A 57,671-nucleotide genomic window follows, 5' to 3' on the forward strand; every position below is an offset into this window, starting at 1 on the left:
ATTGATACATTACCACTTGACCAGCAATTAAGTAATCAAGGGACTGCCTCATTTGCATTTACATTGCCCGATGGTCGTACGTTAAATGGCTCAGCGGTTTCTAATACGGTCAACATTCCTGTCTCCGCTCCAAATCTAACTGTAGTTAAAAGTAGTCCATCAACTGCGGTTAGCGTTGGTGATGTTATTACGTATACGACGGTCATTACAAACACTGGAGTTGACGCTGTAAATAATGCTGTATTCACAGATCCGCTGCCAACCAGCACTGCTTTTGTAGCTGGCTCTGTGACTGTAGATGGTGTGACAAGAGCGGGAGTTAATCCTTCAAGTGGTGTTGCCATTGGTACAATTGCACCAGGTGCTTCAGTGAATGTTAGCTTTAACGTAACAGTCACCTCTTTACCTTCACCAAATATTTTAAATAACCAGTCTACAGTGAGCTTTACATCAGGTACCTTTTCAGCGACGGCAATATCTGGACTCGTTTCTATTCCTGTATACCAACCGATTTTAAGCGCAGTGAAAAGTGCAAATACGAATAATGCAACGGTGGGAGATATTGTTGCTTATACGATTACAGTGAATAATACAGGTAATTTTGGTGCGGCACTTGTATTAACTGATACGATTCCAGCAGGAACAACCTTTGTACCAAACAGTGTTATCGTGAATGGCTCGCCAGCTCCTGGGACTGATCCTTCAACAGGAATCCCAATTAATATAGTGACAAGTGCAGTAGTCACCTTCTCTGCCGTCATTGATTCATTGCCACCTAGTCAACAGCTAAGTAATCAAGCTTCAACCACATATTCTTATGTACTTCCAGATGGTCGTACATTAACAGGTGCACTCCAATCAAATATTGTAACGATTCCTGTCTCTTCACCAGATGTTAACGTTCTTAAAACTACATCTACTGTTGCTGCTGCTGTAGGAGAAACCGTTACCTATACAGTTGTTGTCACAAATAATGGACTTCAGACCATCAACAATGTGTTATTCTCTGACCCAATCCCAGCGGGTTCAAGCTTTAATAGCGGTAGTGTTACTGTAAGCGGAGCACCTCGTCCAGCAGCGAATCCGGCTAATGGTATTGCACTTAACCCAATTGCACCAGGTGATTCTGTAACTATTACATTTGCAGTAACAGTAACAGGAGTATTAGATCCAGCACAGCTTAGCAATAGATCTATTGTAAGCTTTACTTCAGGTGCGTTCTCCGCCTCTTCGTTCTCGAATACGGTAGTAACCCCTATTTATCAGCCTAATATTGGTCTTGCTAAAAGTGCAAGTACGCTTAATGCTACTGTTGGCGATACTGTTGTGTATTTCCTAAATGTTACGAATACGGGAAATTGGCCAGCTGCCGTTACTATATTTGATGATGTCCCTACTGGAGCAAGCTTTGTCCCTAACAGTGTGCTTGTGAACGGAGCTCCACAGCCAGGGGCGAATCCAACGACAGGGATTGATGTAGGGATCGTTCCGCCAGGTGAAACAGTGAGTGTTAGCGTCTCACTTCAAGTGACAGTGGATGCCTTACCTTCCCCACAACAGCTAGTGAACCAAGCGGATGCAAACTATTCATTTACGTTACCAGATGGTGTGACACGCACAGGAAATCAACTATCAAACCTTCTTACAATTCCAGTGTCTTCACCAGATGTGACGGTGGCTAAGAGCACCTCTGCCATTGATGCTGTAGTTGGTGATATTATTACTTACACCATTTTGATTACAAATAACGGTTTATCTCCTGTTAATAATGTAGTAATGACAGACCCAGTACCAGCGGGAACTAGCTTTATAGCTGGAAGCGTAACGGTAGATGGAACGCCAAGACCAACTGCCAATCCAAACGTTGGTATAACCGTTGGTACGATTGCTGTTGGCAGCTCAGCAACAGTGACCTTCCAAGTTCGAGTTGTTGAAATATGAATAAGCAACTAAATGTTCAGCAAAAATTGTTGAACCAATCTCAAGTATCATTTCAATATGATAATGATAGTAATGTTAACAGTGTGACGTACTCCAATATTGTGGAGACTCCGCTGTATGGTCCAAAGCTACAAGTCACAAAGTCCGCGAATCCTAAAAATGCCACGTTAGATGAAACGATTACCTATTCGATCTTAGTTCGCAACAATGGCAATCGAGCGGCAGAGGTTACTTTATATGATGTGTTACCTAAAGAAGTCGTATTTGTTAAAAATAGTTTGCTATTAGATGGGATTCCACAGCCAGGTGTTATGCCTGGCCTCGGGATCTCGCTTGGAAATATGACAGCAGGCGCAGTCATCCGTGTTACTTTTCAAGCAATAGTTAGTTCACTTCCTTCAGATTTAAAAGTCCGAAATCAATCAGAGGCAAGATATTTATTTAATACCGTAGATGGAAGAAAAATAGAGGGAGTAATACGATCTAATATTGAAGAAGTAAATATTTTAGGTCAGCAGTTTACCGCATCTCTAGCCGCAAGTACAGGTTTTACGTTCCTTGGAGATATAATTTCTTATACGATTTCAGTGACAAATCGCGGCAATCGCAGGATGGAGAACACAATTGCAACAGCTCCAGTCCCAAGTGAGGCACAGTTTGTTCCGGGTAGTGTTACGATGGATGACTTTATGCTCCCCTCAGCTAACCCAAATCAATGGATGGAGGTAGGGAGTATTGATCCAGGCAATACAGTTCAACTTACTTTTCAGGTTAGAATGATCAGTATGCCACCCTCATCCATGATGGATATGCAAGCACAGGTACAAAGTCAAATCGCAGGAGTCTCCATTAAGCAAGTCACCAATCTAGTTCAGGTGAAAGTAATTCAACCGCAAGTTGGATTACAAAAAAGCGCAAGTGTAGCTGCCACTACAAAAGGAGAAAATATTTCATATTCGATAACGGTTCTAAACAATAATCCTTTTGCAATAGATGGGGTTGTATATGATGCTTTACCTGAAGGTGCCTTATATGTGTGGGATAGTCTTGTTATAGACGGTAAGGGCATAAGAGGGGTACATCCTTCCCAAGGCATTAACCTCGGTACGCTTCGTGCCAATACAGTTGCGAATATTTCCTTTGAGGTTTCTGCGCCCATGCTACTAAGTAATGTGTCTAATATGAATTGGCGAAACCAAGCGAGACTAAGCTACACCTATCGCATGCCTGACGGCAGATCCGTTCGGGAAGTTATGTTGTCTAATACTGTTATAGTTGCTTTATATGCCCCGATTATTACTTTAAATGTGACCGCTACACCCCAAGTTGTGGATAGAGGAGATCAGGTTGAATTGCAATATGAGATACGGAATCAAGGAAACATTGAGGCTGATGTTACGCTTACTAGTTTGTATCCTCCGGGTACTCAGCTGATCCCTAGCGGTGAAGTAGTTATTAGTAGTAATACGATAGATCAACAAGCAAGCCAACCATTATGGATTGGCACCATATTACCTAATCAAGTGATAGTGACTTCTTTACGGGTACAAGTTGAGGAAACCGTAGAAACGTCGATTATAAGCGGCTTTGCATTCGCCAATTATACCTATAAGGTAAATGATAAGCTATATCAAGATCAGGTACGTTCAAATGAATATAGTCTATATATCGATGATCCGTACGAATAATACAGGTACTAATAATACTGTAGGTGTGACTACAATCAAAGATCAACCTATTTTGATGTGTTATGTTTAAATAAAGGCATGGTAGGTAGAAGATGAATTAAACTTAACATAAGCAAGCAGCCGCCTTTGACGATTCATCGTTGAACGGGGTTGCTTTTTATTTTTCAGCATCCATAAAGAAAGCACCCTAAATATAGGTTGATATTTTAAATTAGTGGATGGCAAATACCCAAATTTGCGAAGGGACAGAGGATTCTGGAGAAGTGTAACGTTCGTATTTAAAATCTGATTTGAACAATAAAGGAATAAGAATATAAGAAATCTGATTTTAATAACGATCGAAAGAACCTCTGTTCCGTAGCTTACCATCTTCATGTTGGCATCCACCAATTTTATTTAACCTAAATATAGAAAGGAGCAAGGGAAAATGAATACTTGTTATCATTGTAGTGAGGCATTATGCACCCGTCAGGTTCCCATTTTTTCGTCTTTGTCAGAAGAAGAGCTAGGTAAAATCAGTGCCATGATTAAACATAAAAAATATAAAAAGGGTAATGCATTAATATTAGAGGAGCAGCCCTCTGAGACGTTATTTATTGTTAGAAAAGGCTATGTGAAACTATTAAAAATTACTGCACAAGGGAAAGAGCAAATTTTACGCGTGCTTTCTGTAGGGGAGTTTTTTGGTGAGCTAAGTATTTTTAATAGTGGAGAGACAAGCAATTTTAGCGCCTATGCCTTAGAGGATACAGAAATTTGTCTATTAACCAAAGCGGCTATGCAGCAAATTATTCAAGAAAATCCAGCGATTTCAATTAAGCTACTAGAGACAATTACTAGACGATTAGCGGCAACTGAAAATTTGGCTCAAAGCTTAGCGACCAGTGATCCAGAAATTCGAATCGCCTATATGATCATAGAAATGGGTAAAAAATATGGAAAACGTGAGTTGGAAAAAACGAAAATTAGACTTCCATTATCTCGTGAGGAAATGGCGAATTACGTTGGAGTAACAAGAGAAACAATTAGCCGTAAATTTAGAAAATTTGAGCGGGATGGAATTATTGAGATTAATGGGACCAGGGAAATAACGATTTGTGATGCGGATAAGCTATATGAGTATGTAGATTAAAAAAAGTGGTTGTCAACAATGGAGATGGAAGGCTCGAAACAGAGGATTCTTCCAATCGTTGTTAAAACCAGATTTCATTGTTATTGATTATTGGGTTGTAAAAATCTTTGGGGTGGTTGTCAACCACTAATTTAAATAAAGTGCCTTATGTAAAGCCTGATTTCATGACATCTATGTGATGAAATCAGGCTTTGTTTTGTTGCTATCTACGGTCTAGGGAATCTTTTATTCTTCTACAGGTATAAACTCATCTTTATCCTCGCCACATACTGGGCAAACCCAATCCTCAGGAAGATCTTCAAATGCGGTGCCTGGTGCTACATCCTCATCAGGATCACCAATCGCTGGATCATAAATATAGCCACATGGTTTACAAATATATTTTTTCATTTTAATAACCCTCCAAAATTTTATAATATTTATTTAATTTAAAGCAGGAAGACCTTGCTCAATGGCTTCTTTATAAGGTGCTGCGGAAATAACAGAATCAAATACAATCGCTCCACAAATGATGCCATCCTCAACAAACATTTGCTTATAAGCGACTTCATCTTGTTTCGGCTCTTGTTTGGTGGTGCACTCATTGTTAGTGCAAGCTTCCTTGTCGACTTGCCCAATTGAAAATAACGGCATATCATACGCAGTAAATACAGTCATCGGGATAAGGGCTTGGTAGGTTGCTGTTGTATCAGCCATGTTGGTTCCTGCAACTCGACCTTGCTCCATCGCGGTATTCCATAAGCCATCAATTTTACCCTCAAATTGTGCAACATCCCCTGCGGCATAAATATCGTCGGCACTACTTTGCATATGCTGATTTACGATAATACCTCTATCCACACTAATTCCACTTTGTTGAGCCAATGCAATATTTGGGATAATCCCGATAGAGTAGATGACATGCTCGCAAGGAACTACCTCTCCATTTGCAAGTGCAACACCTTCAACGTGATCTTTACCCACAATTTTGTTTACTGCTGTTCCAGTAATGACAACAGTACCTAAGCTTTCAATCTGTTTGGTCAAAATTTCAGCCGCTTCTTCATTCAATTGTCGCGCCATTAAACGAGGGGCTTGTTCAATAATGGTGACCTGATAACCCGCTTGATGTAGTGACCATGCCGTTTCAATTCCTTGTATCCCTCCGCCAATTACACATACTTTGTCTTGGGTTCCAAGCGTTTGCTTAAGCTGTTCCGCTTGCTCTCTGAAACGAAGCTGATGCACTTGAGGTAAACTAGCACCTTCAAGCTCTAGGGTGCGATTGAGCGCACCTGTACATATCAAGAGCTTATCGTATTTAATGGATTGTCCTTCTTCAGTTGTAATGGTGTGTTCTACTGCTTGAATAGAAGTGATTTTAGTGCTAGGATAAAAATCAACTTTATTTTGTACAAACCATTTTTCTTTTTTTATGAGTACTTTATCGCTTTGTAAATCGGTAAATAAAGCTTTAGATAATTTGATCCGATTATACGGTAAACCCGCTTCTTCTCCATATATGCTAATTTGCGCCTCTGCGTCGAGATCACGAATTGCCTTTGCGGCAGTTAATCCTGCCACCCCGCCGCCAATAATAACAAAATGTCGATGTGTCTCTATAGATTCCATAGTTATTTTCTCCTTTATTGAATAAGTGAAGCTAATCCGATGATCAAAAATGAACTAGATCGACAACTAGATTGCACTTAGTAGCAGGTCTGAAACAAAGTCAGCCGCATGTTTAATCTTTTCTTTTTTAACCTCATCATTAGGTGTAAAGCGGATGCGTATAGGGAACTCCACATGCGTCATTCCTGTTGTCTTTATTACATTTGAGGTGCTTTGTACATCCATATTGGTTGAATTTAAGTAATCCTGTACAACCTCAATCGCTTCGCCACTCCATCCATAGGAACCAAAGGCTGCAGCTAGCTTTCCTTCAAGATTTTGCTCAGGTAGCTTTTGTAATAAGCTTTCTAGCTTGCCAGTCATATCTGCATACTTGGTTGAGCTACCAATAAACACAGCATCGCAGGCTTCAATGCTCTTTAAGATGTCGTTTTCCTCTGATTTATCTACATCCCATAGTTCAACAGCAATATGACTTTCCTCGAAATGAGCTTTGAGCTGTTGGGCAATCTTTTTGGTGTTATTTTTAAGTGTCGCATACACGATGGCTACCTTTTTGTCGTCTTTCGTTTCTGTGCTTAATTCACCATATAAGGCAATATATTTGTCAATTTCATTCCGTAAAATAAAGCCGTGAGATGGAGCGATCATTTTAATTTTCAAATCTTGAATCGCATGCATCAATGTACTTACATATCTACGGTGAGGATGGATAATCGCTTTATAATAACCAACGAAGTCATCCCAAATGTCAAAACCAGCTTCGTCTGCAAATAAGGATTTTAAAGTAGCAACATGGGTACTGAAAATATCACAAGGGAATAAAATTTGATCCTCAATGCAATACGTAATCATCGTTTCTTCAGTGTGTAAATAAGGTGTTTCTTTAAATAATAATGTCTTGCCCCCAATATCTAAGGTGTCGCCATCCTTGATCGTTAAGTAGGAGCGGTGTTGTAATTTATACATTTGTTGGATTTCAGGTTTTGCGATTTCTGTACATACGATTGTGGCATTTGTTGCTTTGGCTGCTAATGCGGCAATCCCACCAGAATGATCTGGCTCAGTATGGTTAATCACGATATACTCAATATCAAGTGGATCAATGAGCTCTGCGATTTGTTCTGCAAATTCTCTACCAAACTCCATATCTACTGTATCAATCACTGTTGGTTTTCCTGTTTTAAGTAAGTAGGCATTATACGTAGTGCCCTTGGATAATAGTAGACGATGAAATGGAACCTCACGATTATCAATTTTGCCAACCCAATAAACATCCTTGCTAATTTCAAAACCTGGTTTCATCTATATACATCCTTTCGTAATATGTGATTAGGAACATCTTCATTGTAGAATAGAACAGACCCTCATTTGAGGATTCAGATTAAAGCAGGGGACGACTTCAATAACATAAAAATGTGATCTCAATCCTCAAATGTATACAGGTCTCCATGTGCGTATTATAATGGGCTTGAATACCAATTCCATTTCATACATATCATCCCAATGTCCCGATAGAGTCTAATAGAATATAGAAGCCATAAGTTTAGTTATTGCTATCGTTGTGGCTTCACATAATTTATACAGACAATTTGGACACGGGTAGATATAATCAAAGAAAAAATGATAGGTGAGCTTATTGAAAATAGGAAACCGCACATTAAAGCTGCAAACGACAATTACGTTGATGGTATGTTGTGTTTTAGTTGTTGTCCTTTTTACTGTATATTTCATGTTTAGTAGCAAAATTTCCAATATTACAACTGAAAATTTAGAGCAAAAAGCCGTTACGATTGCAAGGACGGTTTCTAAGGCACCTACTGTGATTGCGGCCTTAAGTGGTAAAGAAAATATCACTGCGGTACAGCCCTTTGCAGAAGAGGTTCGTAAACTAAATGATGTACAATTTGTTGTTGTTATGAATGCGGAAGGAATTCGCTTGTCCCATCCAGATCCAAGCTTAATCGGGCAACATTTTGCAGGAGGCGATGAGGGCGAGGCGCTACATGGCAAAGAGTTTATTTCAATTGCCCAAGGCACGTTAGGCACATCTGTGCGAGCGTTTTCACCCATATATAGTGAGGGAGAATTGTTAGGTGTTGTTGCGGTAGGCTTACCCATTGACACTGTGAAGCTTGCTGTGAAACAAAATCGCTGGATTCTTTATTTAGGGATGTTAGCAGGCGGTGCGCTTGGAGGACTAGGTGCAGTATTATTGGCGCGTCGCTTAAAGCGGTTAATGTTTGGGATGGAGCCACAGGAAATATCAAGATTTTTAGAAGAGCGAAGTGCAATGCTCCAGTCTGCAAAAGAGGGAATTGTAGCGGTAGATACTTCGGGGAAGGTTACGTTAATTAATGCGGCTGCCAAAAGATTATTAAAAATTTCGGGAATTGATGAAGACAATCAAACAGATTTATGTTCCATGCTACATCTGGATAAAGTACTTGCAAGTGGTAAGGCTTTAAATGATATTGCGATTGATCAGGAGGACATGACATTACTTGTCAATATTGTGCCTGTTAAGGTGCATGGTGTCATTGAAGGTGCAATTGCTACTTTTAGAGATAAGACTGAAATTGATGTGCTAATGGAACGATTATCTGGTGTATCCTTGTATGCCGAAGCCTTAAGGGCTCAAACACATGAATTTATGAATAAACTCCATGTACTAGTAGGACTAAACCATATGCGTAAATATGATCGTTTAGATCAATATTTAAGTGATATTTTAGAGCACTTTCAATCAGAGGCAGGTATGCTTGTAAAACAGGTGAAGGATCCTGTAATGGCGGGCTTTTTATTAGGCAAGCTGAGTAGAGCAAGAGAGACAGGTGCACAAATTACGATATTGGAAGAGGGTGTGCTACTAGAATGTGCTGATCCAGAAACGTCGCATGAGCTTGTAACGATTGTTGGTAATTTACTGGAAAACGCATTGGAGGCACCTAATGATGCTGAGAGTAAGGAAGTCTCACTTGGTTTTAAGTACCAAGATGAAGTGATGACGGTGACTGTGCGGGATAACGGAAAAGGAATATCGGAAGATACAATGAAACAAATGTATGAGCAAGGCTTTTCAACAAAGGGGAAAAATCGAGGGATTGGTTTATATTTAATTATGCGAAGTGTAAAAAAACTAGGTGGTGAGCTCAGCTGTCTTAGTGGGCCAAATCAAGGAACTGAATTTATAGTACGGATACCGTACCAAGTTAAAATGGGGGACAAATGATTAAAGTACTTATCGTTGAAGATGATCCGATGGTTGCTGAAATGAATAAATTTTATACCGAGCAGACGCCTGGCTTTCGTGTGGATGGTTGGGCGAGTACAGTTGAACAAGCATTAAGCATGATGGAGAAAACAACCTATGATCTATTATTGCTTGATATATATATGCCGGGAAGTACTGGGTTGGAGCTTTTATCCCAAATTAGGAATAAATCATTAACAACAGATGTGATTGTAATCTCAGCGGCAAAGGATACCGCAAGTATACGTCAAGCACTGCATAATGGTGCAGTAGATTATTTAATCAAGCCGTTTGAATTTAATCGCTTGCGTGCTGCATTAGAAACTTACAGAGACCGTGCAAAATTGTTTAGAAGCAGTGAAGTCATTGTACAATCAGAGCTAGATAGCTTAACACACCCAACACCAGGTGCTATCCAAAATACACCTCTCCCCAAAGGGTTGACTCGTCAAACACTACAAACAATATGGAAAGCAATATCAGGACTTCCAAACGAATGGTTTGCAAGTGAGGAATTATCGGCTGCTGCGGGCATATCACGTGTGTCTACGGGTAAGTATTTAACAGAACTCGAGGCGCGTGGCATTTTAGAAATGGATCACGTCTATGGGGCCGTGGGTAGACCTGTGCAGAAATACCGGGTTACACCACAAGGACACCAAGAGATAAAAAAGTATTTATAATACAATGTACTTTGTATTTTAAGGTAGTTATTTTAGTTTGGTAACTTTTATGTGATATAAGATTACAGCATTGGCATTACCGCGATATTCCTACAGGAATCCATTCGCTGGTAATGCCCTTTTTTTATTGTGTTTTCATATGTGGGGCGGGGTGGGGGAACGCCCCCATTTTTAAAGTTTTTTTTAGTGGCGATACCACTAAAAAACAGTCCATTGCATGCAGCCAGAAAGTAGCGAAGGGGCAGAGGGATTGTGGAGAAATGAAATGGGCGCATTTAAAATCCGATTCCAACCCTATTGATAAATGAAGGAATCGGATTTTAAGAGCGCTCGAAACAACCCTCTGTCACGTAGCAACCTCCTTTCGCTGCATGCAATCTCTTTTTTATGAAAGCGCTTGCTTTAAAAACTTTAAAAACTATACCAATATTTAAACAATCACAAAAGCGCTTACAAAGACGATATGATGGGGCTGTAGAAGATTACAAGGAGGTCAAATTACATGAACAAGGTGCTACAGCCGCAAGGAAGTTCTGGTGGGGCGTCACAAAATGTAGATGCACAGACAGAAAGCAAAGGCTGGTTTCACAAAATATTACATTTGAAGGTTGGAGTTATTCCGCTTCCGATTTATGTAGTTTTTGCAGTAATTATTTTTTCAGCAGCAGCATTAGGTCGTTTGCCAAATGATATGATTGGCGGTTTAGCAGTCATTATGATTATGGGTATACTTTTAAGTGATCTAGGCTTTAAGTTGCCAATTCTTAAAAACATTGGTGGACCTGCAATTTTGTCCTTAATGGTTCCGTCTTTCCTAGTTTTTTGGAACATATTAAATCCACCTATTATTGATTCCGTACACACTTTAATGAAAACGTCTAACTTCCTCTATTTGTATATTGCTTGTTTAGTAGCAGGTAGTATTACAGGGATGAATAGAAAAACCTTGATTGATGGTTTTATCCGTATTTTTGTTCCAATGATTGCAGGTACTGTTGCTGCGGTCGCTGCTGGTATGGGCGTAGGGATGCTGTTTGGCTACACTGCGCACCGTACACTTTTTTACATCATCATTCCGATTATCGGTGGTGGTGTTGGTGAAGGAATTTTACCATTGTCGATTGCCTTTTCTCAAATTCTTGGTGGTGAATCAGGCAGCTATGTTGCTCAAATGATTCCAGCCGCAGTTATTGGTAACGTGTTTGCAATTATTGGTGCCGGCGTACTAAAAAGAATGGCGGATAAAAACCCGTCGATTACAGGTAATGGTGTTTTAGTAAAGGAAAAAAATGGTAACAAAATGGGCGGAAGCAACTATGATGCAGAAAAATATGACTTTGCATTGATGGGAGCGGGACTTTTGTTCGCTTGTACCTTGTTTATTACAGGCACATTATTAGCCCCAGTAGTAGGTATTCCTGGTCCAATCTTAATGATCTTTGGAGCAGCCTTGCTAAAAATAAGCAAATTGCTTCCTTACAAAATTGAGCAAGGTGCTTATCACTTGTACAAATTTGTATCTGGTACATTAACATGGCCGTTGATGGTTGGTTTAGGTATTTTGTACATTCCATTAAATGATGTTGCAGCATTGATTTCAATCCCTTACATCCTTGTATGTGCAACAGTGATTGTAGCGATGGTTGTTACAGGCTATTTTGTAGGCAAATGGGTAGGTATGTTCCCTGTTGAAGCAGCAATTGTTACAGGATGCCGTGGTGGTTTAGGCGGAACAGGTGACGTTGCAATTCTTTCTGCATCTGGTCGTATGGAGTTAATGCCATTTGCTCAAATCTCAACTCGTATTGGTGGCGCACTAACCGTTGTAGCTGCTACCCTACTGATTGCGGTATGGGGCGGTTAAGTTAAACGGATTTAAGTCAAAATATAAAAACAATTTATGGAGGCGATTAGCTTGAATAAAGTTATCGATCATTCTCATGTGTTTACTGTAAACGTCCAATACAATAGTGATAGCAATTACATTGATAATATTAAAAAGATTGTAGAAAAGTATCAAGGAAGTATGGAACAGGTTCAGGTAAAAACTGAAGAAGGCCTTATTTTTGAAAATATTAATATCGGTATAGAAGATAAAGAGAAGCAACAAGGGATTGAAAAGGCGATTGCACAGCTTGGCGGCGGAGATATCGTTGAGCGTTTCCAAGAAATTATGAAGCTACATGAGGGCGGAAAAGTAGAAGTTACTTTAAAGCATCCAATTGCAACTAAAGACGATTTGTCTAAAGTATATACACCAGGGGTTGCTAAGGTGTGCTTGGAAATTGCTCGTGATGAACAAAAAGCATATGATTTAACGATCAAGAAAAATACGGTTGCAGTCGTTTCAGACGGAACAGCAGTGTTAGGCCTTGGCGATATTGGCCCTAAGGCTGCAATGCCAGTAATGGAAGGGAAAGCGGCATTATTCAAACAGTTTGCAGATATCGATGCTGTACCTATTTGTCTAGATACCAAAGATACAGAAGAAATTATTTCAATCGTAAAAGCACTTGCACCAACATTTGGCGGTATCAATCTGGAGGACATTTCTTCTCCTCGTTGCTTTGAGATTGAGAAACGGCTTAGAGCAGAACTAGATATTCCTGTCTTTCATGATGACCAGCATGGAACTGCAATTGTAGTGTTAGCTGGACTATTGAATGCATTAAAGGTATGTAACAAAAAAATTAATGAAGTTAAAATTATCGTTAATGGTTGTGGTGCAGCAGGAATCTCCATTTCTAAAATGCTGTTAGAAGCAGGGGCAACGAACCTTATTGGTGTCGATCGTGAAGGAGCAATTTCATCCAATATTCAATACGATAAAGAGCATTGGAATGAATTCGCAAAAATCACAAATCCAAACCAAGAAAATGGCATGTTATCTGAAGTGATTAAAGGTGCGGATGTATTTATCGGTGTATCAGCGCCTAACATTCTTAAAGTTGAAGACGTGAAAAATATGAATAAAGATGCGATTGTATTTGCAATGGCAAACCCTACACCGGAAATTGATCCTGCCTTGGCAGCACCACATGTTCGCGTGATGGCAACAGGAAGATCAGATTATCCGAATCAAATTAACAACGTATTATGCTTCCCTGGTATCTTTAAAGGTGCTTTATATGCCCAAGCAACTGACATCAACAATGAAATGAAGCTCGCAGCTGCAAAAGCGATTTCATCTGTAATTACAGATGAGGAATTAAGCGAAACCTACATTATACCAGATGCATTTGATACTCGAGTAGTTGAACGTATTAAAACAGCAGTAGCTGAAGCTGCAGTTCAAAGCAAAATAGCGCGTAAAACAAATTAATAAATACCTACCTCCCAAATATAGGTATAATTAAGAACGATGCCCATAGTATTCTATTTGCTAAAATAGATGCTGTGGGTTTTGTTCTGGTGTAATTTATATTAAAAGACTGATGCAACAAAACTACTACTGAGTTTTATAGCTAGAGGTGGTATTATTATATTGATATTCATTTTTGTTTTTTCAGCGCAGGACGGGGATACTATGGCTGTCTATAAGATACAATAAACGCTAGTATACCGTTGTCCGAGGGGGGCACATTCATGATTTTACAGCAACATCCATTTTTTAAGAAAAAGAGGATAAGCTTGCCAGTTATATTTATTGGATTTGTAAGCCTCTCCTTGTTAATCACACTTTCCATCACTATATTTTCCTTCACACAAACCCAAAAAAAATCGTTAATTGACAATACATTAGTTTTAAATTACTCTAACGCAACCCAGATGAGTCAATCGATGGACATTTTATTTGAGTCGATGCAATCAAGCTTGAAATACGCAGCAGATGTGATCGGTGATTCTGGAGAATCGTTAGATGCCAAAAGTTTAGAAAATCAATTAGAGCTAATTCGGCACAGTAGTAACTATTTTAATTCACTTGCAGTCATCAATAAAAATGGATTGGTTAGCACGATTTCACCCAAAAGTATAGGAACGCAAGGCACTTATGTCACTTCAAATGAGATGCTAAAAGCTATAAATTCTCAAAGACCTTATATTTCTGAAGTATATACAACCAAAACGACAAAACGCAGAATTGTGTTCATAAGTGAGCCTATATTTAATACAAAAGGCGAATATCAAGGGATTATTGGTGGAACTGTATATTTACAGGAAGCGAACATTATTAATAAAATGTTTGGTAGCCAAATAAAAAAAGATGACCCCTCTTATTTTTATATTGTGGATTCTACTGGGAAATTGCTTTATCATCCTGAAAGGGATCTTATAGGTGTAGATATCAGTTCAAATTATATTATTAAGCAGCTACAAGAAGGTAAAAGTGGGAAGCAGGAGTATGTTGATCGCCAAGGTATGAAATCTTTGGTTGGCTTTATTAAATCCCCTTCAACGGATTGGGGAATTGTTGTTGTTTCTCCAACGGAAAATATTTATGAGCAGCTAGAAAACCATGTAAAAGTCCTTGTTACGAATATTTTGTTCCCTATATTATTATTAATGCTTGTTGTAATGTGGATTGCAAGACATTTGGCTAGACCATTTGTTATTTTAGCTAATTCAATTCAGCAGCTAGAAGAAGGGAATATTGAAATCCCTGATTTACATTCACATTGGAATAGGGAAGCAGATGTGTTAACACGAACGGTAGTTGGTGCAATCCGAAACTTCCAACGCCAACACGATCAGCTAGTATATCAAGCAAAAACAGATGTGCTAACGGGTTTAACGAATCGCAGAATGTTTGAGGAAACAATCCAACAATGGGTGGCTGAGCAGCATCCCTTTGCGATTTTAATGATTGATATCGATCATTTTAAAGTAATCAATGACTCATATGGACATCAAACTGGAGATATTGTTCTTCAAAAGGTATCGTCTGTCATTATTCAACAGGTAACAGAAAATGACGTCTGCTCACGTTTTGGTGGCGAAGAATTTGTAGTCATGCTCTCTAATGCAAATAGTCGCACTGCCTTTTTAATGGGAGAGCAGATTCGAATTGCGATTCAACAAACGGATATGTCACTTGATCATCCTATTACTATATCTGTAGGAATTGCTGTGTATCCTTTTCATGCAAATAGTGCGACTGAATTATTCCATCTTGCAGATACTGCACTTTATCAAGCTAAGGAGGAAGGCAGAAATAAAACCGTAATTGTTCAAAGCTTAGATAAGGAGAAAAATTAAATAATTTGATGATATTTGTAACATTTACACCTCTCATCCGTAAAGGTATTAGTTACTTTTATGATTCAAGAGTGTAAATTAAAATACATGCTATTATATTTTATGGAAATAATAAGCTTGGCTAATAAGGGAGAGATGCAAATGAAGTGGAGTTGGTTACCTTCATTTTTTACGATCGGAAATTTAATAACTGGAGCAATATCTTTATTTTTCTCGATACAAATGATGTATACGGCAGCGTTAATTATGATTATTGTAGCAGCCGTTTGTGATGTGATGGATGGTTTAGTAGCAAGGTGGCTACATTGCAGTAGTGACTTCGGTAAGCAGTTGGATTCATTAGCGGATATAGTGTCATTTGGGGTAGCACCTGCATTTTTAATTTTTTTATTTAAATTAAGTGATATTGATTGGATGGGTATAGTGATTGTAGTTCTATTTATAGCTTGTGGAGCGTTACGACTTGCACGCTTTAATTTATCCGCTCCATCGACAGGATTTGTAGGCATGCCGATTACAGCGGCAGGACTATTGTTAGCGTTATCCTCTCTACTTAGTGAGAATTTAAATCCTTGGATATTTGTACCTATAATAGGCTTATTATCCTTTTTAATGGTAAGTCGTGTCCCATTTCCGTCATTGAAAAGAAATATTGGGCAAAAATAATGTTTAACAATACGTTATTATTGCGTACATATTACTGGGGTATAGTTGACTTGTAACGCGTTTCATCAATTATAATGGTGGGGACTATTGTTTGAAAATTGATGGACAGAAAGTTAGGTGGGAACATGACTGACAAAAAGATTATTTTTTTTGATATTGACGACACATTGCTTGATGCTAACAAAAATATTCCTCCTTCTGCAAAGCAAGCGATTATGGATCTGAAAGGCTTAGGGCATGAGGTTGCAATTGCAACAGGGCGTGCACCGTTTATGTTTCAAAATATACGTGAGGAATTAGAGATTGATACGTATGTGAGTTGTAACGGTCAATATGTTGTTTTAAGAAATGAAGTAATCTATGATCGGGCATTAGATGAAGATGCATTATTGATGTTAACTGAGCTTGCTTTAGAGCATGATCATCCCATTTTATATGTCGATGCACAAGACATGAAGGCCAACATGCCAGAGGAGAAATTGTTACGAACCTCAGTCGGGCAACACAAAATGTTTATTCCACAACATGATCCTTTCTTTTATAAAAACAGAAAAATTTATCAAGCCTTACTTTTGTGCCACCAAGAGGAAGAAAAGTATTATGAGACAGTATTCAAGGCGTTCGATTTCATTCGATGTGGGATTGATGCAACGGATGTTGTGCCTAGTGGAGGCTCTAAGGCAGTTGGCGTTTCTAAACTTACTGAAAGATTAGGGATCGCATTAGAGCATCAATACGCTTTTGGAGACGCATTAAACGATGTGAATATGTTAAAAAGCATACCTAATAGTGTTGCTATGGGAAATGGATTGCCAGAGGCTAAGGCAGCAGCAAAATATGTAACCAAGCGTGTTGAGGAAGATGGAATTTTACATGGCTTGAAAATGGTTGGTTTGCTGTAAAAAATTAAAACCTATTCAGTAGAAAGTTCCAGTTGATCAAGGGTTTAGCCCCAAGAGAAATGAGATGCTACCGATAGGTTTTTTATTTTAATGAAGGCTCTTCTAAAAGATTTAAAATTGTTGAGGCTCTCCTAATAGCTGAAATTGATTTTTTGAATATTTGATAAGTCCATCCTGCTCCATCCGTCGTAGCTCTCTAGATAAGGCACTGCGGTCTACAGTGAGATAATCTGCAAGATCAGCTCTTGTAAACGGGATAGAAAATGAAGAGGAATGGTTTCGACGTGCCTGCAATTCTAAATAGTGTAAAATACGCTGTCTTAACGACTTATGAGATACTATGTCTAATTTATGATAAAGGAGTCGATTGTTTTTAACGATCAATGCTAATAAGTTTTCAATAACTTTTCCACGAATAGCACATAAAGAACCGCTAGGATTCGTAATGTTTTGCATCTGAATAAATAAGATTTCACTATCCTCTGCCGCATACGCACCATACCCACTATATTCCTGTTCAAATAAAAGAGCTGTTTCTCCAAAAAGCTCGCCATCCGTCAGCTCTGAAAAAATGGAGAAGGCGCCTGAAGCATCCTCTTTCGTTAAATATACGGTACCACGCAAAATTAAACCTACTGCAGTTAAAGGCTTGTCTTGCATAAATAAAATATCCTTTTTTTTATATTTCTGAATATTTCCTTCTAAGCAGGACAGTGCAGCAACGATCTCATCGGTAGAGAAATCACGAAATAAATCTGTATTTTCAAAAAAAGGCATATAATCTTTCATGTATTCACTACCCTCCAAGTTGCCATGGCAACGGATTTTTATTATGAAACCTGTTATTGTAATAATAGTTGAGAAGGATTCTCACTTGCTATATGAATTTATTATATGAAATAAGTGGTTCAAATTCAATGCTTAGAAAGGAGAATGACATTGAATAATCATGAGAATGGGCAACCATTTACGCTCAAGGAGGTTGTTCAATATCGTAAGCACCAGATCAATAGTAGACATTTGTCCCTAGGGCAGGATAAGGATATCGTTTTGTTGGCATTAGCTGAAAATGAAAGCATTAGCTCAGAATGCTCCCCAACTGACAAATTAGTATACATGCTTGAAGGCTCACTAGAAGTGATTCTAAGCAATCAATCCTTTGTATTGCAAGCTGAGCAGTCTATTATCATTCCACAAAATGAGCTTCATACACTACAGGCAATTGGTCAATGTAAGTTTGTGCACATTTAATTAAGGATCTAACAAATTATTCGTTGACAATGATAAAAATGGAGGGCTACAAGACAGAGGGTTCTTGCGATCATGTTAAAACCAGATTCCTTTTATTCTATGACAACTTGAGGGTTGAAATCTGGTTTTAAAAGATGAACGTTCCACTTCTCCAGAATCACTCTGTCCCTCCGCTAGTTTGGGTTGTTGTCAACCACTAATTTAAATAATGAACCTTAATTAAATTAAATATTAGGAGGAATTTAATATGGAAAATCAAACATTAATCAGAAATTTAGAACAGGCAAGCGTAATTAGATTAGATCAACAAGTGACTGTTGAGCCTCAACAAACTTCTAGCATGACGTTGGTTCAACGCCCTAACTTTGGGATGACTTTGTTTGCGTTAGATAAAGGGCAAGAAATTAAAAAGCATTCGTCTCCAGGTGATGCGATGGTTAACGTCATTGAAGGTGTTGCTGAAATTACTATTGGTGATGACGTGTATAACGTACGTGCAGGTGAAACGATTATTATGCCATCTACAATTCCGCATGGTTTACGAGCAGCCCAGGATTCATTTAAAATGCTCTTAATTATCGTAAAACCTTAGTTTTATAGGCACGGTAAGAGGAAAGGAGGGGACGAGATGACAAAACATGAGGTAGGACACACCTTTTTAGCTAGACTTGGCAAAAAACGCTTGCGCCCAGGAGGAATTAAAGCGACTAACTGGCTAATTGAACAAGCGAATTTAAATGAAAGTAAGAAAGTGCTAGAAGTTGCATGTAACATGTGTACCACTTCGATGGAGCTTGCTAAAACATATGGTTGTCACATTACAGCGGTAGATATGGACCCACGTGTACTGGAAAAGGCAAGACACAACATTTCTGTTAACAACCTAGAAAATAAAATTACACTCCAACAAGCTAATGCTATGAAATTACCGTTTGAGAACGAAACGTTTGATGTTGTTTTTAATGAAGCAATGTTAACGATGTTAAATGGTAAATCAAAGCAAAAGGCGATCTCAGAATATTATCGTGTACTTAAGCCAGGTGGCATCCTACTTACCCATGATGTGATGCTTGCCAAGGAGGATATGGCAGACACAATTGAGTCATTGCGCAAAACGATTCATGTCAATGTTGAGCCATTAACTTTAAGCCGTTGGGAGCAGGTGTTTAAAGAGGAAGGTTTTGTAGTCTCGACCTCTCATGGGGATATGAGCTTGATGTCTCCTAAAGGAATGATCCGTGATGAGGGTTTATTAGGAACCTTAAAGATTATTCGTAACGGCCTTAAAAAAGAAAATCGTGGTATGTTCAAAAAAATGTACTCCTTTTTTAATCACCCTGAGGTGAAGATGGAGTATATTGCGGTGGCGAGTAGAAAATAGCGAAAATTGTAACTAAATCGGAAATCAGAACTTGCCTAAGACCACAGGTATAAGCTGCGCTCCAGAGAGTTCTTTCAATCGTTATTAAAATCAGATTTCTTATTGTATTAAAAACTTAATTGTTGAAATCTGATTTTAAGATACGAACGCTCCGCTTTTCCAGAATCTCTCTGTCTCTTCGCTAGTCTAGAAGTTTGGCAAGCACTGATTTCAAGATTTAGAAGCAATTTTTGTATTTTCTAGAAATTAAATAATTAAAAGGTACCACCTTATCGGATAGCCCCCCTATCTAATTAGGTGGTGTTTTTTATAGCGTCTGTCATAAGTGAACTAAATCCAAATGGCAGGGGTGTTACGAGAATTTTACTTCATACCAATTTGGTGTAATATTAAATTTAAACAAATAAGGAGTTGGACATGACATGCATATTAAAATAGATGAGTTGGCTAGTCACAAGCTTGGTACTGCACTAGGAGAGCGTCCTGGATATTTCAAAGTTTTTTATGATACAGAAGGCTGTGGATGTGAAGGGATCAATGTGTTATTACTTGTTGATGCGCCATTACAGACCGATTTGAACGTACCTTCAGACCAGTTTCATTTTATTGTAGATCAGCAGCATCAAATTTTTTATAATGAGCAATTGTATTTAGAGGGTGACCCAGAGTTCCCTACGTTTAAATTGTTCAGTGATAATTCAAGTTATGGCACTCGTGTTCAAATCAGAGATTTACGAGTTAAAAAGTAATCATTGAGTTAAAGTCTACTTTAAGGTTTATAGTAAAACATAGGGACAAATTATGAGACACCTATACTGAAAATTAAAATCTTGTAAGGAGGACTTTTTGATGCAATATACTTATTTAGGCAAGTCAGGGTTAAAGGTAAGTCGTCTCTGTCTAGGCACAATGAATTTTGGCACACAGACAGAAGAAAAAGATGCATTTAAAATTATGGATGCGGCTTTAGATGCCGGCATTAACTTTTTTGACACCGCAAATGTTTATGGTGGAGCTGAGGATCGGAAAGGACTAACTGAAGAAATTTTAGGACGTTGGTTCAAGCAAGGTGGAGGCAGACGTGAAAAGGTTGTGTTAGCAACTAAAGTATATGGCAATATGAATAATGAGCTAGATGGACCAAATGATGCAAGAGGGCTGTCGGGCTATAAAATAAGAAGAAGTTTTGAAGCCTCACTTAAACGACTACAAACCGATCATGTGGAGTTGTATCAAATGCACCATATCGATCGAAATGTAGGCTGGGATGAGTTATGGGGTGCCTTTGAATCCCTAGTTCAGCAAGGTAAGGTAGACTATATCGGCTCAAGCAACTTTGCAGGCTGGCATATTGCCTTAGCACAAGCTGCGGCAAAGGAACGGCACTTCCAAGGGCTTGTGTCTGAACAGCATCTCTACAACCTATTACAACGAACACCAGAGCTTGAAGTAATTCCTTCAGCAGAGCATCATGGGCTTGGTGTCATTCCATGGAGCCCACTTGCAAGTGGATTGTTAGGACGTAACGCTTTGGCGGGAACAGGAAAGCGTAGTAAAAAAGCAGAGGAGATCGAAAAGTATCGCACACAGCTAGAACAGTTTGCGTCTTTATGCCAAGAGCTTGGTGAAGCACAAGATGTGGTTGCCCTCGCATGGGTATTGTCAAACAAAGCAATAACCGCTCCGATTATCGGACCAAGAACATTGGAGCAGCTAGAGGGTTCATTACGTGTTGTTGATGTCGTCCTTACAGAAGAAGTATTAGCGAAGCTAAATGAAATTTTCCCTGGACCAGGTAGACCAGCACCAGAAGCGTATTCTTGGTAATCTCTTAGTGAAGCCTTTTATAGTCCGATTGTGACCCAATTAATGTGCAGATTTAAAGCAATCGGGCTTTAATAGGGCTGCAGCAATACAATTATCCAATCATAAAATTAATATTCTAAGCTAGATTCATTCGCAATGTCTTGAATTTCCTCAGGGGTAATGATGAACAATTGATAGCCATCCACCATACTTTTTTTTCTAGCACGCTCTTTAATGTATTTAGGGCTAGCCGCACCATTTTCTTCATCATATAACAATAATATACCGTCTGTTTTACGAAGCAATAAATCATCTCTTGCTGAAAATTGCCAGTTACCACTGTATTCCTCTTTACTTACCGAAGTAACAAAGTCTACTTTGGTAGTGATTCCTTCATAATAAAGTTGTTTTTCTTCACTCCATTTACTTTCTTGATTACTAAAAGCAGTAATGATCGCACATTTAAGCTGGGGGAACTCTTGTTTTAGTGCGAGTACAACCTCACATGCCCACAGGTCTACACCGTATTGCCCTCCAGTAATAACCCATTCTAAGCCTTGATCAATGAGAGGCATAAGTCTATTCATAATGGCTTGCTTTATAAAAGGAATACCAGCATGCTTTTGGTTAAAGATACCAAGCTCTTGTGCACGATAGCCGGTGACGAGCAAATTTTTTATCATAATTAGGTTGTCGCTCCTAAAAATAGTTTTAAATTGAGAACTATTAGAGGCTCTAAATAAAAATTAGTGGTTGTCAACAATGGAGATGGAAGGCTCGGGACAGAGGGTTCTTCCGATCGTTGTTAAAACCAGATTTCATAGTTATTGATTATTTTATTGTAAAAATCTGGTTTCAAGAGACAAACGTTCCACTTCTCCAAAATCCCTCTGTCCCTTCGCTAGCTTGGGGTGGTTGTCAACCACTAATTTAAATAAAGAATCTTATTAGTTTATTTATGTTTTAATCTATTCTATTATATCACTATAGCTTCTTATATCATAAAAAAGTGTTGCGTTACTATTTTATTTATGGTATTATCTTCTTGTTATCCTTTCTGAGGATATACTACTTTCGGGACGTAGCTCAGCTTGGTAGAGCACCTGGTTTGGGACCAGGGGGTCGCATGTTCAAATCGTGTCGTCCCGATAACTGCAAGAATGGCTTATGTAATAAGCTGCACTGAAAAAGGCTTAACGAGAAAAGAAATTTCTTGTTAAGTCTTTTTTTGTTATGAGACAATTATAGTGTGCTGATAACCTGCTTATGTTAAAGTTAAGTCAAATATTTATACTAGGAGAGTAGTGGAGTAGTTATATGGTGAATACCGGTTGTGCTGTGCCAGGAACAGCCACAGATCTAGAAATGTCAGGGTGTGCCAAAATGATTAATGTTTTCATATACAATGCTCCTTTAATTTTGTTTACTGATTTGTGTTTAAATTGTGCTAATTTAGGGTGTTGCCAACCAATTTAATAATGAACTTAACTAAAATAGTTTCTTACAAAGGAGGGTGTTAGTGTGAATATTGTTTCGACTAAGGAAATAAATAGAGCGCTGATTACACAGTTTTTTGGAACCCAATGGGGAAGTGCTGAGATGGTTATATCCTCTGGGGTGTATCAGGGCGATGAATTAGATGGATATGCTGCACTTGATGCTGATGAGGACATTGTTGGATTAATTACATATGTTTATAGAGAACAGGAGCTAGAAATAATTTCTTTAGATAGTTTGAATGAGGGTCAAGGTATTGGAGGTCAGCTACTAGCGATGGTAGAGCAGGAAGCAAAACGCCTTCATTGTGAAAGTGTGAAGCTAATTACAACCAATGATAATTTAAGAGCTTTGAAATTTTATCAAAAGCGAGGGTATCGACTTCAAATGATTTACCCTGATGCTGTGCTAGAAGCAAGAAAAATAAAACCGCAAATTCCTCTGCTTGGTTATGATGATATTCCGATTTGTGATGAGTTATTGCTCGTGAAAAAAATAAGACATGATGTCTAATGGTGTATATTTCCTACTATCTAAGGTCAAACTAATGATTAAATAATGACCGATAGAAGGGGATAAAACGTGAATATCTTCGCAATTAGTAAACATCTAAGAAGACGGCTGAGAAGATGGCGTAGAGCAATTTGGACGGGGTTAGCCTGCTTTCTGGTGGCCATTATGGCATGGAAGGGACTGGAACTTTCTAAGCAGATGGAAGCGTTAATGACAAGTGAACCGATTGTGAAGGAAACGTTAGGCCTGCTACAGGATAATAAGTTGCAGGATGAGGATACGCCTGATTGGCTGTTAGATATCCAACGTTCAGGTAAGGCTAAAATCGTACATCTGAGTAAAAAGTATATATGTGGAGATGAAACGACGGTGTTAGGCATTATGAAGCCAGATGAAATCACATCGTTGTTAAAGGAACATCCAGACTGGAGCGGGCGCATCGGAAATGGTGGGGATGTGTGGCTAGAGGAGCACATTAATGCATTGTCTACGGAATGTGAGCGAAACGGGTATTTTGGGATTGATCGGTTAGGCAATTTAAGTTTATTTGACGGTACACCAAAAGAAGAAAAGGTGCTGAAAACCTTTTTTCAGCTTGATGTAGAAACGATGGAAAGTGTATTGCCGCAAAAGGAAATGGAGCAAATCCGTAAGGGGATACGCGTTCAGGATGTAGAGGAATTTGATAGTGTATTATCTACGTTTAGTGAATTTGCAGTAGGAGCAACTGAAGGAGTTATTAATCAAAATGATTAAAAGAGAGCTCAAGTTAAAAAAAGTGGTTGATAACAATGGAGATGGAAGGCTCGAGACAGAGGGTTCTTCCGATCGTTGTTAAAACCAGATTTTATAGTTATTCATCATTTGATTGTAAAAACCTGGTTTTAAGAGACGAACGTTCCACTTCTCCAGAATCCCTCTGTCCCTTCGCTAGCTTAGGGTGTAGTTGTCAACCACTAATTTAAAGATTGAGTTCAAAAGATAAGAAGCTTCTAGCCATCCACTATAGAGTGTGAGCTAGAAGCTTCTTTTTTCTTTTAACAAAATTAATCAACTATTATGTGGTAACTTAAGCGTTATTTACTTGTGCTTTTGTTAACACAACTGTATTTGTATATATGGGTCTAGTAATCGCATGAAACCCTTGTGCAAACTGTAGCTCAAATTGTTGCTCTGCGACAATATCCTGCGATGAGAAGCCTAGCAGTACATCAAGCTGGATGTTCTCTAAGCCAAGCTCCATATTTACGTTGTGGTAACCAAGGGAATCATAGGCAATTTCAAACGTCAGCACTGCCGCTTCTTTTTGTGCTAATGTAATCCGCTTGTAAGCCTTTAATTCACGTTCAGGCTGAAGCACGCTTGCGTACTTTTTGCGTATATACACCTGCACGACCTCATCCCCAGCACGTGCTCCCGAATTCGTAATTGTTGCCTTGACTGTAATCCCGTCTTCATGCTGTAGCATTTCCACCTCGCTTGCTTCAAACGAAGTATAGCTAAGGCCATAACCAAACGGGTAAAGTGGAGCGACATCCATTTCTAAGTAAGTTTGCCGCCAAAATTGTTTATGACCCGTTGCAAGCTGAGCATAATACACAGGAACCTGACCAAGCGCTTTAGGCAAAGTAACAGAGAGCTTGCCACCTGGGTTGTTCACACCAATTAACGTTTCGGCGATCGCTTCCGCTCCGCACATCCCTGGCTTCCATGCCTCAAGAATAGCGTTCATCGTGTTGCTTTCCTCTAATAGCTCCAGTGGACGACCGTTGCATAATACTAATACGACAGGACGTCCCGTAGCATGTAACGCACGGAGTAGCTTCTTTTGCTCATGGGATAAGCCAATTTCAATGCGGTCTGTAGATTCACCGCTATCATTGGTACCGCCCATTCCGCTTGTATCCCCACATACGGCGATAATCACATCTGCATCCTGAGCGATGGCTATAGCGTCTTCAATTTGTTCAAAATCTGGGCTGTTAGCATAGTTATACGTATCCTTAAGCCCTTGGGCATACACAACCTCCGTGTGTGGCAATGCCAGCTTTAATGCCTCATATACGGTCGGAATGTCATGATACAAGTCCTCGTAGCGTGTTTGTTGCTTTTTGAAAAATAGCGCCTTTGTGAGCATTTCTTCCTCTGGTAAATTTTCAGCACCCCTAAACATATCTTCAATATGTGAAGGATAGGAGTAATCGCTATACGCAAACTTTTTGCTATGTGCTAGTGGCCCTATGACTGCGACTTTACGCAGCTTAGGATTAGTTGGTTCTAAAGGCAACAGCTGTCCTTCATTTTTGAGCAAAGTCATCGAACGGAGCGCCATTTCCTTGGATATGGCTATCATTTCTGGCGTACAAAGCGATGCGTCAACTTTTTCTTCATCGACATAAGGATGATCAAACAAGCCCATTCGGAATTTGAGCGATAATATTTTATAGACAGCGGCATTTACAAGTGCAACTTCTACAATTTCTTTTTCAACTAAATCCTGTAAATATTTTGAAAACATAAAATCAATCTCACATTCAATTCCTGCCTCTATAGCAAGTTTTGTTGCTTCCTCTTGGGTACGGCAATAATCATGAAATGAGTTGATAAGCTGAATACCTGTGCCATCGGATAGTGTAATTCCTGTGAAGCCAAGCTTATCCCGTAACATGTCTCGTAAAAGAGTGGAAGAAGCGTGGACGGGAATTTGATCAATGCTATGATAAGCGGCCATCACACTTAAAGCGCCCCCATCACGAATCGTAGCGGCAAAAGGAATTGCATATCCGTCTAGTAGTTCACGTTCAGTTACATGGATCGGTGCACAGTTCCGCCCTCCATCACTAATCCCTTGGGCTACAAAATGTTTTAATGTAGAAATGACACCTTGGGACAGATCTTGCGATTGCAGGCCCTGGACATAGGCAACACCATATTGACTTGTTAAGTAAAAATCTTCACTAAAGGATTCCTCACATCTTCCGTAACGTGGATCACGAATCACATCAATGACGGGACCAAGCGCCCAACGTTCACCTGTCGCGAGCATTTCTTGACGCATAGCATCTGCCATCTTAGTGATCGGCGCCTCATCAAACATTGCACCTGCTCCGATATTTTGTGGATATAAGGTATGTCCTCGACTAAGTACACCTGAGGTCGCCTCTGTCATAAAAAATACAGGGATACCTAGGCGTGTCTCCTCAATAAAATGTTGCTGAATTGTATTCATGACTTTTGCCATATCATGCGGTAACAAATCTGTCGCTCCACCGATACGGGCAATATAACCACATCCATGTGGGATATGCCTTGTAGCTAGCTCAGATGAAAAGGTAAACTGTTCAACACTTGAAAGTAAATCTCCTAAACGTGTCGAGGTGAGCTGGGCAATTTTTTCTGGTAAAGTCATGTTAGCGATTAAATCTTCTGTTCGTTGTTGCCATGAGTAGGATGAATTACGATAAATTGCAGTTGTCATTTTATTAATTCTCCTCTTTTTTCAATTATGCAAACTCAAGCAATCAAGGATGAAGTAAATGTATGTATGCGCTTTAATGATTGTAATTCTTATTATACTATTCGTTTTGCACAAAAAATAGCAGAATACCACAACTATTATCCAAGAACTAATGTAAAATAGATAGAGCTTATATATGTCTGATAGGCATGAATTGTGTATAATGAATACATATGTTCGGTTAGCTTGAAGGTAGGGAGAGGGAAAACGTGAGAATATTAGGAATTGACCCTGGGATCGCCATCGTTGGTTTTGGGTTTATAGATAAAGTGGGACATAAAATCACTCCTGTTCAATATGGCTGTATTCAAACAGAGGCACACACACCAGATGAGGAGCGTCTACTGCACGTTTATGAAGCAATGGTACAATTGATAGAGAAATATAAACCAGATACGGTTGCCTTTGAAAAGTTATTTTTTAATCGTAATGTCACGAATGCGATGTCTGTAAGTCAAGCTAGAGGGGTGCTTATTTTAGCGGCAACTCAAAAAGGCTTACCCATCGCTGAATATACACCTATGCAGGTGAAGCAAGCCGTTGTTGGATATGGAAAAGCTGAAAAGAAACAGGTTCAGGAAATGACTCGTATGTTTTTAAAGCTACAAGCGATACCTAAGCCAGATGATGTAGCAGATGCACTTGCAGTAGCGATTTGTCATGCACATTCCTATATACTAAATTCTAAAATAAATGAGGTATTAAAATCATGATCGATTTTTTACGGGGGGAAGTAGCTTACATTGAAGCTGATTATGTCGCGCTTGATGTACAAGGTGTAGGTTATCAGGTATATTGCCCTAATCCATTTTACTATAGTGCTAAATCTAACTCAGTCGTAACAATTTATACGCACCACCATGTACGTGAGGATGCCATATTATTATTTGGTTTTACAAGTCAAGAGGAACGGCGATTGTTCCGTAAGCTGATCGAGGTATCTGGGATTGGGCCTAAAGTAGCCTTAGGTATTTTAAGTGGTGGGAACCCAGATGCAGTCATTGCCGCAATTCATCAAGAAAATATTAATTTCTTAATTAAATTACCGGGGATCGGGAAAAAAACCGCACAACGCATGATCCTTGATCTCAAAGATAAATTGAAAGATATGGGTGCTCCCTCCTTATTTGATGACTTTGCTGTGGTGGAAGCGAGTGCCAAAGAGTCTAGCTCTAGCTGGCAAGAGGCAAGGGAAGGTCTGAAAGCGCTAGGGTATACAGATTCAGAGCTTGACTCTGCATGGAAGAAATTGCATGATCAGATTTCTGCTAACGATAGCATTGATGTCGTGATGAAGAAGGCACTTAAACTGCTGTATGCAGGTTCATAAATGGTAGAAAGGAGGAATATAGGTGGATGATCGTATTATTTCTGCAAATCTGATGATGGAGGATCAGGCGGTTGAATTTAGTCTTCGCCCTCGTTATTTAGCAGAATATATTGGACAAAATCAAGTGAAGGAAAACTTGAAAATATATATTGAGGCAGCCAAATTGCGTAAGGAAGCGTTAGACCATGTATTGCTATATGGCCCGCCGGGGCTTGGTAAAACGACACTTGCAAATATTATTGCAAATGAGCTAGGGGTAAGCCTCAGAACAACCTCAGGACCAGCGATTGAGCGACCGGGTGATTTAGCTGCATTATTAACGAATTTACAAGAAGGCGATGTGCTATTTATTGATGAAATTCATCGTTTAAATCGCTCTGTAGAGGAAGTTTTGTACCCCGCTATGGAGGATTATGCGCTGGATATTATGATCGGTAAGGGACCAAGTGCTAGATCCGTGCGGCTAGACTTGCCTCCATTTACATTGATTGGGGCTACCACACGTGCAGGACTGTTATCTGCGCCACTCAGAGATCGTTTTGGTGTTGTTAGCCGTTTAGAGTTGTATACGATGGAGGAGCTAAGCTACATTGTGTCCCGTGGTGCGGATATTTTTGGAATTGAAATTATAGGAGATGCCGCGGATGAGATTGCACTTCGTTCAAGAGGGACACCACGTATTGCTAATCGCCTGCTTAAACGAGTGAGAGATTATGCTCAAGTACGTGGAGATGGCATGATTACTCCTGAAATCGCCAAAGAATCTTTAAAAATGCTTCAGGTTGACCCGATGGGCCTTGATTTAATCGATCATAAAATGTTGAATGCGATGATTACTAGCTTTCGAGGGGGTCCAGTAGGGCTAGATACGATTGCTGCTACCATTGGGGAAGAAAGTCAGACAATTGAAGATGTTTATGAACCGTATTTGATGCAAATTGGTTTTATTCAGCGGACACCTAGGGGAAGAACAGTAACTGCTGCTGCCTATCATCATTTAGGATTACCTATACCTGAGATGTAAGCTTACATTTTAAAGCAGAGAGGGAGTGCATGATGAAAATGAAAAGAAACAAAATTTTAGCTGTAGGTGCTAGCTTACTTGCAGCCATAATGATGTGGACAAGTATGCCGGTTGGGACTACACATGCGAATGAAGAAAATGTGAGAGTTGCTTTATTCGTGAATACAGGTAGCAATTATAAATTAACTGTGCCTGTCGTTACACTAAAAGGTGAGGGTGGATTACAAATTGGTCCTGCGGGTTCGCCATGGCTTGAATCTAGCAGTAATGAAACTACTAGATTTAGTATTGATAGCTTTAAGGTTAAAGCAATGCAAAGCACTAACTGGGCTAATATTGCTACCGCGATTAAAAAGCTACAAGCAACGTCAGACAAGCCTGTTGCTTATATGATTAATACCTCACAAGGGAACGTATATCAAATTTATACAGGTCCTTATGGCAGTAAAGCGGAAGCTAACACGGCTGCTACTCGTGTGTCCTCCACTCTTGCAAGTGATCTAGGTGGGCAAAAAGCAAGTGCAAAGGGACCCTATTATTATGAAGCAGGCCAATATAATTCTCAGGATCAAGCGCTAGCGATGCAGAGCAAGCTAATGGATGCTAATGTGGATGCTTATATTGCTGTTAAGGATAGTAGTAGCTTTGCGGTCTGGGCAGGTGGTGAAGTGGATGAGACTTCGCTTGCTGCACGCAAAGGTGAAGTGGTACAGGCTGGAGGGGGGACAACTCTTGTTACACCTGATCAGATGCCAATAGCACTTTTAAGTCATCAAGAGGTAACGCTTAATTTGTCTGCCCCATCCCCAGTGTCTCATTATGCTGTTTATGGGAGTAAGCCCGTTTTAAATATTACTAATTCTAGTAATCTACCAACTCAGGTAGTAGAGCGCTCTAATCGTAAGTATCGTGGCAATTTTGAGATTAGTGTACTTAGTGGCCAACTTGCTTTAGTAAATGAGTTGCCAATGAATCAATACTTATACTCTGTAGTTGCAGCTGAGGTACCTAGCTCTTGGGGAGCAGAAGCGCTTAAAGCACAAGCAGTTGCGGCACGTAGTTTTGCAAAATTTAATATGAAGGTAAATAAATTTAAAGTTGCAGGTTTAGTAGATACGACGCTAAGTCAAGTGTACAACGGAACTGAAAAGGAAGTGGCAAGTGTTATCTCTGCTGTGGATGCTACGAAAGGAGAAGTTATTTACTCTAACGGTAAAGTAGTAGAAGGTATTTTCTCTTCAAATAGCGGTGGAGTATCAGCAGACTCTACAGAGGCTTGGGGGAATGTTGACCCTGTTTTTGCAAGTGTCCCAAGTAAAGAGGATAAAGTATCTCAAAAGGCACTAAAGTCATGGTATTATATACAAATGCCAAGTGGAGTGGCTGGTTATGTACGTGAAGACAATGTAACCTTAACAGGTTCGTCTAACAATGCAGGACTCCCTTATGCAAAAGCAACGGCTAATGGTGTAAATGTACGTCCTCTTCCGCTTATTCAATCTAACGTTGCTGGGGTAGGGACATTAAATAACGGTCAACAGGTCGTTGTGTTAGCGACGGTGGCTCAATCAAATGAATATGACTGGATGCGTGGGCCGTTCACCTCTGCTCAATTAGTTAAATCATTAACGGGGAAGCTAACGACACCTGTTCCAGCCTCCATTTCTAATTTAGCTGTTTCACAGAGAGGGCCTTCTGGTCGTGTTATTCAGCTTACTGCCGACGGAAAAGACTTAAAAATTAAGTATCCTGATAGCTGGCGTTCGGCATTAGGTGGTTTACCAAGCACATTGTTTGATATTGTTCCCACTGGAATGTATACTGTACAAGGTGCTGGTAATAGTGTAGCTACAAGCACTGTAGCCAATACATCAACGGTAATGACTGCAGATGGAGCTCAGAAAGCAAGTTCCAATCAAATGGTCATATTAGGTGCGGAGCAAGCACGAGTGGTTGATAATAGTAATAATTTCATGTTTGTTGGTCGTGGTTATGGTCATGGTATCGGGATGTCCCAATGGGGAGCCAAAGGATTAGCAGATGCAGGTTATAGCTATGAGGATATATTAAAGCACTACTATCAAAATGTAACTATAATTAAGGAATGAAGATAAACTATGGATGTAGAGTTGTATGATTTTGATTTACCAGAGGAATTAATTGCTCAGACGCCACTTTTAGAACGAAGTGCTTCTCGTCTTTTAACACTAAATAAGCAGACTGGGGCGACGGAACATCATACATTTAATGAGTTGTTGTCGTATTTAAAGCCAGGGGATACTTTAGTGCTTAATGATACAAGAGTAATTCCTGCTAGAATGTTTGGTGTGAAGAAGGATACTGGGGCGAAAGCTGAGGTGCTTCTGCTTAAAGATCTAGGAGAAGACCGCTGGGAGGCATTAGTGAAGCCCGGTAAAAAGTTGAAAAAAGGGTCTGAGATTGTATTTAGTGATGAGCTAACGGCAATCATTGAAGATGAAAGTGATATGGGAGGACGAGTACTCAAGTTTACCTATCAAGGTATTTTTAATGAGATTTTAGATCGCCTTGGGCAAATGCCTTTGCCACCATATATTAAAGAAAAACTGGACGATCGTGAGCGTTATCAGACCGTATATTCCAAGCATGAAGGCTCTGCGGCGGCGCCTACAGCAGGCTTACATTTTACAGAGTCGCTTTTACAGCAGATTGCAGATATGGGTGTTCAAATTACTTTTATCACATTACATGTTGGTTTAGGCACATTTAGACCCATGTCCGTAGATCGAGTTGAGGATCATGTTATGCATGAGGAATTTTATATGTTGTCTAAAGAGACAGCACAGATTCTAAATGAAACGAAGGCACGTGGGGGTCGTATTATTGCAGTGGGTACAACGTCTGCACGTACACTTGAAACCGTTGCGGGGCAAATTGGAGATGGTCCCGTTGTTGAAACTAGTGGATGGACAGGCATCTTTATTTATCCAGGCTATAAATTTGGCTTGGTGGATGCGATGCTTACGAACTTCCATTTGCCTAAATCCACGTTAGTAATGCTTGTAAGTGCTCTTGCGGGACGTGAGCATGTATTAGCTGCCTATCGTGAAGCAATTGAAATGCGTTATCGCTTTTTTAGCTTTGGTGACGCAATGTTCATTTATTAGGAGTATCTTAATTAAAGATCTAAATAAAAATTAGTGATTGACAATAACAAGATGGTAGTCTACCACTAATTTATAAGATGAACCTTAATTAAGATGTTATTTTTAAAATAGAGGATGGATGATGAGATTGAGCGCAGCAATAACCTATGAACATATTAAAACGTGTAAGCAGTCTGGTGCTCGTTTAGGTGTGGTGCATACGCCACATGGTTCCTTTGAAACACCAATTTTTATGCCTGTAGGCACACAAGCAACCGTGAAAACGATGAGTCCTGAAGAATTAAAGGAAATGGAAGCAAAAATCATATTGAGTAATACGTATCATTTATTTTTGCGTCCAGGACATGACATCGTGCGTGAAGCGGGTGGCTTGCATAAATTCATGAATTGGGATCGCCCTATTTTAACAGATAGTGGTGGCTTCCAAGTTTTCTCTTTAAGTGAAATGCGTAAAATTACAGAGGAAGGCGTACACTTTCGTTCTCATCTAAATGGGGATAAATTATTTTTATCACCAGAGGTTGCGATGGAAATTCAAAACGCATTAGGTTCAGATATTATGATGGCCTTTGATGAATGTGCGCCTTATCCCGCAGAATATGATTATGTGAAGCAATCGCTTGAGCGTACATCTCGTTGGGCAGAGCGTTGTTTAAATAGCCATGCTAGACCACAAGATCAAGGATTATTTGCGATCGTTCAAGGTGGAATGTTCGAGGATTTACGTAAACAAAGTGCAAAGGATTTGACTTCACTTGATTTTCCAGGTTATGCTATTGGTGGACTGAGTGTGGGCGAACCTAAGCATTTAATGTATGAGGTGCTGGATTATACAGTGCCATTATTGCCTACTAACAAACCTCGTTACTTGATGGGGGTAGGTTCACCAGATGCGCTTATTGAAGGCTCCATTCGTGGTGTTGATATGTTTGATTGCGTATTGCCAACACGAATTGCGCGTAATGGGACAACGATGACAAGTCAAGGAAGGCTTGTAATTCGTAATGCTAAGTTTGAGCGAGACTTTGGTCCACTTGATCCTGAATGTGATTGTTACACTTGTCGGAATTATTCACGTGCCTATTTACGTCATTTGATTAAGGCCGATGAGACCTTCGGATTGCGCTTGACCTCTTATCATAACTTACACTTTTTAATTAATTTGATGAGTCAGGTGCGTCAGGCAATTCGTGAAGATCGTTTGCTTGATTTTCGGGATGAGTTTTTTGAGCAATATGGCCTACATGGTAATACCAAAGGCTTTTAATTATAATTTGGAGGGATATTCATGTTTCAGTTTGCAGCAGCACAACCAGGTGGATCTAGTAGCTTGATTACTATGGTTCTATCATTTGCATTTATGTTTGGGGTATTTTATTTTGTGTTGATTCGTCCACAAAAGAAAAAACAACAATCAAGAACTCAAATGCTTAGTACGTTAAAAAAGGGTGATAAGATTGTAACTATTGGTGGTTTACATGGTACAATCCTAGAAATCACTAATGAGACGGTTGTACTACTTGTTAACGATGTAACTAAACTTACTTTTGAGCGTAGTGCAATTAGTCACGCGATTAATATCAGCTAAAAATATGTAACGAAAAAAGCCACCTTCTGGATGAAAGTTTTTTCATTCCGAAGGTGGCTTTTTTATGTGCGATTAAGTCCAAATATTTATTATTGCGATAAAGAAGGAGAGATGGCCTTACCCTGATGAATTCGTGTCGCCCATCTTGTTCCTAACGTTGTAGCAACACTAGCTAAAATTAAGCCTGCCACCATATCGCTTACCCAATGAATTGCAAAATAAAGCGTTGAGAACATGATAATAACTGCAGAGATCATCGTAATTATTTTCCATATCTTATTCCCAGAACGAAAGCCTAAAATAGCCATAGAGACTGAAATTGAGGTATGTAGACTTGGAAAGCAGTTGTCAATACCAGAAAATTGACGATAAACCTCGTTAAATTTAGGAAATACCTCAAGCATATAAAATATTGAACCTGATGGCGCATATGACCATACTTCATGAACAGGAACAAACAAATAAAAAGGAATTGCAACCATATAGTTAATCATTACAGTACAACAAGTTGCATACATTGAAATTTTGTTGTTATCTGAGGCATAAACCGCAAGTGAAGCAATAATTAAACCTTGAAAAACGATAACATAAAAAATAGCACATATAATGTTAAGCCATTGTGAATGAAATAGTTGTTGAAAGTTTTGAATAAAATGACCTTCAAGATTATATATGAGTGGCGTAAAATCTACGTTGTAATCCATCGCCTGTTCCCATTGCAGTTCCCAGCTATTAATAAGAAGTACACCAATCATTGCAATAACGAGAAATAAAAATTTACGAGAAGCAATAAATTGCTTGCCTAATGCCCAAAAAGCTTTAAACGGATTTTTTAATGTGCTTATCCATATGAGAATCAGTGTCACAAAAGTAGTGACCATTGAAATCATTGGCATGGATTGAAATATAACCAATATGAAACCTCCTTGTGTCTCCCATCTCAAGACTATAGTTTACCACAGGAGGACAATAAACAGAAATTCATTTATTATTTTTTACTTAAATTGACCCCAATCATTCCGCCAAAAGCACTGATACACATCGTTGGCAATAGTAATGTTAGATCAGACCATGTAATGGAGCTGTCTAGTGCAAGAAAGCTTGTCAGCATCAAAAGTATGCCATACATAAAACCTGTAACAGCACCTTGATACCAGCCTTTACGTGATGAGCGTTTACCTGCCACGATCCCACCAATCAAAAGAGAAATGGCATGAATAATATAAGTGAAATTAGGCAAACTAATTTCTTCAAGTATGTCCCATTGCAGAAGCAACGATAATACAAGTGCCCCCATCATCATCCATAAAAAGGCATACCATAGTCCAGAAAGTATAGGGTGTTCTAGGCGGAATGAAGCAAATCGGCGAATAAGTTGCATAACATGTCCTCCAATCATTGTAATACTTCATTTTATGGTGCGAGGTAGCTAGTTATTACAGCATGTCTCATAATATTTTGAAAACAGGTCACAATATAAAAATTGTACTAGCCAAATACTTAGCAAGTGGAGGTCTACGATGACAGCACATATTTTGAACCATGTGATTCGTACCCTTTTAATGTACTTTACTGTCTTTGCTTCCATGAGAATTATGGGGAAAAGAGAGATTGGAGAATTATCCATTTTTGATTTAGTTATTTCCATTATGATTGCGGAAATTGGGGTATTTGTAATTGATGATTTATCTCGTCCGCTTTATGAGGGGTTTATCCCAATCATTGTACTTGTTGTTGTTCAAATCTCACTTTCTCAGCTCTCCTTATATAGTCGTAAGCTAAGAGTTTTTGTTGATGGCAAACCAAGTGTCATTATTAAGCATGGAGAAATTAACCAGCATGAGATGAAAAAACAACGGTATAATTTGGATGATTTGCTTATGCAGCTACGTTCCCAAAATATCGGGAGTATTAATGACGTTGAGTTTGCTGTTTTAGAAACAAGTGGACAATTAAGTGTATTACCTAAGCCTGACAAAAAGCCTGGTAAAAATTTTAAAAAAACAAATGGAAATCGCTACTTATTGTCAAAGATAAAATACAGTGCCTTGCCAATTCCGTTAATTATGGATGGAGCTGTGCAGGATGAAAATTTGGAGGATATTGGACAAACGAGGTTTTGGCTAAAACAACAGCTTCAATCCAAAGGGATTTTAGATTTTAAAGAAGTTTTTTTCTGTACCTTAGATTATAAAGGCGATATTTATGTTAATCTAAAGGATCCAAAGCTTTGAATTTTTAAGACCAATCAAAATAAAAAGTGGCTAACTGTTTGATGGTTGCCACTTTTTTTAGTTATAGATATTTCGGCTAAAAGAGCCGATATTTCATTTCCGTTCAATTAGCATGAAAAGTTAATGATTAAACCTCTTTTTAATAAACGGGATTCTTTTAATATCATGAATATCAAGCATACCGAGTAAAAGTAGTAAAATTAAATATATAATGGCAGAGCCCCCAGATACCACAACGATTTGGGATACAGCTGAAGCACCTGCGACAACTTGCTCATAAATAAATTTTCCTGCTGCACCCATAATAAACATGGCACTCACGATTTTAATAATATCTAAAAATGGGACATGATAATGAATTTTGCGTGCAATGCTATAGCTGTGAAGTAAGGTAACGATAATCATATTTGCAGCAATCGCTATGACAGCACCATAAATGCCAAAGCTTGGATTTACAGCTAAATAGAAAATGAGCACAATTTTTATTATCGCTCCAATTAACGTGTTAATTAAAGCACGTCCAGGCTGATCAAGTGCCTGTAGTGCGGCTTGCAATGGTGGCTGAGCATATATAAAAATGGCAAAGGGAGCAATCAGCCTTAACATACCTGCAATATCAGCATGATTAAAAATGACTAGACATAACGGCTCAGCAATTACATACATAATTGCCGCAAAAGGTGCACCTGTGAGTAATGCAAGTCGAAGTGACTGATGAAGACGTAGGTGTATCGTCTTTTCGTCTCCTTTCGCTTTTGCTTCTGATAATGAGGGAACAAGAGAAGTAGCTAGCGATGCTGTCAGAGCACCTGGCAACAAAATGAGTGGGATAATCATGCCTTGTAGTGCACCATATTGGGCAGTAGCTACGGCAGTGGCAACCCCTGCAATTGCTAAGGCTTGAGCTGTTGTGATGGATTCAAGCAAATAAGATAATGAGCCTACTAGCCTACCTGCTGTAACTGGAATGGCAATCGTCAGTAATGATTTTATTGATGAAATAAAGCCTGCATTCTCAGGCTTCACTTGTTGTGTTGGTTGTAAAGGTTCTACCAGCCCGGCTTCCTCTGGGTCTAAGCCAGCTTTAGCAGATTTTTTACCTTCACGTCTCCGCATTTTAGAATATTGCCACAACAATACGGCAAATCCGACAGCTTCACCCGCCACGACCCCTAACATTGCGCCTGCCGCTCCATAGGCAAGTCCCATAGGTAACATGAGATAAGAAAAACATAATCCACAAATGATTCTTGCAATCGTTTCTAGCGTAGAAGATAATGCTGATGGAATCATATCCTGCTTGCCCTGAAAGTACCCTCGATACACGGAAGATGCTGCGACAATGACGATCATCGGACTCATCGCTAAAAATGTCTGGTACACCCTAGGATCTGTTAAAATATGATTACTGACCCAAGGTGCAAATACGATGCTTAATATAGTGAATAAAGCACCCACACCACAAGTAAGAATCAAGCTGTTGCGAAGGATCGCAGACGACTTTTTCGTATCACCTTGAGATTCTGCTTCGGCAACTAGCTTTGCAACTGCGAGTGGTATCCCACCAGATATGATCGTGACGATGACTAGGAAGAAAGGATACCCAAGCTGATATAGCCCCACGCCTTCATCTCCAATAATTCTTGGTAATAAAATTCGAGGAAGAAATCCTAATATACGATTAATTACCCCTGCGACCATTAAAATCATAGCACCTTGTATAAATGTTTGTTTATTCACGCATTTTTCCCTCTTTTCAACAGGACAGGATACTTTTATTTATAGATATGCGGGACCTGTCCAAATTCATGACATGATCCTAGAACTCAATTTATGAATCTGTGCATAGCAGGAATTATTTTTTTAAGGTAGAATTGTATTATAGGTGAGTGAAGAGGGGGCATATAACCATGTCAGATGAAATGATTACCAACGAAGAATTCGACAAAGCCATTTTAGGTTTATGCCAGAGCAAGGCGGAGGAATTTCACCTCATTGGGTATGAGCATGTTACTGCGGAAGACATATGGAATTGTGTGTCCTCTAAATACAAAAAACAACAATTACCTAGAACACACCAGCTTGTGAATGATATTTTATCACTCAAAGCAACTCAGTTTATGAACTATTTAACTCTCTCTATGTATAGAGGGGACCCTATATAACCATGTACGGAACAGACGTAATACATTTAATTTATAACTGAAAATTCGTATATATTTATCGACAGAATTCAGCTTCTCCCTCCAAGTGATGGTGAGGCTGTTTTAGACTTTGTCTAAAAGTACACAAAAACGCCAACTTTTGATAAATTGACGGTCTTTTCTGACATGGCTATAATAGGAATATTGAGAATTTGAAAGGGGTACGAAGTACGGGATGAAAAAAAGAATCATCGCATTCATAGTCGTTGTATTAGTTACAACTGGAATTATGGTGTGGACAACCCCAGGTTTATTGCGAAATGTACATCTTGGTCTTGATTTAAAGGGCGGATTTGAAATTTTGTATGAAGCCACACCATTTGAACAAGGGGCAAAAGTAACGAAGGAATCATTAGTTCAAACTGCACAAAGCTTGGAGAAACGTGCCGATGCACTTGGAACAAGTGAACCGGAAGTAACAACAGAAGGAACGAACCGTATTCGCTTGAAGTTAGCAGGTGTAACGGATGAAGCGGCAGTTCGTGAGAAAATGAAAGAGCCGATGACACTTACGTTCCGTAGTAAAGATGGAACAGAGAAGGAACCAAACCAATATAACAAAATTGAGTTGATTGGGACTGACTTTGTTGAGGGCGGAGCTAAGGTTGAATATGACTCATTAAAGCAACCAGTCATTGCAATTAAGCTCAAAGACGCTAAAAAGTTTGAGCAAATTACTGAACGATTGTTAGGCCAAGAACTTGCTATTTTCCTTGATGAAAATATGTTGTCTAATCCAGTAGTTAGAGCCGTGTTGTCAGATGGTAATGCTTCTATTTCTGGCAAATACACAGTAGAAGAAGCTAAACAGCTCCGTGATAACATTAACTTAGGGGCATTGCCACTTAAGCTAACTGAAAAATATTCGCAAAGCGTTGGTGCTACACTAGGTCAACAATCTTTGACTTCTACGATTGAAGCAGGTTTAATTGCAACTGTTTTAATTATCATTTTTATGACGTTTATGTACCATATTCCTGGTTTGTTTGCAGCATTTGCACTTATTGTTCATACTTGGCTATTGATTGCCGTGTTTGTATTGGCTGATTTTACGCTAACCTTGCCGGGGATCGGAGCTCTTATACTGGGGATTGGTATGGCTGTTGATGCCAATATTATTTCAAGTGAACGTATTCGTGAAGAATTGCAAAGTGGGAAAAGCGTATTGTCTGCGGTGAAGTCCGGTAGCAAGCATTCACTTCGTACGATTTTGGACTCTAATATTACAACCATTATCGTAGCCGCAGTTATGTTTGCATATGGTACAGGTGCGGTTAAAGGCTTTGCACTTGTATTGATCGTTGAAATTCTGTTAAGTATTTTGACGAATGTTTACTTCTCACGCTTCTTGCTGAACCTCTTGCTGAAATCAGGCAAGTTGCTTAAACCGAAATATTTCGGGGTAAAGGAGAGTGAAATCAGTGAACTTTAAGAAGAAATTAAATGTTTTAAACTATGTACACCTTAGTCGCTATTTCTTTACAATATCGATCATTTTAACGATTTTAGGTGGTTTATGTCTCGGATTTTTTGGTTTGAATTATGGTGTTGACTTTAAGGCTGGATCTAATGTAGATATTTCCTTAACAAAGGAGCTTTCTGCAAATGATGTAAAGCCGATCGTTGAAAAGTTAGGATTGACTCGTGGTGTTGAATATAGCGAGGGAAATAATCGCTTAAACATTCGTTTTACTGAAGTGCTAAGTCCTGATAATGATCATAAGTTAAAAGAGGAAATTAATAAGCTAGATCCAGGTGCTTCCTTCGAAGTGAATACAGTAGATACTGAAATGGCTAAGGAATTAGCGGCAAATGCAATTAAAGCCGTTCTCATTTCTTGTATCGGGATTATCATATACGTAAGTATTCGTTTTGAATGGAGATTTGCACTAGCGGCTGTTATTGCGTTGTTACACGATGCATTTATTGTCGTAGCTCTTTTCTCCCTCTTCCGTTGGGAAGTTGATTTAACATTTATTATCGCGGTTCTAACGATTATTGGTTATTCTATTAATGATACAATCGTTATCTTTGACCGTATTCGTGAAAACCTGCGTTTTGCTAAAATTAAGACTCGTCAAGATTTGATAGAGTTAGTAAACCATAGTATTTCCCAGACAATAATGCGTTCCTTGTATACAGCATTAACTGTATTTATTGCCGCATTGTTACTCTTCTTCCTTGGTGGAGAATCTATTCGTATGTTCTCACTTGCTATGACGATTGGGATTTTATATGGTGCATATTCCACAATCTTTATCGCGAGTCCATTGTGGTTCTTATTTAAAAGTAAACAAAATAATAAATCCGGCAAACCGTCCAAAGCGACTGTTTAGTTAGGTAGGTAGATTGGCAGGATAGGGCCGCGTCGATTGGGATGCGGCCCTATCGCTTTTATAGCATTATTTTTTTGGGGAGGGTTATTATGAACCGCGAACAACATGACTCATCTGCTTGGTCTGGAATTGTAAGTGACATCGTGTTAGCCCTGTTTAAAGGCGTAATTGGACTCGGATTCAACAGTCTTACGTTGCTATCAGGTGCACTATATTCAGCCTCAGATGCACTGGCTGCTGTAGCGGAGAAATTAAAGCTTAAAGCTCCATCCAAACAAATGCTTAGATACCGTACTAAGGAAGCAATAGATCCACTTATTGCAGTCATTTTTTGTTCCATATTTATTGTTGGTGGATTATGGATGATTATGACCGCAGTTACAACAATTATGGGAGAGGAAATTGAAGCCCCAGGTTATATTGCGGGACTTGCGGTTGTACTGTCCATTGCGCTAAAGGAAGTTGTATTTCAATATCAGTATCGGCAACAGAAGCAGAACAAAGAAAACATGCAAAAGTGTATTGAGAATCACCGCTATTCCTTGTATACTTCTATTTTTGTATTGCTAGGTGTTTTTGGCTCCATGCTTGGTCAAGCAACGGATATTTTTGCTTTACTTTATTTGGATGCTTTAGCTGCTATAGTTGTAGCCTGCTTGTTATTTTGGCGTGCTTATCGATTATTAGTTACTGCAATTTATGTACCTGAACTTATAAATGAACCTGTAGAAAATGTAATGCCATTAATTGAAACTGTTCAACGTGTACATGGTGTTATATTGGTAGATGAGCTCATCGCTCAGGAGCAGGGACATTATATTTTTGTCAAAGTAAAAATTAGTGTAAACCCAAGGATTACAGTGCTTGAGGCACAGGAAATTGCAAATCGTGCTAGAGTGCTCTTGTTACATCGTTTTTCACATATTAGTGAGGTTAATGTTGAGATTGTACCGTATGCATTAGGTTATCCTTATAAAAGTAACCATGAGGATTCAGATGCGGATATGCCCACACTAATTCAGTGATCAGAGAAAAATGACAGTCATAGCGTAATCTATTATGATGCAAATGGCTCCAGTATGAAGGAAGGTGTGCGTAGTTGCTTCATCCTAAATATAATTGGGAAGTTGGCTCCATAGATGAGCAGCAAGCTTTTTTCTTAGCTAATCAGTTAAATGTACCACATGTTGTGGGTACATTGTTATATCAGCGGGGGTTTACAGATTTTGATCAGGCTAAAAGCTTTTTATACGGAGGCTTAACTGAATTACATGATCCATTTCTTATGAGTGGAGTCCGTGAGGCTGTTGACCGAATTAAGCAAGCTTTACTGGAAAAGGAAAAAATATTGATTTATGGTGATTATGATGCAGATGGAGTATCATCAACTTCACTAATGATTCATCTCATGCGTAAATTAGGAGCGGACTTCGACTATTATATCCCTCATCGTTCAAAGGAAGGTTATGGATTACATATTCATGCAATTCAGAAGTTTCATGAGCAAGGTTATACTTTAATCGTGACGGTGGATACAGGAATTAGTGCAGTAGAGCAAATTGAATATGCAAACTCGTTAGGGATTGATGTGATTGTGACTGATCATCATGAGCCACCTGCTGTGCTCCCTAATGCTTACACGCTAATTAATCCAAAGCTAGAGTATTGTAACTATCCCTTTAAAGGGCTCGCAGGAGTAGGTGTAGCTTATAAGCTAGCACAAGCCTTATTAGGGGAACATACACCACAAGCATGGATTGAGCTCGTCACAATTGGAACGATTGCTGATTTAATGCCATTAAGAGATGAAAACCGAATTTTAGTAACCTATGGTTTAAAGTTAATGAATGCATCAAGTTTTCCTGGTATTCGTGCTTTACTCATGATATCTGGAAATCAGCAAAACATAGTAAATGCAGTGCAGGTTGGTTTTGGACTGGCTCCGCGAATTAATGCAAGTGGAAGAATGAGTCATGCTAGTAGAGCAGTAGAACTTTTGACTGCCGCTGATATAGAGCAAGCAGAGACCATTGCCGAGGAACTAGATGTTTTAAACAAACAACGACAACTGTTAGTCGAGGAAATTTTGATAGAGGCCGTAGCACAGGTAGAAGAGAAAGCAGCACAGGCTGGTATTCCTGATATTATTGTTGTTGCAGGGGAAAATTGGAATGTTGGCGTTGTTGGGATTGTCGCTTCTAAGCTACTTGATCGTTATTATCGACCTGTTATTGTACTTGGAATAGACCCTGAAACTGGTTTATGTAAAGGTTCTGCTCGCTCAATTGCTGATTTCGATATTTATCAGGCATTGACGGCTTGCAGTGAGCTTATGGATCATTATGGTGGTCATCCAGCGGCTGCTGGGATGTCGCTTGCAGTAGCCCAGCTAGAGCAGTTTGAACAGCAGCTTAACAGCTATGCTCAAAATATATTAACTCCTGCTCATTTTACACCTGCAATGCAGGTAGATATGGCATGTAATGTGTCTGATTTAACGATAGAGACAATCGAGCACATGGAGGAGCTTGCTCCATTTGGGATGAATAATCCTTGCCCTAAACTGCTAATACGTGGGGCTAAGTTATTAGAAAGCCGTCAGTTGGGAAAAGATAATAAGCATCTAAAGCTACTCATTTCTCAGCAAGGGTGTACAATTGAAGCAATTGCCTTTAATAAAGGAAATCTTACCTATTTATTATCTGAGGATGCAACGCTTGATTTAGTTGTTGAAGTTAGTATTAATGAATGGAATGGGAAGCGTAAACCTCAGCTATTTATTCAGGATATTGCAGTTCCCCATGTTCAGGTCTTTGATTACCGTCATACAAAATCAGCACATCTCAAGCTTGAACAACTTGCTGAAAAGCTGGAGGCTAGTGGTGTAAATGCTTCTGCTAAAAATGCTGTGTTTGTACAAGCGGGATTTCAAAACCTATTTAGAGAAAACCAATTGCATAATTATTCTTTATGGATTTATGATGAGAAGGAAGGACTTTTGCCAAGCAATGACATCGCAAAAGGGATGAGCTTAGCAGAAGTGACAACAATATTTATAATGCATCTTCCAACTGGGGCAAAAACATGGCATTATATACAAGGGAAGCTAAGTAGCTTAGAGCGTATTTATTTGTTGCATGATGTTCATAAACCTGAAGAACAGGTCATTTCACCAACTAGAGAACATTTTAAAGAGCTGTACGCGATGATAAGGTCTGTGAGCACTACTTCTGAAAATGAACTGTTGCCTTATATCAGTAAAAAAACTGGGTTATCTAGACGCATGTTAAGTATGGCATTGGAAGTATTTAAGGAGTTAGAGTTTATTACTTGGGAGCAAGGTGAGATAAGGCTTAATCCCGCTCCATCAAAACGTGCATTAGAAACATCTACACATTTTATTCGCCTTCAGCAATTAGCTGAAGTTGAGCAACTTATGGTAAATGGTGAGGTTGCTCGTATTCGAGATTGGATGTTAAAGCAAAAATATGCTTAATTAGATTGGGTTCTTTACGAAAAATAGTGCCTGACTATATTGTTGACATATTGATTTTTGCAACTATTTAGGAGGAATATATTTATGGATTTTAAACAGCATATTCGTGTCGTGCCAGATTTTCCGCAACCAGGTATTAGTTTTAAAGATATTACTACCTTGCTAAATGATGGCGAAAAATATCGCATGGCGATTAATGAAATTAAGGATATGATTTCCCATCTTAAAATTGATCTTATCGCTGGTCCGGAGGCACGAGGATTTGTTGTAGGTGCACCACTTGCTTATGCTTTAGGGGTCGGATTTGTACCGATTCGTAAAAAGGGAAAACTTCCTTTTACCACCATTGATGTTAGTTATGGTCTTGAATATGGACAAGATACATTGTCCATGCATACAGATGCGATCAAGCCTGGACAAAACGTATTGATTGCTGACGATTTATTAGCAACAGGTGGCACGATTTGTAGCTCCATTGAATTAGTTCAAAAGCTTGGTGGTAACGTGATTGGGACGGCATTTATGATTGAATTAGCTGAATTACATGGTCGTGACAAGCTTAAAGATATCGATGTCTACACTTTGATGACATACTAATTTGGAGGCTTTAGTTAATCAGTAATTGACACCTAAGGGGGCTAGAGGCTACGTTCCAGAGCGTTCTTACAATCGTTGTTAAAACTAGATTCTTACAACTAAAAAATTGTAGATACAATCTAGTTTTAAAGACGATCTTCAGAATCCCTCTGTCTCTTCGCTAGCTGGAAGTAGGCTGTCAAAACACTGATTTCCTAAAGCAGATTGACCTTCAAAAATTTAAAATAAAAAGGCTTCGAAGCATGGTTAGCTTCAAAGCCTTTTTTAGGTTGTATTAATGTGAAGCCTCTTCCTTATCATTAGACAAGCCAAGTACCTCAATGAGCTTAAACAATAGACTAAGCAAAATACCAACCACAGTTGCAAGTGCCATTCCTTTAAGCTCAACACTACCCATAGTAAGCTTCGTTCCGCTTAAGCCTATTACTAAAATCGTGCTTGTAAGCAGCAGGTTTGTTGCTTTAGAGTAATCTACCTTTTGTTCAACTAAAATACGAAGTCCTGATGCTGCAATTACACCAAACAATAACAATGAAACTCCACCCATTACAGGTTCAGGAATTGCTGAAATTGTCGCCGAGAATTTACCAAAGAAGGATAACACGATGGCAATTACCGCCGCTCCCCCAATAACAAAGATGGAATAAACTTTAGTTAACGCCATAACTCCAATATTTTCTCCATAGGTTGTGTTTGGGGTAGAACCTAGAAAGCCAGAGAAAATCGTAGAAATCCCATTTCCCATTAAGGAACGGTGTAACCCAGGGTCTTTAGCTAAATCTTTACCTACAATGTTACTTGTGACAAGTAAGTGACCAATATGCTCGACAATGACAACAAGTGCAGCTGGAATGATAGTAAGGATTGCAGATACATCCCATTGAGGTGTTGTTATCGTTGGCATAGATAACCATTGTGCGTTGCTTATGCTTGCTACTTTAACCTCACCCAAATACCCAGCAAGTCCATAACCAACAACAATTCCGATCAAAATATGAATGATTTTAGGGAATCCGCGAAATAAAACCGCACCGAGAAGGGTTACTCCTAAGGTTACCAAAGAAATTGTAATCGTGGTTGGATTAGCTACCCAAGTCGCATCACCTGGATTTTTAGGTGTCAAACCTGCCATTCCTGAGGCTACAGGGATTAACTCAAGTCCGATTAGGGCAACAATAGCGCCCATAGCGGCAGGAGGGAAGACAACGTCTATCCAACGAGTACCTGCATATTTGACTAGTAATGCAACTAAGAGGAAGATAACTCCTGTTACAATAAATGCGCCAAGTGCAAGGGAATATCCATTACCCGCATCCTTATGATTGGTTAGAACAGCCATAACAGGAGATATGAATGCAAAGCTTGAGCCTAAGTATGCAGGAATTTTACCCTTACATACTAAAATGTAAAGTAAGGTCCCAATCCCGTTCATGAGCAAGATCGTCGCAGGATCTACCCCAAAAAGGTTAGGCACAAGTACAGTGCTGCCGAACATTGCAAATAAATGCTGTAGGCTTAGCAGGAAACCAGGTGCAATTGCCACCTTTTGATTAACTTGAATTTCACGTTGCAAAAGTGTCACTCCCTCTATCTATATTAACTGACGGTTAAAAACTCCTTTAATAGCTTAAAGATATTTGAGACAATTTACAACATAAAAATGTGTCATGTTAGGTATATTTTTGACAATCCATAGAAATTTAGTAGTTAATTTATTAAATTAATGAAAATTTTTTGGAAATAGGAGTTGCAATACAGCAAATAGTTGACGTAAAAGAGCGTAAGAGTCATAATTATAGGAAATCTAAAAACGGCTAAGCTGACAGAAAGGAAACGAAACGTATTCAATGGGCATTAAGCGATTACTTGATAAGGCGTCCACCTATATAAAAGAAGAGGATCTGGATCGTATTCAAAGGGCATATGAGTTTGCGGATCGTGCACATCTAGGCCAACTTCGTAAATCAGGTGAACAATATATATTACACCCTTTGGCAGTAGCAGATATTGTAGTGAGTATGCAAATGGATGTGTTATCCATCATTGCTGCTCTACTTCATGATGTCGTTGAAGATACTACAGTTTCCTTAGAGGAGATTGAGACCCAATTCGGGAGTGAATGTGCGCTATTAGTGGATGGTTTAACTAAGTTAGAGCGTATTAAGTTCCGTTCCAAAGAAGAGCAGCAAAATGAAAACTATCGGAAAATGTTTATTGCGATGGCACAAGATATACGTGTTATCGTTATTAAGCTTGCTGACCGTCTGCACAACATGAGAACGTTAAAATATCAGTCTGAGGAAAGCCAACGTCGAATTGCATATGAGACATTAGAAATTTTTTGTCCGATTGCTGATCGTCTTGGTATTTCAGCGATTAAATGGGAAATGGAAGACATTTCATTACGTTATTTAAACCCTCAACAATATTATCGTATTGCGAATTTAATGCGTAAAAAGCGTGCAGAACGTGAGGAATTTATCGAGACTGTTATTTCTAAAATTACGGAGAAGCTTGAGGAAATGGGTGTTGAAGCAGACCTATCAGGCAGACCGAAGCATATTTATAGTGTTTATAAAAAAATGACAACAAAAAACAAGCAATTTAATGAAATTTATGATTTGCTTGCGATTCGCGTCATCGTTGACAATATAAAGGATTGTTACGCCACACTTGGAATTATTCATACCTTATGGAAGCCTATGCCTGGACGCTTTAAGGACTATATTGCAATGCCAAAGGCAAACATGTATCAATCCTTGCATACGACTGTCGTAGGACCTACAGGTGAACCTACAGAGGTGCAGATTCGAACAAGAGAAATGCACCGAACGGCAGAATACGGGATTGCGGCACACTGGGCATATAAAGAAGGCATTGAAGCCCCTAACAATAAAATTACATTTTTTAGAGAAATATTAGAGCTACAGCATGAAGCGAAAGATGCTCACGAATTTGTAGAATCACTCAAAATGGACTTTTTCTCTGATTTAGTCTTTGTATTTACCCCTTCTGGTGAGGTTGTAGAGCTGCCAACAGGCTCTGTACCTTTAGATTTTGCTTATCGTATTCATACAGAGGTCGGAAATCGTACGATTGGAGCGAAAGTGAATGGGCGGATTGTCCCGCTAGATCATCGACTTAAAACGGGTGATATTGTTGAAATTTTGACCTCCAAACATTCGTATGGACCAAGTCAGGATTGGATCAAGATCGCTCAGTCTTCCCATGCACGCAGTAAAATTAAACAATGGTTTAAAAAAGAAAAACGGGAAGAGAACATTGAAAAAGGTTATGAAGCAATTGAACGTGAGTTAAAACGTATGGGGATCGAGCCATCAGGCTATATGTCAGATGATAAATTGCTGGAGGCAGCAAAGAAGTATTCCTTTAATGACGTTGACGATATGTTATCAGCGGTTGGTTTTAGTGGAATTACTGCGGCACAAATTGTAACGAAGCTGACCGAGAAGCTACGCAAAGAGCAAGATGAGGCCTCTTATATTGAATTGACCAATGAAGTGAAGGAAGTTAAGCCCGCACCACTACATCGCAAAGGACCTACCAATGGGGTAGTTGTAAAAGGGATTGACAACTTGCTTGTTCGCTTTGCACGATGTTGTAATCCTGTGCCTGGTGACGATATTATTGGTTATATTACGCGTGGACGTGGGGTTTCTGTCCATCGGAGTGACTGTCCTAATATACCTACAGCTAATGATGGGGAAGAGGCAGCACGTGTCATCGAAGTGGAATGGGAAAATGCAGTCGAAGCTAATTATAGTGTAGATATTGAAATTACGGGCCATGATCGCCGCAACTTCTTAAATGAGGTGTTACAGGCTGTTTCTGAAAGTAAAACAAATATGTCAGCAGTGTCTGGTCGTTCAGATAAAAATAAAATGGCATTAGTGCATATGACGATTTTAATTCGTAATACAGAGCATTTACATGCTGTAGTTGAAAAAATTAAACGAGTGAAGGATGTTTATACCGTTCACCGGATTATGCAATAAAGCGAAATTTTGAAAATGGACGAATGAAGATAATTATGCAAGATGCAATATGGATTATGGGAGAAGAAAGGCGCAAGTTTAGGTGAGATTATGAAAATCGTTGTGCAACGTAGTAAGCAAGCACAGGTCATTGTAAATGATGAGGTTGTTGGCAGTATTCAGCAGGGGCTTGTTTTGCTAGTAGGCATCACCCATGATGACACATTACAGGATGCTCAATATTTAGCAGAGAAAATTTCTGGCTTACGCATTTTTAGCGATGATGAAGGCAAGATGAACCTTAGTGTGCTGGACTGCGGAGGTGCTATTTTATCTATTTCTCAATTTACATTGTATGGCGATTGTCGTAAGGGCAAACGTCCTAATTTTATGGCTGCGGCGAAACCGGATCATGCAGAGCCTTTGTATGAGCATTTCAATAATTTGCTGAGAGAAAAGGGACTTGCTGTAGAAACAGGAGTTTTTGGAGCGGATATGGATGTTTCGCTTGTGAATGATGGTCCTGTCACCTTAGTATTGGATACGAAAGCAAATTAAAGTATACACAGCTCTAAATCGTGCTAAAGGTAACTATTTAAAACTGAAAGATATTCAGTATAATCTACAAACAAAGAGGACATGGCTAATAGTGATCTATGATCAAATCGATGTCTAAAGGATGATTAGCTATGCGTCGTGCTATACAGTCACAATGGATGAACCTGTCCTCTTTACATGATATTTCAACCTTGCAGGAGGCTTGCATACTGGGGACAATGACGGCGGGAGAAGAGATGCTGTTAATGGCTTCGGATGTTAAGCCTTCTGTCTTATTTTCTCTACGTCCAACAAGTATGTATTCTAAAACAACGGATCATTCCTATTCGCCGATTTTGCACTAAAGTTATAAAGCCACTCCTTTTGGGTAATAACAAGCATAGTAATTTTATGATTTTATAACTGCAAAGGAGAGATATCTATGTCTAAACATATTCAGGCTTATTTTACTAGTGAAGATCAAGCTGAAGGTGCTAGAAGTAGCTTAATTCCATATGGGCTTGAACAGCTTGAGGTGGGGAAGCTAGAGAAAGGCATTGGACGTAACTCCGATTTGTTAGTTCCGTTTGCTCCAATACAAAATTCAAATTCTACAGCTTCAGGAGGTATGATACCTTCTAGTGGTTTTGCAGGTACAACCTCAACGCAGGGTACGGTTCCTTTTGTAATCAATAATGATGATAATAATGCCTCAAGTAACGAAGAAGCTAAAGATGGAGTTACAGATTCTAGTCTGCCAGGTGAGATCATGAATGATGAAGGCGATTTGTCTTCACTACGTTATGTGTTAAGTGCAAAAGCGAAAGACGAGCAGTATGATGAAGTTATCTCTAAGCTAAGAACATTAGGTGCATATGTGGAATCGTTATAGTTCTATAACGAAAAAAATTGTGTTAAAAACTAATTTTGTAATATAACTGTAATATTACATTCATGTTGCTTTAACATTGCTTGGCTATAATAAACACATGACCCCCTTTTAATATATTACCTTTGGACCTGCACCCCGTTGGTGACAGGTTTTTTTCTGTCCAAATTTAAGAAGTGATGTTTTTAATACATGGACAATGTGTAAGTGGGAAGGATACTATATACTTTGAAGTTTCAGGTTTAGATTAAAATTATAAGCAGTTTACTCTTTAGTGCTTGACTTTACTACAGAGCTTCATATACAATCAAGCAATATAGTTATGATGCTAAGTAAGATTATGATGTACTAATGAACTGATTATGAGTAAAATTCGATGACGGGAAAAAGTAATTCAACCCCACATCCACAGAGATGAATCCCTTGGCTGGAAGGATTCTGGTGATGATTGAATGAAAGACCTCTCCGAGAACCTGATAACGAAAGGTGTAATATGTGTTAACTATTTTCCTATATTGGGCGATAGCGATGATACATGTGATGTACTTAGTAGAGATTAGGCGTAAACGGGCGTTAACCGTATATGAGCGAACAAGTGATATTAGATTTTAGGGCATACACAGTCTCAGGACGTGACTCTAAATTTCTGAATAGGCTAGTTCGGAATGTGGGTGGTACCACGGGTGATTCCATTAAATAATCTCTCGTCCCTGTTGCAAGTTGACAGAGGCGGGAGTTTTTTTGTTGCTAAATTTTATTAAACTCTAACACTAAAAAGCTACACTTAGACTACAAAGGGAGGGTCTTGTTATGGATTTTCAAAAACCAAAAGGGACTCAGGATTTATTGCCAGGGGTTGTGGAAAAATGGCAGTTTATTGAGGAAAAAGCAAGAGATTTATGTCGTCGTTTTAATTATCGCGAAATTCGCACTCCAATTTTTGAGCAAACCTCGTTGTTTGCTAGAGGCGTTGGGGAGACGACAGATATTGTCGAAAAGGAAATGTATACCTTTCTGGACAAAGGCGATCGGAGTATGACCCTAAGGCCAGAAGGCACCGCTGGTGTTGTTCGTGCTTATGTGGAGAACAAGCTATATGGTGATCCCGATATTACGAAGCTTTATTATATGGGACCAATGTTTCGTTATGAGCAACCTCAAGCAGGTCGTCAACGTCAATTCCATCAGTTTGGCGTAGAGGCGATTGGTGCAACAGATGCTAGCCTTGATGCTGAAGTGATTGCACTAGGCTACCAATATTGCCGTGATCTAGGCTTGGAAGGGGTAAAGGTAGAACTAAACTCTGTAGGTAACCCTTCTAGTCGTGCTGTATATCGTGAGAAGCTGTTAGGTTTCCTTAATCCTATTAAAGAAACATTGTGTAAGGATTGCCAAGCTCGGATTGAGCGTAATCCACTTCGTGTTCTTGATTGTAAAGTAGATCAAGATAAGTTCACGGATGCCCCATCTATTTTGGATAGCTTGGATGAAGAAAGCAGCACACATTTTGAAAAAGTGAAGTCATTGTTAAACAGCATGGGTGTAGAATATGTCATTAATTCTCGCTTGGTAAGAGGACTAGATTACTATACGTTTACTGCATTTGAATATAAAGCAAACGAAACAGGCAATGTAGCTACCGTTGGTGGTGGTGGTCGCTATAACGGCTTAGTGAGTGAAATTGGCGGACCTGAGCAGCCTGGGATTGGTTTTGGACTTGGCTTGGAGCGTATTGCGCTAATTTTGGAAAAACAACAGGTAGCTGCTACCAATGAGCAACCGTTAGATATATACCTCATTGCACTAGGTGAAGCTGCGGAAGCGGAAGTAAATAATCAGCTGTTTAAGCTTCGTCAGGCCGGTTTTTCAGCGGATCGTGATTATTTAGGTAGAAAAATGAAGGCACAAATGAAGTCAGCTGACCGCATGAAGGCTAAATTCACTGCTATTCTTGGGGATGATGAGCTAAGCCGTGGTGAAATTGCACTAAAAGCAATGGAGACAGGGGAACAACGTACGGTTAAATTAGCTGAGCTTGTTCAGGAGTTAGGACAACAAAAATAAGCAGGTGCCAGGTTTTGATTTTATTGAGCTAAAAAACCGGCTCGATCTTGAAATTAGTGCTTGACAGTAAACCCAAAATAGCGAAGAGACAGAGAGATTCTGAAGGTTGTCTCTTAAAATCAAATTCCATCCATAAAATTACTTCAATAAAAGGAATATGATTTTAACAACAATCGCAAGAACTCTCTGGATCGTAGCTACCACCCTCCAGTCATTGTCAAGTGCTAAGTTTTAAATAGAGCCTAGAAACCAAACATATATTAAGGAGCGAATCACATGAAACGAAGTCATAGTTGCGGTACAATTACTGCCGAACATATTGGACAAACTGTAGTATTAAATGGATGGGTACAAACTCGCCGTGATTTAGGTGGGGTATTGTTTATCGATTTGCGTGATCGTAGTGGCTTAGTGCAGGTTGTTTTTAACCCTGCTTATTCTGGTGATGCGCTTGAGATCGCAGATAAAGTTCGTAGTGAATATGTAATCGCGGTAAAAGGTGAAGTCGTAAAGCGTGATGCAGAAACGGTCAATAAAAACTTACCTACGGGTGAGCTTGAAGTTCGTGTTACCGAAATCGATGTATTAAATGCAGCGAAAACACCTCCATTTTTCATTGAGGATGGCATTGAGGTAGATGAATCTTTACGTTTAAAATATCGTTATTTAGATTTACGTCGTCCTGAAATGCAACGTACATTGGCTCTTCGCTCTAAAGCGTCTAAAGTGTTCCGCGATTTCTTAGATGAGCAAGGTTTTATTGATGTTGAAACACCAATTTTAACAAAAAGCTCCCCAGAAGGTGCGCGTGACTACTTAGTACCAAGTCGTGTGCATGAAGGCGAATTTTTTGCACTTCCACAATCTCCACAATTGTATAAGCAGTTGCTTATGGTAAGTGGAATTGAACGTTATTATCAAATCGCACGTTGCTTCCGTGATGAGGATTTACGCGCAGACCGCCAGCCTGAATTTACACAAGTGGACATTGAAACTTCCTTCTTAACCCAAGATGAATTGTTGTCCATGATGGAGCAATTAGTGTCTCGTGTCTTTAAAGAAACAAAAGGCATTGAAGTTTCAGTACCATTCCAACGCTTAACGTATGCAGAAGCAATGAACAAATATGGTTCAGATAAACCAGATTTACGTTTTGGCTTAGAGCTTATTGAAGTAAACGATATCGTAGCAACAAGTGGTGTTAAAGTATTTGCTTCTGTCATCGAAAAAGGTGGAGAAGTCAAGGTATTGAACGCTAAAGGCTGTGGAACATGGAGCCGTAAGGAAATTGATGACTTAGGTCCATTTGCTGCTCGTTATGGCGCTAAAGGTTTGGCTTGGATTCAAGTGAAGGAAGGCGAATTCCGTGGTCCAATCGTGAAGTTCTTTAACGAAGAGGAAATCGCAGCATTAAAAGAACGTACTGGCGCAGAGGAAGGCGACTTGCTCTTGTTCTCCGCAGATAACAAAAAAGTAGTGGCGGATGTACTTGGTAATTTGCGTCTTAAAATTGGACGTCAGCTTGGCTTAATTAACGAAAATGAATTTAAATTTGCGTGGGTTGTTGATTTCCCATTGCTCGAGTGGGATGAGGATCAAAAACGTTATGTTGCACTGCACCATCCATTTACTCGCCCTCGTGACGAAGATGCAGCATTGTTTGATACTGATCCAGGACAAATTCTTGCACAAGCTTATGACCTCGTGTTGAACGGGTATGAGGTTGGTGGTGGTTCTATGCGTATTTACAAACGTGATGTGCAGGAAAAAATGTTCGCGGCGATTGGTTTGTCTCCTGAAGAAGCACAAGACAAATTTGGCTATTTGCTAGATGCTTTTGAATATGGTACACCTCCACATGGTGGTATGGCGTTTGGTTTGGATCGTTTAGTGATGTTATTAGCAGGTGTAACTAACTTGCGCGAAACGATTGCATTCCCTAAAACAGCGAGTGCAACAGACTTACTTATGAATGCACCATCTGAAGTGGATAAAGGTCAATTAGAGCAGCTTCATATCAAAGTAGCTAAAAAAACAGAGCCAGTTAAAAATTAATCCCTCATAATATAGAGGAGGAGTTACCTCGAAATGCTGAATCAATTTTCACGAACAGAGCTTGCCATTGGGCAAGAAGGTCTTGAAACTTTAAAAAATAGTACTGTGGCAGTGCTTGGCATTGGCGGTGTGGGTTCAATCGCGGTTGAATCCCTCGCTCGTGCAGGGGTAGGCCGTATTATTTTAATTGATAAAGATGTAGTGGACATTACAAATGTGAATCGTCAAATTCATGCGCTAACCTCTACAGTGGGACAAAAGAAAACCGACTTAATGTGTGAACGCGTAAAGCTAATTAACCCAGAGTGTGAAACGATTGCGCTTAATATGTTTTATACCGAAGAAACGTATGAGCAGTTGTTTCAATACGATCTTGATTATGTTTTAGACGCATCAGACACCATTATTTACAAGGTGCATCTCATTATGGAATGTCGCAAGCGTGGAATTCCGATGATTTCAAGTATGGGTGCGGCAAATCGGATGGACCCTACTAAATTTGAGGTCGCAGACATTTCTAAAACCCATATGGACCCAATGGCACGAGTCATTCGTGGGAAGCTAAGGGACCTCGGCGTTAAAAAAGGGGTGCAGGTCGTTTTCTCTACTGAAAAGCCTGTTAAGCCTAGAGTGGATGTAACTGAGAAAATTGTATCTCCAAATGCACCGGCGATTCGTAAGGCGAAGCAACCGCCAGCGAGCATATCCTTTGTTCCGCCTACGGTTGGTTTGATTATGACAAGTGTAGCTGTACGTGATTTGTTGGCTAAGAAATAATAAAAGAACATAAAACCGCTTATGAGGTAAACTGACTTAGCAGTTAGATAAATTCTAACGAAAGCACTCAGTTTTTCATAAGCGGTTTTTTATTTGATCAATTCAAATTACTAAGGTTAAGGACTGGACTAGCAAAAGGGATCGTAAATTAAGTGGCGAATTATTTGCAATATATAGTTTTTAAGGAGGGGACGTACGATGTCTAGTATGAAATCACCAGGGGGCTCTTTATTTCCTTACTATTACAAAGGTGGGGAATTACATTGCTTGAAATATGGAAGCTTTTACGATAATGCAGAGTTACTGTTTAAATTAATGAAAGAAGAAGAGAAATTTATATCAAGTCAAAACCATTTGCTAAATATATGGGTTGATTTTTACAAAACAAAGTTGACGGATCCTGTCTTAAACAAGTTTCTCGAGAACATGATTTATTTACAAAATCACTCGAAAAAAATTGCAATAGTAGGGTTTTCCTTCTGGGATAAGCGACGTTTTCGTCAAATGGTAAAAAAACAGAACTATTCATTTTCGGTCCCAATTCAATATTATGATGATCCAGAGATTGCTAAAACATGGCTTATAAGTGACTAAGTATTCAACACTTTTATTTTCTAATTAAAATGCTTTGCGCTCAGTAAACCCAAGGTGTATAATGGAGTTCCTTTTGCTTTTATACTGTACGTATATGGAAGGAATAAACCTTAGGAGGTAACTGAAAGTGGCGGATTTTCAAAGTGCCTATCAAGAAGAAAAAGAGAAGCTTACGCAGACGATGGAGATGATGGATACACAGCTATCTTCATTACGAAGCATACCCGAATATACGGGCTCAGATTTCACCCAGCAAGTGTTGGAGGATATGCGACAGCAGCAGATGAAGCAGCTAGAGCTATCAGCCAAGGAGCCTTATTTTGGACGATTAGATTTTGAAACAGATCGTGAAGGCTTGCATCCTTATTATATCGGAAAAAGAGGCGTAAATGATCCTCAGAGCAACCAGCCATTAGTGTTAGATTGGCGTGCTCCACTGGCTAGCTTATTTTATTCGTTTACAGGGGGAGACGTGGCTAGTTACGAAGCTCCAGAGGGTGAAATAAACGGTTCAGTTCACTTAAAGCGTAACATTATTGTGCGTAAAGGTGAATTGGAGCGTATTGCAGACACCTTTAACCGAGACAGTGAGGCGCCTGCAGTATCTGATGAGTTTTTGGTATATCGTTTAGGGGAAAATAAGGATAATCGCTTACGTGATATTGTATCGACGATTCAAGCGGAGCAGGATTTAATTATTCGTGGACCACGTAATGCAGCCCTAATAATTCAAGGTGTAGCGGGAAGCGGGAAAACAACAGTAGCGCTTCACCGGCTAGCCTTTTTGCTATATCAATATAAGGAACAGATGTCAGCTGAAAAAATGATGATTTTTGCACCAAATATGATGTTTATTGATTATATTTCTGAGGTTTTACCTGAACTGGGTGTTGGTGATATCGGTCAAGGTACATTTATGGATTGGGCCTCACAATTGCTTGAGCTGGATGAGGTGGCAGTAGATGATTCCTCGGTATGGACGAACTGGTTTGATCAACAGACGGTGGATGTTAAGCATGAACGTGATGATAAGCAACTATCAGGACGATTTAAAGGTTCAATACATTTTAAAAATCTAATTGAAGAAGCTATCGCGTCTCTAGATACATTATGTGTACCTAAGCTTTCCTTTGAGCCTTGGGAGGGTGTGATGCTGAGCTATGAGGATATCGTAGCTTGGTTTGAAGGCGAGTATCGTCATTACCCTATTGCTAAACGTAAGGAGCGTGTGTTAGCGCGTATTCACCGCTGGATTGAGATGGAGCTTAAAAAATCGATGTCTGCGAATCAACTTAAAGAGCACAAGAAAAAAGCACAGCAACGTGAGAAGGCATATGCTAAAAAATGGGCAGAGCTTACCCCATTAGCGATCTATCAGGAGTTATTTGGGATGAAAAAGGGAGTTAAGCTTGGCTTACCGCAGCTAAAATCAGCAATCCCAGCAGAAATTTGGAAGCAAACGCAAGGGAATCTAAAAGTGAACGTCATTAAGGAAGAAGACCTTGCGCCAATGCTTCATTTGTATACAAAGCTAAATGAAATAACAAGTGCCCAAACCTTTGACCATATCGTTATCGATGAAGCACAGGACTTTTCTCCGTTTCAAATCGCGGTCTTGGATCAATTTGTGAAGGGACATTCCTTTACAATTCTTGGTGATCTTTCGCAAGGGATTCATTACTATAAAGGGATACAGTCGTGGGAGGAAATGAGTAGCTTATTTCAGCCAGACGAAACCTCTTATTTTGCCTTGAAACGTAGCTATCGC

50 protein-coding genes and 1 tRNA gene (2 of these 51 cut by a window edge) are annotated in these 57,671 nt (G+C 39.3%); 41 read left to right on the forward strand and 10 right to left on the reverse strand.

The features are described 5' to 3' along the window. The 3 genes from ABE099_RS15485 to ABE099_RS15495 all read left to right on the forward strand — a co-directional run. Nucleotides 1-1,941: the 3' portion of a DUF7507 domain-containing protein gene (locus ABE099_RS15485; protein ID WP_430032023.1), read on the forward strand. The gene continues 15 nt to the left of window position 1, outside the view; only the last 1,941 of its 1,956 coding nucleotides appear in the window; its start codon lies off the left edge, out of view; its stop codon occupies nucleotides 1,939-1,941. Beyond that, nucleotides 1,938-3,629, forward strand: a complete 1,692-nt coding sequence (locus ABE099_RS15490) for a hypothetical protein (RefSeq protein WP_430032024.1) — start codon at nucleotides 1,938-1,940, stop codon at nucleotides 3,627-3,629. The genes ABE099_RS15485 and ABE099_RS15490 overlap by 4 nt, the downstream gene beginning before the upstream one ends. Before the next feature lie 427 nt (nucleotides 3,630-4,056). Next, nucleotides 4,057-4,761: a Crp/Fnr family transcriptional regulator gene (locus tag ABE099_RS15495; RefSeq protein WP_210090744.1), complete on the forward strand. Its 705-nt coding sequence runs from the start codon at nucleotides 4,057-4,059 to the stop codon at nucleotides 4,759-4,761. Between the two features lie 225 nt (nucleotides 4,762-4,986). On the opposite strand, the gene rd is transcribed toward ABE099_RS15495, so the two are convergent. The 3 genes from rd to ABE099_RS15510 all read right to left on the reverse strand — a co-directional run bounded on the left by rd (nucleotide 4,987) and on the right by ABE099_RS15510 (nucleotide 7,677). Further along, nucleotides 4,987-5,151, reverse strand: coding sequence for a rubredoxin (rd, locus tag ABE099_RS15500; protein ID WP_430032025.1), 165 nt, complete (start codon nucleotides 5,149-5,151; stop codon nucleotides 4,987-4,989). A gap of 33 nt (nucleotides 5,152-5,184) precedes the next feature. Further along, complete coding sequence (locus tag ABE099_RS15505) at nucleotides 5,185-6,372, reverse strand: NAD(P)/FAD-dependent oxidoreductase (RefSeq protein WP_430032026.1); 1,188 nt, start codon at nucleotides 6,370-6,372, stop codon at nucleotides 5,185-5,187. A 66-nt stretch (nucleotides 6,373-6,438) separates the two neighbouring features. Next, nucleotides 6,439-7,677 (reverse strand): FprA family A-type flavoprotein, encoded by a 1,239-nt coding sequence (locus tag ABE099_RS15510; protein WP_430032027.1) that lies wholly within the window; start codon nucleotides 7,675-7,677, stop codon nucleotides 6,439-6,441. Between the two features lie 334 nt (nucleotides 7,678-8,011). On the opposite strand from ABE099_RS15510, the gene dcuS reads away from it, so the two are divergent. The 7 genes from dcuS (at nucleotide 8,012) to ABE099_RS15545 (ending at nucleotide 17,072) form a co-directional block, all read left to right on the forward strand. Next, nucleotides 8,012-9,604, forward strand: coding sequence for a DcuS/MalK family sensor histidine kinase (gene dcuS / locus ABE099_RS15515; RefSeq protein WP_430032028.1), 1,593 nt, complete (start codon nucleotides 8,012-8,014; stop codon nucleotides 9,602-9,604). After that, nucleotides 9,601-10,308, forward strand: a complete 708-nt coding sequence (locus ABE099_RS15520; RefSeq protein ID WP_430032029.1) for a response regulator — start codon at nucleotides 9,601-9,603, stop codon at nucleotides 10,306-10,308. The genes dcuS and ABE099_RS15520 overlap by 4 nt, the downstream gene beginning before the upstream one ends. A 502-nt stretch (nucleotides 10,309-10,810) precedes the next feature. After that, nucleotides 10,811-12,172 carry a 2-hydroxycarboxylate transporter family protein gene (locus ABE099_RS15525; protein ID WP_210090750.1) on the forward strand — a complete coding sequence of 454 codons (1,362 nt, stop codon included), beginning with the start codon at nucleotides 10,811-10,813 and terminating at the stop codon, nucleotides 12,170-12,172. Between the two features lie 51 nt (nucleotides 12,173-12,223). Beyond that, on the forward strand, nucleotides 12,224-13,630 hold the full coding sequence (locus ABE099_RS15530) for an NAD(P)-dependent malic enzyme (RefSeq protein WP_430032030.1): 1,407 nt from the start codon (nucleotides 12,224-12,226) through the stop codon (nucleotides 13,628-13,630). Nucleotides 13,631-13,893: 263 nt separating this feature from the next. Continuing rightward, on the forward strand, nucleotides 13,894-15,504 hold the full coding sequence (locus ABE099_RS15535) for a sensor domain-containing diguanylate cyclase (protein ID WP_430032031.1): 1,611 nt from the start codon (nucleotides 13,894-13,896) through the stop codon (nucleotides 15,502-15,504). Nucleotides 15,505-15,645: 141 nt separating this feature from the next. Continuing rightward, on the forward strand, nucleotides 15,646-16,170 hold the full coding sequence (pssA, locus tag ABE099_RS15540) for a CDP-diacylglycerol--serine O-phosphatidyltransferase (RefSeq protein WP_430032032.1): 525 nt from the start codon (nucleotides 15,646-15,648) through the stop codon (nucleotides 16,168-16,170). A gap of 125 nt (nucleotides 16,171-16,295) precedes the next feature. After that, nucleotides 16,296-17,072, forward strand: a complete 777-nt coding sequence (locus tag ABE099_RS15545; protein WP_430032074.1) for a Cof-type HAD-IIB family hydrolase — start codon at nucleotides 16,296-16,298, stop codon at nucleotides 17,070-17,072. Between the two features lie 111 nt (nucleotides 17,073-17,183). Here ABE099_RS15545 and ABE099_RS15550 read toward each other — a convergent pair whose 3' ends face one another. Further along, a complete protein-coding gene (locus ABE099_RS15550; protein WP_430032033.1) occupies nucleotides 17,184-17,861 on the reverse strand; it encodes a Crp/Fnr family transcriptional regulator in 678 nt (225 codons plus the stop codon). Nucleotides 17,862-18,011: 150 nt separating this feature from the next. On the opposite strand from ABE099_RS15550, the gene ABE099_RS15555 reads away from it, so the two are divergent. The 5 genes from ABE099_RS15555 to ABE099_RS15575 all read left to right on the forward strand — a co-directional run bounded on the left by ABE099_RS15555 (nucleotide 18,012) and on the right by ABE099_RS15575 (nucleotide 21,531). Next, complete coding sequence (locus tag ABE099_RS15555) at nucleotides 18,012-18,323, forward strand: cupin domain-containing protein (protein WP_430032034.1); 312 nt, start codon at nucleotides 18,012-18,014, stop codon at nucleotides 18,321-18,323. 247 nt (nucleotides 18,324-18,570) lie between these two features. Further along, the gene (locus tag ABE099_RS15560; protein ID WP_430032035.1) at nucleotides 18,571-18,915 is read left to right on the forward strand and encodes a cupin domain-containing protein; all 345 of its coding nucleotides are present in this window, start codon (nucleotides 18,571-18,573) and stop codon (nucleotides 18,913-18,915) included. 36 nt (nucleotides 18,916-18,951) lie between these two features. Next, nucleotides 18,952-19,704, forward strand: coding sequence for a class I SAM-dependent methyltransferase (locus ABE099_RS15565; protein ID WP_430032036.1), 753 nt, complete (start codon nucleotides 18,952-18,954; stop codon nucleotides 19,702-19,704). A gap of 422 nt (nucleotides 19,705-20,126) precedes the next feature. After that, nucleotides 20,127-20,453, forward strand: a complete 327-nt coding sequence (locus ABE099_RS15570) for an iron-sulfur cluster biosynthesis family protein (RefSeq protein WP_430032037.1) — start codon at nucleotides 20,127-20,129, stop codon at nucleotides 20,451-20,453. A 100-nt stretch (nucleotides 20,454-20,553) separates the two neighbouring features. Next, nucleotides 20,554-21,531, forward strand: coding sequence for an aldo/keto reductase (locus tag ABE099_RS15575; RefSeq protein ID WP_430032038.1), 978 nt, complete (start codon nucleotides 20,554-20,556; stop codon nucleotides 21,529-21,531). 107 nt (nucleotides 21,532-21,638) lie between these two features. Here ABE099_RS15575 and ABE099_RS15580 read toward each other — a convergent pair whose 3' ends face one another. Continuing rightward, the gene (locus tag ABE099_RS15580) at nucleotides 21,639-22,193 is read right to left on the reverse strand and encodes a DUF1273 domain-containing protein (protein WP_430032039.1); all 555 of its coding nucleotides are present in this window, start codon (nucleotides 22,191-22,193) and stop codon (nucleotides 21,639-21,641) included. A gap of 392 nt (nucleotides 22,194-22,585) precedes the next feature. Between ABE099_RS15580 and ABE099_RS15585 the strand changes: the two genes are divergently transcribed. The 3 genes from ABE099_RS15585 to ABE099_RS15595 all read left to right on the forward strand — a co-directional run bounded on the left by ABE099_RS15585 (nucleotide 22,586) and on the right by ABE099_RS15595 (nucleotide 24,276). Further along, a tRNA-Pro gene (locus tag ABE099_RS15585) sits at nucleotides 22,586-22,659 on the forward strand. Nucleotides 22,660-23,031: 372 nt separating this feature from the next. Next, the gene (locus ABE099_RS15590) at nucleotides 23,032-23,520 is read left to right on the forward strand and encodes a GNAT family N-acetyltransferase (protein WP_430032040.1); all 489 of its coding nucleotides are present in this window, start codon (nucleotides 23,032-23,034) and stop codon (nucleotides 23,518-23,520) included. A 69-nt stretch (nucleotides 23,521-23,589) separates the two neighbouring features. Next, nucleotides 23,590-24,276 (forward strand): BofC C-terminal domain-containing protein, encoded by a 687-nt coding sequence (locus tag ABE099_RS15595; protein WP_430032041.1) that lies wholly within the window; start codon nucleotides 23,590-23,592, stop codon nucleotides 24,274-24,276. Between the two features lie 313 nt (nucleotides 24,277-24,589). Here ABE099_RS15595 and ABE099_RS15600 read toward each other — a convergent pair whose 3' ends face one another. Further along, nucleotides 24,590-26,998, reverse strand: a complete 2,409-nt coding sequence (locus tag ABE099_RS15600; protein WP_430032042.1) for a glycoside hydrolase family 3 N-terminal domain-containing protein — start codon at nucleotides 26,996-26,998, stop codon at nucleotides 24,590-24,592. Nucleotides 26,999-27,246: 248 nt separating this feature from the next. Between ABE099_RS15600 and ruvC the strand changes: the two genes are divergently transcribed. The 7 genes from ruvC (at nucleotide 27,247) to yajC (ending at nucleotide 34,125) form a co-directional block, all read left to right on the forward strand. Continuing rightward, complete coding sequence (gene ruvC / locus ABE099_RS15605) at nucleotides 27,247-27,750, forward strand: crossover junction endodeoxyribonuclease RuvC (RefSeq protein ID WP_430032043.1); 504 nt, start codon at nucleotides 27,247-27,249, stop codon at nucleotides 27,748-27,750. Next, on the forward strand, nucleotides 27,747-28,367 hold the full coding sequence (gene ruvA / locus ABE099_RS15610) for a Holliday junction branch migration protein RuvA (RefSeq protein WP_430032044.1): 621 nt from the start codon (nucleotides 27,747-27,749) through the stop codon (nucleotides 28,365-28,367). The genes ruvC and ruvA overlap by 4 nt, the downstream gene beginning before the upstream one ends. Before the next feature lie 22 nt (nucleotides 28,368-28,389). After that, a complete protein-coding gene (ruvB, locus tag ABE099_RS15615) occupies nucleotides 28,390-29,391 on the forward strand; it encodes a Holliday junction branch migration DNA helicase RuvB (RefSeq protein WP_430032045.1) in 1,002 nt (333 codons plus the stop codon). 32 nt (nucleotides 29,392-29,423) lie between these two features. Then, nucleotides 29,424-31,499, forward strand: a complete 2,076-nt coding sequence (locus ABE099_RS15620; RefSeq protein WP_430032046.1) for a SpoIID/LytB domain-containing protein — start codon at nucleotides 29,424-29,426, stop codon at nucleotides 31,497-31,499. Nucleotides 31,500-31,508: 9 nt separating this feature from the next. Then, a complete protein-coding gene (gene queA, locus ABE099_RS15625; protein ID WP_430032047.1) occupies nucleotides 31,509-32,537 on the forward strand; it encodes a tRNA preQ1(34) S-adenosylmethionine ribosyltransferase-isomerase QueA in 1,029 nt (342 codons plus the stop codon). 127 nt (nucleotides 32,538-32,664) lie between these two features. Further along, the gene (gene tgt / locus ABE099_RS15630) at nucleotides 32,665-33,804 is read left to right on the forward strand and encodes a tRNA guanosine(34) transglycosylase Tgt (RefSeq protein WP_430032048.1); all 1,140 of its coding nucleotides are present in this window, start codon (nucleotides 32,665-32,667) and stop codon (nucleotides 33,802-33,804) included. Between the two features lie 15 nt (nucleotides 33,805-33,819). Then, nucleotides 33,820-34,125: a preprotein translocase subunit YajC gene (gene yajC / locus ABE099_RS15635; protein ID WP_430032075.1), complete on the forward strand. Its 306-nt coding sequence runs from the start codon at nucleotides 33,820-33,822 to the stop codon at nucleotides 34,123-34,125. Nucleotides 34,126-34,214: 89 nt separating this feature from the next. Here the strand turns inward: yajC and ABE099_RS15640 are convergent, their stop codons facing one another. Together ABE099_RS15640 and ABE099_RS15645 are read right to left on the reverse strand one after the other, a co-directional pair. Beyond that, the gene (locus ABE099_RS15640; RefSeq protein WP_430032049.1) at nucleotides 34,215-35,039 is read right to left on the reverse strand and encodes a phosphatase PAP2 family protein; all 825 of its coding nucleotides are present in this window, start codon (nucleotides 35,037-35,039) and stop codon (nucleotides 34,215-34,217) included. Nucleotides 35,040-35,113: 74 nt separating this feature from the next. Next, nucleotides 35,114-35,506 (reverse strand): TIGR04086 family membrane protein, encoded by a 393-nt coding sequence (locus ABE099_RS15645; RefSeq protein ID WP_430032050.1) that lies wholly within the window; start codon nucleotides 35,504-35,506, stop codon nucleotides 35,114-35,116. A gap of 139 nt (nucleotides 35,507-35,645) precedes the next feature. On the opposite strand from ABE099_RS15645, the gene ABE099_RS15650 reads away from it, so the two are divergent. Further along, complete coding sequence (locus tag ABE099_RS15650) at nucleotides 35,646-36,359, forward strand: DUF421 domain-containing protein (protein WP_430032051.1); 714 nt, start codon at nucleotides 35,646-35,648, stop codon at nucleotides 36,357-36,359. Between the two features lie 120 nt (nucleotides 36,360-36,479). Here the strand turns inward: ABE099_RS15650 and spoVB are convergent, their stop codons facing one another. Then, entirely contained in the window at nucleotides 36,480-38,099 is a 1,620-nt protein-coding gene (spoVB, locus tag ABE099_RS15655; RefSeq protein ID WP_430032052.1) for a stage V sporulation protein B, read from the reverse strand. 170 nt (nucleotides 38,100-38,269) lie between these two features. Between spoVB and ABE099_RS15660 the strand changes: the two genes are divergently transcribed. The 6 genes from ABE099_RS15660 to ABE099_RS15685 all read left to right on the forward strand — a co-directional run bounded on the left by ABE099_RS15660 (nucleotide 38,270) and on the right by ABE099_RS15685 (nucleotide 44,992). After that, on the forward strand, nucleotides 38,270-38,524 hold the full coding sequence (locus ABE099_RS15660) for a post-transcriptional regulator (protein WP_210088565.1): 255 nt from the start codon (nucleotides 38,270-38,272) through the stop codon (nucleotides 38,522-38,524). A gap of 214 nt (nucleotides 38,525-38,738) precedes the next feature. Then, nucleotides 38,739-39,995, forward strand: coding sequence for a protein translocase subunit SecD (secD, locus tag ABE099_RS15665; RefSeq protein WP_430032053.1), 1,257 nt, complete (start codon nucleotides 38,739-38,741; stop codon nucleotides 39,993-39,995). Continuing rightward, the gene (secF, locus tag ABE099_RS15670; protein WP_430032054.1) at nucleotides 39,985-40,899 is read left to right on the forward strand and encodes a protein translocase subunit SecF; all 915 of its coding nucleotides are present in this window, start codon (nucleotides 39,985-39,987) and stop codon (nucleotides 40,897-40,899) included. Before secD ends, secF begins: the two co-directional genes overlap by 11 nt. A gap of 89 nt (nucleotides 40,900-40,988) precedes the next feature. Beyond that, complete coding sequence (locus tag ABE099_RS15675) at nucleotides 40,989-41,924, forward strand: cation diffusion facilitator family transporter (RefSeq protein WP_430032055.1); 936 nt, start codon at nucleotides 40,989-40,991, stop codon at nucleotides 41,922-41,924. A gap of 74 nt (nucleotides 41,925-41,998) precedes the next feature. Continuing rightward, a complete protein-coding gene (gene recJ, locus ABE099_RS15680) occupies nucleotides 41,999-44,395 on the forward strand; it encodes a single-stranded-DNA-specific exonuclease RecJ (RefSeq protein WP_430032056.1) in 2,397 nt (798 codons plus the stop codon). Between the two features lie 84 nt (nucleotides 44,396-44,479). Then, on the forward strand, nucleotides 44,480-44,992 hold the full coding sequence (locus ABE099_RS15685; RefSeq protein ID WP_430032057.1) for an adenine phosphoribosyltransferase: 513 nt from the start codon (nucleotides 44,480-44,482) through the stop codon (nucleotides 44,990-44,992). Nucleotides 44,993-45,266: 274 nt separating this feature from the next. On the opposite strand, the gene uraA is transcribed toward ABE099_RS15685, so the two are convergent. Next, nucleotides 45,267-46,565 carry a uracil permease gene (gene uraA, locus ABE099_RS15690; protein WP_430032058.1) on the reverse strand — a complete coding sequence of 433 codons (1,299 nt, stop codon included), beginning with the start codon at nucleotides 46,563-46,565 and terminating at the stop codon, nucleotides 45,267-45,269. Between the two features lie 274 nt (nucleotides 46,566-46,839). Here uraA and ABE099_RS15695 point away from each other — a divergent pair, with 274 nt between their 5' ends. The 9 genes from ABE099_RS15695 to ABE099_RS15735 form a co-directional block, all read left to right on the forward strand. Further along, nucleotides 46,840-49,008, forward strand: a complete 2,169-nt coding sequence (locus ABE099_RS15695; RefSeq protein WP_430032059.1) for a RelA/SpoT family protein — start codon at nucleotides 46,840-46,842, stop codon at nucleotides 49,006-49,008. A gap of 90 nt (nucleotides 49,009-49,098) precedes the next feature. Further along, nucleotides 49,099-49,545: a D-aminoacyl-tRNA deacylase gene (gene dtd / locus ABE099_RS15700; RefSeq protein ID WP_430032076.1), complete on the forward strand. Its 447-nt coding sequence runs from the start codon at nucleotides 49,099-49,101 to the stop codon at nucleotides 49,543-49,545. A 131-nt stretch (nucleotides 49,546-49,676) separates the two neighbouring features. Then, the gene (locus tag ABE099_RS15705) at nucleotides 49,677-49,889 is read left to right on the forward strand and encodes a hypothetical protein (RefSeq protein ID WP_430032060.1); all 213 of its coding nucleotides are present in this window, start codon (nucleotides 49,677-49,679) and stop codon (nucleotides 49,887-49,889) included. Between the two features lie 77 nt (nucleotides 49,890-49,966). Beyond that, nucleotides 49,967-50,416, forward strand: a complete 450-nt coding sequence (locus ABE099_RS15710) for a hypothetical protein (protein WP_430032061.1) — start codon at nucleotides 49,967-49,969, stop codon at nucleotides 50,414-50,416. Between the two features lie 807 nt (nucleotides 50,417-51,223). Continuing rightward, the gene (hisS, locus tag ABE099_RS15715; protein WP_430032062.1) at nucleotides 51,224-52,477 is read left to right on the forward strand and encodes a histidine--tRNA ligase; all 1,254 of its coding nucleotides are present in this window, start codon (nucleotides 51,224-51,226) and stop codon (nucleotides 52,475-52,477) included. 276 nt (nucleotides 52,478-52,753) lie between these two features. Next, the gene (aspS, locus tag ABE099_RS15720; protein WP_430032063.1) at nucleotides 52,754-54,532 is read left to right on the forward strand and encodes an aspartate--tRNA ligase; all 1,779 of its coding nucleotides are present in this window, start codon (nucleotides 52,754-52,756) and stop codon (nucleotides 54,530-54,532) included. Nucleotides 54,533-54,565: 33 nt separating this feature from the next. Then, the gene (locus tag ABE099_RS15725; RefSeq protein ID WP_430032064.1) at nucleotides 54,566-55,309 is read left to right on the forward strand and encodes a tRNA threonylcarbamoyladenosine dehydratase; all 744 of its coding nucleotides are present in this window, start codon (nucleotides 54,566-54,568) and stop codon (nucleotides 55,307-55,309) included. Between the two features lie 198 nt (nucleotides 55,310-55,507). Continuing rightward, complete coding sequence (locus ABE099_RS15730; RefSeq protein WP_430032065.1) at nucleotides 55,508-55,903, forward strand: hypothetical protein; 396 nt, start codon at nucleotides 55,508-55,510, stop codon at nucleotides 55,901-55,903. Nucleotides 55,904-56,084: 181 nt separating this feature from the next. Then, nucleotides 56,085-57,671 carry the 5' portion of a HelD family protein gene (locus ABE099_RS15735; protein WP_430032077.1) on the forward strand. The gene runs 492 nt beyond the window's last position, so the window shows 1,587 of its 2,079 coding nt (coding positions 1-1,587); the start codon lies at nucleotides 56,085-56,087; the stop codon falls past the right edge of the window.

Source organism: Paenibacillus turicensis (genome assembly GCF_050461185.1).
Taxonomy (GTDB): Bacteria; Bacillota; Bacilli; order Paenibacillales; family Paenibacillaceae; genus Fontibacillus; species Fontibacillus turicensis_A.

What these genes read in the sequence shown, in the direction of transcription:
- ABE099_RS15710 (WP_430032061.1), top strand. Translation starts at nt 49,967, where the DNA reads ATGTCTAAACATATTCAGGCTTATTTTACTAGTGAAGATCAAGCTGAA.
- queA (WP_430032047.1), top strand. Translation starts at nt 31,509, where the DNA reads ATGGATGTAGAGTTGTATGATTTTGATTTACCAGAGGAATTAATTGCT.
- ABE099_RS15660 (WP_210088565.1), top strand. Translation starts at nt 38,270, where the DNA reads ATGTCAGATGAAATGATTACCAACGAAGAATTCGACAAAGCCATTTTA.
- ABE099_RS15570 (WP_430032037.1), top strand. Translation starts at nt 20,127, where the DNA reads ATGCATATTAAAATAGATGAGTTGGCTAGTCACAAGCTTGGTACTGCA.
- rd (WP_430032025.1), bottom strand. Translation starts at nt 5,151, where the DNA reads ATGAAAAAATATATTTGTAAACCATGTGGCTATATTTATGATCCAGCG.
- ABE099_RS15695 (WP_430032059.1), top strand. Translation starts at nt 46,840, where the DNA reads ATGGGCATTAAGCGATTACTTGATAAGGCGTCCACCTATATAAAAGAA.
- ABE099_RS15600 (WP_430032042.1), bottom strand. Translation starts at nt 26,998, where the DNA reads ATGACAACTGCAATTTATCGTAATTCATCCTACTCATGGCAACAACGA.
- hisS (WP_430032062.1), top strand. Translation starts at nt 51,224, where the DNA reads ATGGATTTTCAAAAACCAAAAGGGACTCAGGATTTATTGCCAGGGGTT.
- ABE099_RS15550 (WP_430032033.1), bottom strand. Translation starts at nt 17,861, where the DNA reads ATGAAAGATTATATGCCTTTTTTTGAAAATACAGATTTATTTCGTGAT.
- ABE099_RS15545 (WP_430032074.1), top strand. Translation starts at nt 16,296, where the DNA reads ATGACTGACAAAAAGATTATTTTTTTTGATATTGACGACACATTGCTT.
- ABE099_RS15525 (WP_210090750.1), top strand. Translation starts at nt 10,811, where the DNA reads ATGAACAAGGTGCTACAGCCGCAAGGAAGTTCTGGTGGGGCGTCACAA.
- ABE099_RS15675 (WP_430032055.1), top strand. Translation starts at nt 40,989, where the DNA reads ATGAACCGCGAACAACATGACTCATCTGCTTGGTCTGGAATTGTAAGT.
- ABE099_RS15495 (WP_210090744.1), top strand. Translation starts at nt 4,057, where the DNA reads ATGAATACTTGTTATCATTGTAGTGAGGCATTATGCACCCGTCAGGTT.
- pssA (WP_430032032.1), top strand. Translation starts at nt 15,646, where the DNA reads ATGAAGTGGAGTTGGTTACCTTCATTTTTTACGATCGGAAATTTAATA.
- ruvA (WP_430032044.1), top strand. Translation starts at nt 27,747, where the DNA reads ATGATCGATTTTTTACGGGGGGAAGTAGCTTACATTGAAGCTGATTAT.
- ABE099_RS15730 (WP_430032065.1), top strand. Translation starts at nt 55,508, where the DNA reads ATGTCTAGTATGAAATCACCAGGGGGCTCTTTATTTCCTTACTATTAC.
- ABE099_RS15505 (WP_430032026.1), bottom strand. Translation starts at nt 6,372, where the DNA reads ATGGAATCTATAGAGACACATCGACATTTTGTTATTATTGGCGGCGGG.
- secD (WP_430032053.1), top strand. Translation starts at nt 38,739, where the DNA reads ATGAAAAAAAGAATCATCGCATTCATAGTCGTTGTATTAGTTACAACT.
- ABE099_RS15535 (WP_430032031.1), top strand. Translation starts at nt 13,894, where the DNA reads ATGATTTTACAGCAACATCCATTTTTTAAGAAAAAGAGGATAAGCTTG.
- ABE099_RS15620 (WP_430032046.1), top strand. Translation starts at nt 29,424, where the DNA reads ATGAAAATGAAAAGAAACAAAATTTTAGCTGTAGGTGCTAGCTTACTT.
- ABE099_RS15705 (WP_430032060.1), top strand. Translation starts at nt 49,677, where the DNA reads ATGCGTCGTGCTATACAGTCACAATGGATGAACCTGTCCTCTTTACAT.
- ABE099_RS15575 (WP_430032038.1), top strand. Translation starts at nt 20,554, where the DNA reads ATGCAATATACTTATTTAGGCAAGTCAGGGTTAAAGGTAAGTCGTCTC.
- dtd (WP_430032076.1), top strand. Translation starts at nt 49,099, where the DNA reads ATGAAAATCGTTGTGCAACGTAGTAAGCAAGCACAGGTCATTGTAAAT.
- ABE099_RS15645 (WP_430032050.1), bottom strand. Translation starts at nt 35,506, where the DNA reads ATGCAACTTATTCGCCGATTTGCTTCATTCCGCCTAGAACACCCTATA.
- ABE099_RS15685 (WP_430032057.1), top strand. Translation starts at nt 44,480, where the DNA reads ATGGATTTTAAACAGCATATTCGTGTCGTGCCAGATTTTCCGCAACCA.
- ABE099_RS15650 (WP_430032051.1), top strand. Translation starts at nt 35,646, where the DNA reads ATGACAGCACATATTTTGAACCATGTGATTCGTACCCTTTTAATGTAC.
- ABE099_RS15510 (WP_430032027.1), bottom strand. Translation starts at nt 7,677, where the DNA reads ATGAAACCAGGTTTTGAAATTAGCAAGGATGTTTATTGGGTTGGCAAA.
- ABE099_RS15725 (WP_430032064.1), top strand. Translation starts at nt 54,566, where the DNA reads ATGCTGAATCAATTTTCACGAACAGAGCTTGCCATTGGGCAAGAAGGT.
- aspS (WP_430032063.1), top strand. Translation starts at nt 52,754, where the DNA reads ATGAAACGAAGTCATAGTTGCGGTACAATTACTGCCGAACATATTGGA.
- ABE099_RS15520 (WP_430032029.1), top strand. Translation starts at nt 9,601, where the DNA reads ATGATTAAAGTACTTATCGTTGAAGATGATCCGATGGTTGCTGAAATG.
- ABE099_RS15565 (WP_430032036.1), top strand. Translation starts at nt 18,952, where the DNA reads ATGACAAAACATGAGGTAGGACACACCTTTTTAGCTAGACTTGGCAAA.
- ABE099_RS15580 (WP_430032039.1), bottom strand. Translation starts at nt 22,193, where the DNA reads ATGATAAAAAATTTGCTCGTCACCGGCTATCGTGCACAAGAGCTTGGT.
- ABE099_RS15490 (WP_430032024.1), top strand. Translation starts at nt 1,938, where the DNA reads ATGAATAAGCAACTAAATGTTCAGCAAAAATTGTTGAACCAATCTCAA.
- ABE099_RS15560 (WP_430032035.1), top strand. Translation starts at nt 18,571, where the DNA reads ATGGAAAATCAAACATTAATCAGAAATTTAGAACAGGCAAGCGTAATT.